The following is a 57,671-nucleotide window of genomic DNA, read 5'->3' as shown; positions in this document are numbered from 1 at the left end:
TCTCAAGCAGACCGAACTGAGCATGGCCATCAAAGAGGTCTGCCGGCAGGGCTGTTTCTCCGGGGCCACCTTCTATAAGTGGCGCAGTAAATACAGCGGCATGAATGTCGCCGAGCTTCAGCGCGCCCGAGATCTGGAGGCCGAGAACGCCCGTCTCAAGAAGTTAGAAGTTGCTGGCCGAGGCCCATCTCGACATCGAAGCCCTCAAGGTCGCCTTCGGGGTAAAGCGTTAGCCCCGCAGGCCAAGCGGCAGGCCATTAGCGTGATGTTGAGCAGTGGATTAGCGCTCTCAGAGCGCCGCGCCTGCCGGCTTGTGGGGCTCTCCCGAGATGCCTGGCGGCATCCGCCACAGGCGGATGCGCTGACGTGTCAGCTGACGGCTCGCATCGTCGAGATCGCGCAGACACGCCGCCGTTTTGGCTACCGGAGGGTGCATGATCTGCTGCGTCACGAATTCCCAGCCATCAATCACAAACGGGTTTACCGCTTGTACCGCGAGCAGGGCCTGGCCGTCAGGCGACGCAACCGCCGGCGCAAGCTCACTGGCGTGCGTACGCCGCTGCAGGCGGCCACGTAGTTGAACGAGGTGTGGAGCATGGATTTTGTCAGCGACCCGTTAGCCTGTGGCCGACGCTTGAAATGCCTGATGGTAGCCGATGACTTCAGCCACGAGGCGGTGCAGGTTGCGGTAGATTTCTCGATGTCTGGCCAATACGTCACGCGCATGCTGGATCAGGTGACGCAATTTCGCGGCACGGATAATGGGCCAGAGTCCACCTGTCGTGTGTTTATGGGGTGGGCACGAACGCATGGTATCCGGCACATTCTAATTCAGCCGGGTCGACCAATGCAGAATGGTTACGTTGAAAGTTTCAATGCCAGATTCCGCGCTGAGTGCCTGAATGAACATGTCTTCGATTCGTTGGCAGAAGCGCGGCAGATCATTGTGGCTTGGAGGGACGACTACAACCAGGTGCGCCCTCACGGTTCGATTGGCCGCAACCACCAGCAGTGTTTGCGGCACGCTATCGCCAGCAGCGGACCACCGAACTATCAAGCAGTACCACTACACCTAGGACTTCTCTCCTTATCGCTGGTATGGCTGGAGGGGGCAGATCAGGATTACAACGGCGATGTTCATCATCACAAGAGTGGAACTTGTTAAGTTTATTTGTATAAGTAGTCATTGATATTTACTTCATCAATTTGCGAGGGATCCATATAACTGTGAGCGTATTCGCTATAGATGCCGGTGCGTAGGAACAAGTCAAAGAGATCCGGATCAATGTGTTGATTTTTTTTCATTAAAGACATAATGTGAATGGCTTCTGACAAAGTCTTACCTTGTTTGTAAGGGCGATCTCCCGCGGTGAGAGCCTCAAAAATATCAGCGATAGCCATCATTCTTGCCGTCCAGCTCATTTCCTCTCTTTTTAGGCGACGAGGATAGCCGCTCCCATCCATTTTTTCATGATGACCACCGGCAATCTCAACAATATTGCGTAAATGCCGAGGTAAGGGTAGACCGCTTAGCATGATGATAGTCTGCATGATGTGTTCATTGATTTTGTATCGTTCTTCCTCCGAAAGAGTTCCGCTCTTTATTGATAAATTATAAATCTCGCCTCTGTTGTATAGATTTTCAGGAGCCTCAATACGGAATTGCCAACGACAGTCACTTGGCAATCTGTCATGCGTTCCTCTTGTTATGATATGATCAGCCTTATCTGCCAAAACATTTTCCAAGATCGGCAAGACTTCAAGCCCTTGCATATCCTTACGCTTCCGCTCCGCTTGACTGACTCCTAAGCGGTCACTCAGCGTCCTGACCCAAGTTCTTTCCGCAATTTTCTTTAGCCTAGAGACCCGATCCAGGTCCATGAACTCGCAGCCTTCATTACAGCTGGCCACAAAAAAATAATCGTCATCCAGCCGAGCCAACTCCTCAAGAAGCTGCGCCGATAATTGTTCTTGATTTGCGCCTTGTACAATTGCTTTCCAGTAGCTAATTTCTGCGTCTCGTTTCATCACTTCGAAACGCATGCGTACTTCATGTATACGGTCGTAAATAGTTTCTAATTTAGTTGCTTTATCCACTACGTACTCTGGCGTGGTCACTTTGCCACAATCATGTAGCCAAGCTGCTATATGCAGCTCTTCCCATTCTTCCGCGCTAAGATGAAAAGAAGCGAATACCCCCTGACTTTCTTTGCAGGCCGCCTCTGCCAGCTTCTTGGTTAAGTCGGGAACCCGCTGGCAATGCCCTCCTGTGTAAGGGCTTTTAGCATCAATCGCGCCCGCGATCAGTTTAATAAAAGACTCAAGAAGATTTTTTTGCTCACGAAGGAATTGCTGCGTTTGCAGAGCGATTGCGGCCGTTCCAGACAAGGCTTGGACAAAGGAAAGCCTGTCATCGTCCAAGCGAGTCTCGCTTTCATTAACAAGCAAAGAAACAACGCCTAATAATTCGTTGTTACGATCTTGCAGTGGAATGACCAGCAATGTCAGCGGCTGATCAATGACTCCTAACATCCCGAAGTGAGTTTGAGCCGTTTCTCTATCGAGAGCCAATAAGTGATTAGGGCTTTTTAATGCGTTAAAAAGCGGGTGATCGGGGTGGCTATCGGGGCTGATGACTAATAAAAGCTCTTCTTGCAAAGAAGTGCCATGCCATAAGTGTTTCACGTTCACAAAACTGCCGTTAGAGTTATCCATGAGTAGGAGTACACCGCCTTCGGCGTTAGACGCTTGCTGCAACTCCGTCAGCACGCGTTTTAGTAGTGTGGGGAAATGGGTTTCTGAAGCAAGTGCTGTGGAGAGCTCGAGAAACTGTCTAATAGTTGATTTCATACTATCAAAAGACTGCGAAAGCTCCACAACTTCCTTAATGGTCGAATTCACTTCGACTCTATTTGAAAAATCAAATCGACGAATTTTTTCCGCCTCTTCTGTGAGTTTTTTCAGCGGTCGTGACGCCAGTTTGGCAAGCCAAAAAGCGATTGCCACTCCAAAAAAAATGAGAATTGCCGTGACCAACAAAATGTGGTTACGTATCGCTAATGCATCTGCAAGCAACTCACGATGTGGCGCTGCGATGAGTAACTTCAAAAACTTTCCCCCGGGAACCGGTACTGATAAAATAGTGCCTTGCCAGTTCTCATTGTTTACACTGAACATTAAGCTTTTATTTTCTTGCTTAAGTTGTAGCAGTTGATTCAAAACGAGGTTGTTGATTTCAATGAGTTTTGGCAGGCTTAATTTGCCATTTTTTTCAACCTTAGCCTCTCCGCTGCCTAAGTCTGAGCTAATCACCGCCCCTTGATCACTCGTCAATGCCAGCGTACTGTGTGGTGTCATGCGTAGCTTTTGCAGAATGCGCCCAATATCATCTAATTGAATATCTGCCCCCGCTACCGCTCGGTTATTAATGCCACGCAGTGATAAAGTCACTCCGCTTTTTTTGGTTGTGTAAAAAAGATAAGGCTCAGATGTCACCAATACCGGAAAATCTACAGCCGTCTTGTACCAATTGCGAGAGCGGGGATCAAACCGATAATCGCTTCTCGCTTCTCGTGCTAGGATTTTTCCATCATCATTTAAATAAACAAACTCACCTAGAATGTCTGTGCTGGTATGTGTAATGCTTTGCACTATCCAGCCCGTACCGGCTGGCGCATGAAAAAGCTTGTTCGAAGAAAAATCAGAACGCCAGCGGCGCAACATGAAAAAATCTCCATTTTCATAGCCAATATAGCTTGACGTAAGCCACGGCAAGCGCTTCATTCCTATCATTAAGAATGAAAGGCTGTCTAGCCGTTTATTTAGCGTATTTGCCTGCATCAGATGCTGATAAGAAAGCAGCTCCACAAAAGCTGCGCTGGATTGGTATATTTGATCAATTTGCTGGCTTGTCTGATTGCCTGCTTGCTCCATGGCATTGCCGGCGGCATCTAAAAGTAATCGGGTTTCTTGCCGATAGTGATAGATGGAACTGATAAAGGCAAAGCTGAGCAGTAATCCAATAAACAAATAAGCAATATGGAGCTGCAAAGAAATCGTGCGTTTTATGGCATGCATGACCGTATGCTTTCACTAAAGTACTTTTTAGTAAAAATAATTGAATTTGTTTTTCATGGCTTTAAATTTAGAATACCCGTGTTTTTGTGTCAAGAAAGCTATTAATAGAGGCTAAACTTGTTGGTTTCGCGGCTGAGGCAAGGGGAGCCGGCGCAGGCAGTACTTGAGCACGGCAAGTGGGCGCAAGGTAATATCAGGGATTTTGTTAGCTGCTCTTGGCGGATCTTAAGTCAACAGTCAAAAATAATGCTGATATATTTTAAGGGTAGCCTGATTCGCATTTGAGGAATAATGCACTATTTTTGCGATAAAAACCGCCTCGCGAGCTAGGGGCTGGACAAGGCGAAAACATCTGAATAAGAGCGGATAACAAAATCCCTGATATTACCTTGCGCCCACTTGCCGTGCTCAGGTGCTGCCTACCCGCGTTTCGCGACGCGTAGCAGATCGTAAACAGGTTCTAAGAAACTGTTCGCGTTGTGGGGCCTGGCACGGTGAGGGCCGCTTCGAAAGGCTCGTGTTGCGCGTGAGTATTCTGCTTTCTCAGCCGTTTTCGCTTGGCCTCGTCTTGGTTGGCGTGATCCTGAACAGGTGCTTAAATCTCAAGCGAATGCTATTTTTAAGTGTTCTCTGATTTATTGTGACGCCTCATTTCCATATTATTTATTTGCCTTACCTATCGTTTTTCATTTTCTTGAGATTAAAGAGATGCTTAAAAAATTAGTTTTCCCGGCTCTTGCCACTATCTTGATGACCTTCGGCGTTGCGGCGTCGGCCGTGGCGGCTACGCCAGCAGATCCAGCGTCGGAAACCGGGTCAGCGCAAATCAGTTTGCTTATTGAAAAAAGCAATGTTACTTCGGTGCCTGGCTTAGATTTTAGTTTGAAAACTGGGAGCAATTTATCCCATTATCAAGCTAGCATTAATGGTGTGATTGGCAATACTCACACTTTGCCGGATTTTACTTTTGTAGCAACTCCAACTACTGGAATTGATCACGCAGCTTATAAAACACTTAATATAGCCGCAAAACTTGACAATAATTCCGAGAAATTGAACCTGTCTGGTGGTGGCGTAACTGACTATCTACAGATGACTCATAAAATCCAAAGGACGGATAATCCAACTGACTTTGCTGATCTTACTTCTGGTTCAGAAACGAATATTTTTTCCAAAACGGGATCAACTGCTCTGGCTATAGCAGGTCAAAATTTTACCAGAGTCATTAAAACTACTCTTAAACCGGCTCCTGGGAAAGCAAACTTCAGCGAGATGCCTTTTGGTCAATACGAGGGGGTTGTAAAGCTTATCCTTTCCGCGAATTGGTCAGATGGCGTATAACATCCCCATAATTTTATCAGCAAAACTCCGCACTAACTCAGCTAAGTTCTTTAAGCTACAAAGAGTGTTGCTGTTCGGTAAATTGCTGTAATTTTAATGGAGCCCACTTTGATAGAAGTGGGCTTTTTAAATGAACGAGTTTGAATGACTAGGTTGATGATGATTAAGGCTTTCGGCTTTTCCTTGGCTTGCTGCATGGTGTCTAGCACGGTTTGGGCGCTTGGGTTTGATGAGCTGGCTATTTTCTTGGCTTCGGATCAGCAGCAAGTTAGCCAACGGATTAGAAACCCCGCGGCTTCGGCTAAACTGGTGACAGTTAAGGTGGAGCCTATGGATAGCCCAGAAACCATGAATGTGATAGCTATCACGTCACAGCAGCGTGATGAATTATTATTTACCCCTTCTCGCCTTATATTGCCCGCGGGGGGGGATTTTCATGTACGGTTTATCTATCAAGGGCCCAAGGATGATAAGGAGCGCTATTATAAAATTACCTGGGATGGCGTGGATGTGAAGAAAAAAAATGAGGACAGCTCATCTCCGCAGGTGCAAAGCATGATAGAGACCAGAATATCAATCTCTACCACCCTGGTGGTGCTGCCTCGGCATGCCCGATATGATTATCATTTTGACAATCAAAAGATAAGTAATTCAGGAAATGCCACCCTGGAGCTCTCCGCATCCGGTCCCTGTCTGGATAAGGCCAAAAAACATTGCAATGAAGTTTTCCCGCTATTGCCTGGAAAGACTAAAGCATTTAAAGAGGTTGATTTGGCCAGTAAGGAGGCAGTGGTGATGATGTGGAAAAATAAAAAAGGAGAGTTGTTAAAGCATCAATAAAAACGGCTTTGCTTACTGACTAACACTTTTTTATTATAACACCTGGCGTGGTGTTGAATTCTTTGTCACGACTGTATTGATATTTTCTGATTGTTGATGTTATTGCGACTGTTTTCGCTAAATGTGCATTATCAAATCTTGGTTAAATGACGCTGATACAGATTCGTGGTGCCCGCATTGTGTTAATCCTTTAAATTATGTAGATATTGTTGCTTGCTTATGATCCGCTACTTTCCAATCGTTCATTTGTCTTTCGTACTGATGATTATCTGTTATGTTCCGCATAGTAAAGCACAAGTGTCGGCCGTGGAGAGTTCGGCTTGTGAGCAAGACGGCCGCTCCAGCGGCTGCCTTGCGCCCGGCTCCAACCGGTCAGCCGAGGCTACCGGCGGTGTATCTCATGGGTCGCCAACGGGTGCGGGTGTTCAACAATATGATGGGCAACCGGATGTATCTGCCATCCGCGCTAATGTATGCGAACGGGTAGATAAGTCCGCAGCGGAAGAGCCTGGCTTGGATAAAGGCATGGGGCCGGAAACGGCTACTGATTCTGCCCTGCCCGAGGGCGCCCCTGTTGACGCTCCGGCGGCTAAACAACGGCTATCGGCGGAGCCCGGCTCGCCGCGCAGGGTTTCGCCTTGGGGGGAAGAGCCTCCGGAATTGAAAAGTCTTGGGCTGTCTGACGATATTGTACAGCTATTAAAGTCCGGCATGGAATTGCCCTTGCTATTGCGCAATGTCGATGCTGAGGCTCATGATAAAGACTTGGTCATTGCGGATATCAAGCTGCTATTACTGGATGATGCATTGTATCTACAGCAGCTGATATGGCGTGAAAGACCCGATGGTCCCCAATTAAGCTCGGAGTTTAAAGAACAAATTCTTGCTGGAGTTGGTAAAGAGTTAGATGAAAGAGGGCGCTTAGTTCTTTCGGATTATGAGCAATTGCATTTCAATATGTTGACTTTCAAGGCTGAGTTGTGGGCGGCGCCTGGCAGCTTCAGTGCTCGGCCTATCAGTCATCGGTATTTTTTAGCGGCGCCTAAGTCTCGGCAATTAGGCAATATCTTTCAATACAGCGCAAATGGGTATTTTTCCCAAAATCAAGGAAAAAGCACTTCTTCTCATTTTTTGCAATTCAATAACTTAACCGGCTGGGGTGTGAATAGCATCAATTTGTCCGGGTCGCTTAATCAGGCATCCGGCGATAACCGTAAAAGCCTTAATATTGATCGCGCGCTTTATAGCCGCGACTTTGGCGGCCGCAGCCTTTCGCTTGGCATGCTGGAAAGCTGGTCGATGCAAAGCTTGGGCAATGTATCGACATTGGATAGCAATAGTTTGTATGGTTTTTCCTATGGCAATGTGAGCCGATCGGTGATGCTTGATCGTTCGCAATCATTGATTCCCGTGACTGTGTATCTTGCCAGCGCCGGCGATGTGCGCATTCTTCGCGATGGCCGTTTGTTGAATGTGCAACGAATGGAAATGGGCAACCACAATTTAGATACTTCGATGTTGCCTAATGGCCTATATGATGTAGAGCTGGAAGTGGTGCAGGGGGGGAAAATCGTGGCGCGTAAAATGGCGAGAATCAATAAACCTAGCGATGAAAGAAGCTTTAGGCAAGATTTGAGCTGGCAGTTTTGGGGCGGGCATAGCCGTCAACGCGAGCATGATAGTAAGGAAACGGCTAAGTTGTTGCTAGGGCTGTCGCTATCCGGCGCTTGGCAAAACTTGGATTGGGATAATTCTTTGTATCGCAACGGTCATCTTTGGACACAAGAGGGGCGAGTCAAGTGGCCTCTCTGGGATAACGCGCGCATTGAGTTGCAGAATTTGTTTGGCAGCAATGGCAATCGCCGCTGGATGGGGATGCTGGATATCAGTTTGCCCGACGGCATGGGGTCGCTTTGGTATACGCGCGAGCGCAGCGAGCCGGGCCGTGATATTCGTCAATTGAGCGCGCGTGATAGCGATAGCGCTCACTTGTCCCTCGCATTGTCTAAATGGTGGAAAGCGGCCGGCACGCTTGGACTCAGTTATGAACGAGAGCGGAATACCCAGCAGCGCACCACGCGTTTGGATTATCGACAGACGGTTTACCAAGGCAGTCTGGGTTCCATGGATTTGCAGATGGGCTCGAATTGGAGCCGCGGCGGTAATGTCAATCAAGGCAATCGCCAACTGTATGCCACGTTGTCAATGACTTTGGCTTTGGGCAGCGATTTTAGCCTGGGCGTGTCTCGTCAGGGCGATCAAAGTTCGCTGGATTTAAGCGCGAGTCATCGGTTTAGCGACGGTTTGCTTAAGCAGGTTGGCCTTAGCGCGAGCAAGGATTTTGGCGAAAACGCTCGCGACGATGTGCGTGCGCGGGTGTATGCCGACTATGCCGGACGGTATGGCTCCGGTTCCGGCTCCTGGAGCGGGGCTGGGACGAGCCAAAGCCTCAACCTGTCGCACCGCGGCAGCCTAGCGTGGTCTCCTGATGGGCTGGCGGCGGGCGGGAGCGATCGGGAGGATGTCGCCGCCGTCGTGATCCAGTTGCCTGAAGTGAGCCGAGGCGAGCTGGAGGCGGAGATTGACGGCCGTAGCCATCCCTTGGAGAGCGGCGCTAATGTCCTGAGTTTGCCGGCTTTCAAGGAGTATCGTGTCGCGGTGCGAAACACCAAGTCCGCGGCCAGTTCTTACCAGGTGTCCGGCGGCGAGCACACTTTCATGCTCTATCCGGGCAACGTGGTCAACCTCAAGCCGGCGATTAAAACAATGGTAACGGTATTTGGCCGGCTGGCCATGGCGGACGGCTCGCCTTTACGCCATGCGCGCGTGCAAAACCATATTGGCATGGCGCAGAGCGATGACAATGGTTATTTTTCCATTGACGTGGATCGGGCTTTCCCTGAGTTACGCGTAGAGACCGCCCAAGCGGGCGAGGTTTTTGATGTGAGGATGGAGCTTAAAACAGCGGGTACCGCTGTTTGGCTGGGGGACGTTGTTTGGCGTGGCGGAGACACCAAGCCCTTGCTCGTGAAGCCCTTGGAGGCGGGATGAGGGCGGCGGCGGGCCTGCCTCATTGATCCGCAAGGACATTGTTGTACGGCGCTTGGATACGCTGATAACCCTTGATGCGGCGCAACGCGGCATCAGGGGTTTGTTAGCCGCTTTTAGCCGCCCTCAGCGGCGCTTAGCCTTTTCTTGACGAGTATGAGTTTTTATTTCCTGTTTAGGTGTCTATATGTTTTCTCGGTCTATTGTCTTTGGCGCGTTGATGGCGGGCTTATTGCTGTCCATGAGCGGACATGCCCAGCCTTCCGCGCCGTCGGAAACCCTCACCGGCCGTTATGAGTTGTTGCTTATCGAGGACCGCGCCGCGGATGTCCAATATGTCAGCACGCTCGGGGTCAGCGATGCTCGCATGGGCGCTATTTACGGCGCCGCCAGGGTGGGCGCGGGAGCGAAGACGCTCTTGGGCTGGCGCCCGCCGGCGGAGTTCAAGGCGGATGAGGTGCAAAGCCGTTTGGGGGTGATGCCTGGGGTGTTTGCGCCACGCGGCGGCAAGAATTTCTTCCCTTTCACCGAGCAGGCTTTTAATCGGTTTCGCCAATTGGATCTGGGCGCCAGCCTAGCGCTGGACGTGCAAGACAAACAACAAGCCAAACAAGCCATTTACCGAGGCAAGGCGGTGCGCGCGGCGGTGCTAAAGAGCGCGGTGTTGCGCCTGGACCCGCCGGCGGGCGGAGGGTCGGCCTGCCGCGACGAGCGTGTCAATCATATCGATGGCAAGCTCTGCGAGCTGCGCCGCTATGCCGGGCGCGGCGCAGACGGCATGGCTTTCAATGCGGCTGGCAAGCTGAAGTTCACGGTGCGTTCTACGCTGGGTGAGGACGCCCGGAATGCCTATTATCGGGTGGGGAGCGGCGCTTGGCTGAGCTTGGGTCAGTCAACGGGGCTGAATGCCTTTAACGGCCAGGGCGGCATCGAGGTTTTTTTGCCGCTGCCCAAAAAGTTTCCGTCGGCGGAGCAGCGGGAGCGCATGGTAGAGCGCCTGCCCAAGACGCCAGAGCGCTTGTCGCAGTTATTGGAAGCGGTGTTTGATTCGTCGGCGCGCGTCGATGACGGTTTTAAACTGTCTTTACGCGACAATGTCATGCGCGAGCTGCAGGGGAGCCCGGGCTTGCGCCAACACAGTCCATTGCGTTTATCGCGTTTGGGCGTGGTGCTGATTGAGGACGCGCAAAGCGGCAGTTACGTGGCCACCGCGCATGGTCATGACGGCCAAGCCCTTTTTGGCGAGCCGCGGGCCTTGCGCTGGCGGCTGGGGGAACATGGCGCGAATGGCTTCAAGCTCCAGTCTCTCAAGCTGCCTCAGGGGGTGGAGGGTGGAGCTGATCCTGAGGGCGGCGGGGTGATTTTGAAGGCCTCGTCCTTGGATGGCATGCGCGCGCGCGGGCTAGGGGCGCAAGTTCTGTTGGGGCTGGAAGGGGCGGTGGACGGCCAGCGCCAGATATGGCGCAGCAATATCGTCAAAAGCGGGCAGTTGAAGCTGAGCTCGCCAAAAGGCGAGGCTTGTCGTCAAGACAGCGTAGGGGGCCAGGCCGGCCTGGTTTGCGTGTTGCGCCAAATCGACAGCGCCGAGGGCGGCACGGATGTGGATGGGGATACGCGTTTCATGGTAGGCGGCCGGCTGGGTTCATTGAAGGCGTTGAATGCGCGTTATCGAGTGGGCGGAGACTGGCTGCCGCTGGGAGAGAGCGTAGCGCTTTCTCGGTTTAAGAGCGGCGGTAAAATCGAACTGTTCATTGCTAAGCCAGAGCAAGCGCAAATTGAGCATTGGAAGAGTTTGGCAAAAGGCCGGCTCAAGGAAAAAAACCTGTCGGAGGCTTTGCAGCAGCTGCGAGACCGCTATATAAGCCAGGCGCTGGAGATGAGCTTCTTTGCGGCGAAGCGGCCTGCGGATAGATTCAAGTTAGACTTGTTGTGGACGCTGCCAGAAAAGTTTCTGAGCTTGGATCTGGCGCAGGCGAAGATTATTACAGGCCCTCTTCATGTTTCGGATATTCATGTTAATAAGTTGAATGGTGAGAGTGGTAGCTTTATACGTAATCACTCTCAAGCTAAGATTACAGTGGTTTTTAATCGGCCATATCTACTTTCAGATTTTGTGCGAGGAGATGAATTGATTTTAACTTTAAATTATTCGGCTAGCGATCCGAAAGTGAAGGTCGTTAACAACAATACTTGGATAGTGCAGCAGCTGTCCGAATCGAATGAGCTTTTAAAGGTTGAGGTTCAGACTGCCACGGGAGGCCAAGAGTCAAAGTTAATATTGAGTCCTTTGACTAATGCTAAGAAGTTAGTCATATTACATGATGTTGGCTTCTATCCTGGGGAAAAAACTTTCGCTGCTCTGTTCAAGAAAAGTAATGTACGACCAGAGGCAAAGTTTAATGTTGTAGATAGTAGTATTAATGGAATCGCTCGTATTAGTGGTGGGGATTTGTCTAAGGGGATCGACCACCCTCAGTTTTTTTACGACAAAGGTATAGACAAAGGTAAATTGGCTTTTCAAGTTATCGTTCGCATGGCGGATCGCTCTGCTCATGCATCGCTTCAGCTTAGAGTTAATGTGGTAAAAATAAGAGATGTTACTGATGTTGTTGAATTTAGTTGTAATTCTAATGATGATTTTACAGCCACTAAGCATGGGAGCGGGAGTATAGTAAATTTCAAACGTCATCAAGCTAGTTACGCTATAAGCTGCAAGTCAAATGTAGAAATAAAAGATATTGTAACTATAAAAGCAGCATTAGAGGTGAAGGCTAGCTCTGTGGCACCGACTTACGATGCTCAAGAAATCAAGTTAGTTATATCTCCGAGCCAGCCAGATGGTTTAACTTTACATAGCAATCCTGAAGATCAAAATAAGATGGCAGTGAGTGGTTTGTCAGATATATATTTTGACTTTACTGTTAGCGGGAATGACCAGCGCAATCGTGTCCTTGTATCACTGGAGAGTTTGGCAGTCAACATTATCCCCCACGATAAGCAGGTTGATATTCAAGATTTGGGTAATGGCATTTACGAATTGACTTTGCCGCAACATTCAGATTCTTCTAAAAAAGTTAAATATTCATTCACTATCAAAGATGTGCCGTTTCTAGAGCTGGGTATAGGCGGAGGCAGATCTGACGTTGGCATAGGTCTTTCGGTGTCGGTAGGCGCATATAATCAACCCTATAGAAATTCGCTCACTCTTTTAGCTCCTCGTGATTTTAAAGTAAAGCCTATTAAAAGAACGCCTTCTGAGTTGCTGCTGGACGTTTTTTGGGTGAGGCCAAACTATGTATTTATTTCAGGAGGTAAGTTTAAGTTTAGAGTGGAGAGTGGCTCTGAACTATTGGATTTAAGCGAGGCACAATGGTCTTGTGGTGGTGTTAACCCGGGGATTGAAGTGATTGACGGTGCTAGTATTTATGTCAATGCTGATTGTTCAAGGAATTTAGGAAGGTTGACTGTCCCTTTTAAAAAATCCAAAAAGGGAGAGACTGTTCCGGTGACTGCTTTTCTTCAGGTTGGGAAGAAGGAAATGAAAATAAATTTTGATTCAGTATCTTGGCATGACGCTCGCGTTTCGGTTGGCGGATTTGATTTTATTTTACCTGAAAAACAGTGGAATATTGTGCTTGATTCGGCGAGCGCTTGGGGTCAAGAGCCTCCTTATCATCTCCTGGTCAAGCCTACAGGCAGTGCGCCAGACAGTGGCAATGTCGCGCTTAATGTATCCGTTCAGGGTGACACGCGTTTGCAAGGGCGGTTTCATAGATCGTGCTTTTTGAAGCCTGTATTTGAGTTCGAAAAGGTTGATCGCAAGCGTGAGCCGGTTTTCAGTTATACAGGCTCATTGCCCTATAGCGGAGCTACCAAGCTGACTAGTCAATTTGGTATTCCCATTTATTTAAAAGAGTTGAATGGCGAGTGCGGGGGGCGAACGACGGACTTGCGCTCGATACCTATTGATGTTTATCAGGGCAGCGTTTCTCTTAAAGTGGAGACCGTTTGGCGCTGATAAATCAGAGCGGGAGGGTATTGCGGCTATGGCTAAGAGCCGTTAACCCTGATGCCGCGTTGCGCCGGCTTGCCGTGCTCAGCCTGCGTCGGCGCGCCTTGGCTCAGGCGTGAAACTGAGTTTTGCCAGCGATGTTTAGCGGTTTTTAATCATTGAATATTTCTTTGTTTTGCCCTGTTGCGTGGGATATTGAAACTGAAATGGAGTTTAGCAATATGAAGCAGATTAGCGACATCATTGTATTCCAGCGTCACGAGGCGGCGGAGCAATCCTTTGCCGCGCCGGAGGCGGTCCGCATCGTTGGCGAATGCAGGCAAAGTGTGGTCAATCATTATTCCGACCCCAGCGGCAGGTTTCACTGCGGTATGTGGAGCGGCGGTCTGGGGCACTGGAAAGTGCGCTACAAGGAAGATGAATTCTGTTCCCTGCTGAAAGGCCGGGTGAGGATTTACGATGAGGCTGGACAGAGTGTGGAGTTGATGCCGGGCGAGCATTTTGTGATTCCCGCCGGCTTTGTTGGCACCTGGCAGGTGTTGGAGCCCGCTTGCAAAACTTATGCGGTGTTTGAGCCGCCGCAGTGGCGGGAATGAAGCTGCCCAGCGCGCGTCGGACCGGATAGCTGGTTTCTAGGTTTTAAATTATTAAGAACCTGTTTGCAATCTCGCGAGCAAGGGCGAGATCAGGCGAAAGCGGTTGAAAAAGCGCAGTGTACACACGGTATATGAGCATTTTGAAGTTGCACTCACCAGCCAGGTTTCACGACGCGCAGCAGATCGTAAACAGGTTCTAGGCGCATCGCTTTGGCAGGTGTTTGGGGTGTCGCGCATGCCGGATGGCAGCGCGCCGCTTGCAGCGTGTCCGACTTGATCCTCAAGCCATCGCGCCTACCGGCGGCCCTGGCATGGCCATCTCGTCGGCCGCGCCCGATATCATCGTTCTTAGGAGGTGGTCATGACAGGCTGGTTTAATAAATCCGCGCAATCGGAAGATTTGGAACAAACCATCCATCAATTTCAGTGCGTGCTGGATAATAGCGACAATCTAATCATGTTGTGCGACACCGGTCCGGACAATGTGATTTTCTATATGAACAAGACGGCGCGCGATGTGCTCAAGAAGCACCATGTTTCGCTGAACCAGCGCTTTGACGCTGGCGTGGACGTGAATCAGGCGATGAATCACAGCATCCATCAGTTCCATCGAGACCCCTCGCACAATAGAAGAATTCTGGCGGACTTGGCCGCCCGCAAGATGCCGTTTCACAGCGCGCAGATTCCAGTGGGCGATGTAATTTTTGAAACCAAGGTTTTCCCGATCTGGAGTCGGCAAGATAGCAGCAAGCTGCTTTGTTTCATGGCCAGCTTTAAAGATGTGTCGGCTGAGGAAAGAGCGCGTCAATTGCAGGAAGAAAACGACAAGCGCCGGCAATTCCTGGAGGCGCGCATCAATGAGCTTTCCGAAAATATGCAGGCGATGAGCGCCAGCATCCAGAATGTGGCGGTGCAAACTTCTTCCGCTTCCGAATCCGCAGAGCTGATGTTGGAGGAGAGCCGCAAGGGCTCCACCATTGTTGGCAAAACCAGCAATGGCATGAAGAGCGTTGGCGCCATGGTGCGCCACACCGCGGACAGCCTGGTTTCGCTGGGCGCGCGCTCGGACACCATCGGTCAGATCATCAGCGTGATCAAGGATATTGCCGATCAGACCAATTTGTTGGCCTTGAACGCCGCCATCGAGGCGGCGCGCGCCGGCGAAATGGGCCGCGGCTTCGCCGTGGTGGCGGATGAAGTGCGCAAGCTGGCGGAGCGCACCGCCACGGCGACGCAGGAGATTGGCGAAATGATACGCATGATCCAGACCGAAGTGCTTCAAAACGTGAAAGCTATCGAAGAAGGCCGCAACACGGTGACCGCCACGGAGAGCGATTTCCTGTGTGCGGAACAGGCTTTGGAAGCCATTGTCCGTGAAATCAACCATATGCGTGATTTCGTGGTGCAAATCGCCAATGCGGCGGAGGAGCAGGCGGCCACGTCGCAAGACATCGCCGAAAAGCTGCTAGAAATCTCTCAGAAAAGCTGACGATATCGGAGCCGGGACTCTGTATCCGAACTGCATGGATGATTTGCTGGGAGGTGGTTCAAGGCCCGCCGCGCTTTAGATGTCGTCGATGGCTAGTCTCAATCAGAACATCATCAAGCACAAGATCGGCTTATTAAACTTGGCCAGCCGAGCTGGGTAATGTGTCCAATGCCTGCAAAATGATGGGCATGTCCCGCGGCACTGTTTATTGTTACCAGAATGCGGTCGCAGAAGGTGGCGTCCAGACGTTATTCAATGCTAGCCAGCGCAAGCCCAACTACAAGAACCGCATAGACGAGATCATAGAAGCCGCCGTCGTCGCCTATGCGACCGAGCAGCCGGCGCATGGACAGGTTCGCGTCAGCAACGAACTGCGCTAGCGCGGCGTGTTTGTCCCCCCTTCTGGTGTCCGTTCTATTTGGCTGCGGCACGATCTAGCGTCGTTCAAGCAACGGCTGCAGGCCTTGGAGCGGGTGATCGCCTAGCTGAGCATGAGATGGGCGTACTGCGCATCCTTACCGATCGCGGCACGGAGTATTGCGGCAAGCCAGGAGGCAATAATTATCAGCTGTACTTGGCGGTGAACGACATTGAACACACCAAGACCAAGGCGCGGCATTCATAGACGAATGGTATCTGCGAGCACTTCCACAAAACGATTCTGCAGGCGTTTTACCAGGTGGTGTTCCGCAAGAAGCTTTACCTGACGCTCGACGAGTTACAGGCCGATCTGGATGCCTGGCTGATTCACTACACCCAAGAGCGAATCCACCAGGGAAAGTTGCGCTGCGGCCGTACGCCGTTGTAGACCTTTATCGAAGGCCAATCGGAATGGAGGGAAAAGGTCGACAAGCTTAGTTGATCTGACAATCGGGCACCGTCAAAACGGGTGACAGTCAGATCAAGTCTGAACTTTTACAGATCATAACATGGAGCCCATATGGGATATGAATTGTCGCCCCCTTTCCCACTGGTCAGCCTAGCTGGCCAGTGGGAAGGTACTACTTCGGCTGTTCCGTATCGCTTGCCAGTTCTAGCTGCACTTGTTTTACACGCTTATCGGCTTGCAGACGTTGTTGCAGCGACAATAACTCTACCTGTGGCGACGTATCAAATACCACAACGTTTTGCGTACGAACTTTCGGTCTCAGGTCATAGGCGCGCGCGACGGCAGCTTCGTCGGCCGGAGTGATTAGCCGAACGAAAATCATGCCGCTGACCGTTGCCAGCTCGCGTTGGCTAGCTGGTTGCAATAATTCGCCGCGGTGCAGGGTAACAGGGGTTGAACTGCGGGGCATGATGCCGCCCGACTTTGCAACAGTCGGAGCTGGCTTGTAGTAGAGTTTGCCGTTAATCGTAATAGCCTGCCCGCTTGGCTTGGGTAGCAAAGCCAGACCGTCAGTTGCCAGCGCCATGGAGGACAGGATGAGCAGACTACTGAATATCAAATGGGTTTTGTTCATGCATCGCTCCCGTTGTGGCCGATGAAACGAATGGACCAAGATTGCAGCAGACCAGATTCTTGGGGTTTAGGTAAAGATCTGACGGTTGTGCTCCGGGTGGAGCCATCGTGATAAATATACTTGTATTCCCCACTATTTGTATCAACCACGCGGAGGGTCCACCGCCCCTTGGCCCGCTCCCCATAGAACTGATTGGACAGCAAGCGTTGCTGATTGAGCCCGTAGGTTTCATTTACCAATGCGGTTCGCGGGGTGAGCAGGACGGAGCGGGTGCCGGATGGAGAGATCAATTCTACCGCCAGGTCGTTGGCACGGCCATGCTTGGCATCTACCAATACCTGTACGGCTTCCACCGTCAAGTCGTTCTGGTTTACATAGTGGCTTTCTACTCCGTTTTGCTCAGCATCCGGAATAGGTTTCGCCACTGGAACTGTTTGCCACTGGGTCTTTTGCAGAGATGGCAGCGGCTTGTCGTAGATCCGCGCCATTGCTACGGCGCGGTCCACATCGACCAGGCCAAAACCGTAGAACGGATGGAAGGACAATCCCGCAGCGTTTTTCTGCCAGCCTGGGATGGCCCTGAAAGATTGCATCGCCCCGCTCTTGCCTGCAAAGCTAAGCGTAACGCCTTTATTGTCGGCGTCCACTTGACGTGCGGTTTTGATCAGGATATTGCGGATATCCCGCGCACTCAGCTCTGGCTTGGCTGACATCACCAACGCAATTGCTCCAGATACGGCCGGGGCGGCGGCAGAGGTGCCGTTCATGATGCCGCTGTAATTGCAGTTGGGGTCTATGGCGCTTCCGCCATGCAGTTTGTTTTCCACCGCGAGCTTACTGGTGTTGTTTCCACGGGCACAACCCATCAAGTCGGTAGTCACCATGGCTGGTGAGTCCAAGCCATATTCCCCTCCTGGCGCGGTCAATAGCACGTTGGCGCCAACACTGGAATAAGACGAGCGCACCCCGTCAGCATTCAGGGCCGACACCACGATGTTCCAGTAATTGCTGTTATCGAATGTCAGGTTTGCATCCTGCATCGGCAAGCCGCTGTTGCCCTCATGGCCGACGATGTAACTACCATTATTGTCAATCGTGATATCCTCGAATTCATTACCCGCCGATTTCACAAACACCACGCCTTTGCCATTATGGCTACTGGTGCTCATTTCTTCGTAGGTATCCTCACGGATGAAGCTATTGGTATCCGAGATTGGATTACCTGGCTGGCTCTTGAGCGGAGAAGATCCATAGCTCTGGTTAAACACCCGGGCGGCTGAGGGTTGGTTATTGAGTAGTTTGCCGTGGGCGTGCAACCAGTTGACGGTGTTCTGAACTCCCGGTTGCAAGAAGTTGAAGCCTTGCAGCCGGGCTGCGGGCGCCACGCCGCGTACGCTGATGGGACCGGCCTCGGCCGCCGCGGCGATGCCGGCGACAGCAGTGCCATGAGCGTACCTTCCGGACTTTGGGGTGGGATCGTCGGTTGAATTCAGGAAATTCCTTGAGCCAGCAGCGATGTTGGGCGATAGGTCCGGGTGGCGGATTTCCAGCCCATCGTCGATGATGGCTATGGTCACGCCCTCTCCACGTATCCCTGCGGTGTGGGTCGCCGCTAGGTTGAGATCAATCCCCGGTAGGCCTCCACGCTTGGAAAAGGCGTTCTGGCCGGTATTTTGTAAATACCACTGTTGTGACACCAGTGGGTTGCTTGCTTGTAAAGGCGTTGCGGCCTGACTGGCAAGCGCGGTCAACGCGAGCGCTGTTGCCTGGATAGTGGCCTTGATCTGCATGCTTTCTCCTAATGTATCGCTTGTCGAACAACGGCTTACTCGTTACTGGCCAAGGCTGAATCCGCCTGATCACCCTACCTATTCATCTGGCAGCGATTTCCATGCAAAAACGGCTTTTAGATCAATAGACTAGGCAAAGTATCGGTACGAAATTGGAGGGCGCGCGGCCAGAGCCCCAGTTTTCGTGCGATTTCAGCGGACTTTTCGTCTTCTGCCTGGCTTTTTTCGATGTAAAAAGGTTTTTTGACGGTCAAGCACCCCCTTCTTTCTTCCTTGAAACAGCGTTTCCAATAATGCGGGCCAGAGAACTCACCTTGGCTCGGCAGGGATCATGTATTGCGTTTACATTGAGACGCTCCTGGCGGAGCCGTACAAGGTCAGCGCAGTTGCTGCCACAAAAAGGCGTATTCCATCGCGGCGATGGCGGCCTCCTCTTCGTGGTTGGCGGCGGAGCCGTGGCCGCCTTCGGTACGTTCGTAGTAGCGCACATTGGCGCCCAGCTGCTTCATCGCCGCGTACATCTTGCGGGCGTGGCCAGGATGGACGCGATCGTCCAGGGTGGAGGTGATGAACAGCGTGGCCGGATACGCGGTGCCAGCTCGGATATTCTGGTATGGCGAATAGCGTTTGATAAACGCCCAGTCTGCTGGCTGGTCTGGATTGCCGTACTCATCCACCCAGCTGGCGCCGGCCAAGAGTGTGTGGAAGCGCCGCATGTCCAGCAACGGCACCTGGCAGACGACGGCCTGGAACAGCTGCGGATATTTGGTCAGCATCACCCCCATCAGCAGGCCGCCATTGCTGCCGCCCATGATGCCCAAGTGGCGCGCGTTGGCGATGCCGCGTTGCGCCAGGTCCTTGGCGATGGACGAGAAATCGTCGTAGGCCTTCTGGCGGTTTTGCTTCAATGCCGCCTCGTGCCAAGCCGGTCCGTATTCGCCGCCGCCGCGGATATTGCCTAGCACGTAGACGCCGCCTCGTTCCAGCCAGGCCCTACCCAGGGCGCCGTTGTAATAGGGCCTCAGCGACACTTCAAAACCGCCGTAACCGTATAACAGCGTCGGGTTCTTGCCATTTAGCTTCAAATCCTTGCGCGCCACCACGAAGTAGGGCACCCGGGTGCCGTCGTTCGACCTGGCGAAGAACTGTTGGATGCGGTAGGGGCTGGCGTCGAAGAAGGCCGGTTGTTGCTTGAGCGGCTCGCGCGCGTCAATGCCGGCATGGGCCAGCGATAGCGAGGTCGGCGTCAGGAAGTCGGTGAAAATAAAGAAATAAGCGTCGGAATCGTTGCTGTCTACCGCGCTGATGCTGATGCTGCCGTGGGCGGGTGCCGCCACCGGGCGCGACTCCCATTTGCCGTCCACTACCTGCCATTCCACCAGCCGGCTTTTGACATCGTCCAGCACTGTCAGAATAAGGGCGTTGCGAATGTCGGTGATTTCGGCCAGGGAGGTGGAGGCGCTGGGTTGGAACAAAGGGCTGAAGTCGCGCTTGCCTTGCAGGTAACGGTCCAGTTTGATGGCCAGCAAGCTGCCGGCTTTCCAGTCATGCCCGCCCACGTTCCAGCCCTGGTGGGGCTTCAACAGCAGCCACGGCCCATGGAAACTGGCGTCGACATGGCCGGGCTTGTCCAGTTTTTGCCACATGCCGTCGCGCTGCAAATAAAGGATATTGTTAAAGTAGCTGCTGTCTTGACGGATCAGGTGATACTGGTAACCCGCGCTGTCGACGCGGTTGGGGCTGACCATGATGTCGCTGGTCTTGCCTTCGAACAGTATGGCGGCCTGCTCCAGGCGCTGGCCGCGCTTCCATTGCTTGACAATGCGCGGATAGCCGGAGGCGGTCAGCGCGCCATTGCCGAAATCGGTGGCGACATACAGCGCGTCGCCGTCTTTCCAGCTCACCGCGCTTTTGGCTTCCGGCAAGACAAAACCATCTGCGACGAAGCGCTTGCCCGGCAGGTCGAATTCGCGCACTACGGCGGCGTCGCCGCCGCCGCGGCTCAGATGGATCAGGCAGCGGTCTTGTTGCGGCTTAACGCAGTCCGCGCCCTGCCACACCCAGTTTTCTTTTTCCTCGCGCGCCAGCTGGTCCAAATCCAACACGGTTTCCCAGGAGGGATCTGCCTTACGGTACTCGTCTAGGGAGACGCTGCGCCACAGGCCGCGCGGATGCGCAGCATCGCGCCAGAAGTTGTAGTAACGCTCGCCTATTTTTTCGATGACCGGCAGGCGGGCGTCAGAATCCAATACGGACAGAATATCGCGCTTCAGCGCTGGGAATATTTCGTGGCTCTTCAGAGCCTTCCTGGTCTGCTGGTTCTGTTGTTTTACCCATTGCAGCGCATCCTGGCCCTGTATGGCCTCCAACCATAGATAAGCATCATCCACCGCATGACTCTGTGCGGTGAGTAGCAAGGTGGCGAAAATGAACAGTCTGGCTTTCATAAGGTGTATATGAACGTTTCCCGTTTTAGGCAGGAATACCATGCCTTGACAATCAGCTTTGCTTCCAGCTTGCTATTCAGGCTTGTCGGTACGCGCACCGGTGAAGCCCGCTGGCTTATTTCCAAAAGCGTGTTTACGATTTCGCGAGGCGAAAACGGCTGAGAAAGCGGAATGTACAAATGGTACATGAGCATTTCGAAGCGGTACTCACCGTGTCGCGTCTCACAGCGCGCAGCAGATCGTATACAGGTTCTTGGCCAGCCACGGCTCTATCTGTTTTGTCATTACACGAAATTCCTTACATAAACTTTCAACGTCATTCCTATTGGTTAATTAATTTTTTACCCGTCAATCATGTCGGCTTGGCATGAACACTTGCGGCTTTATCAGCCTGTTCCCAGAGCCAAAAATTCTTTTTTATGCTGGTCAACAAAACTCAGTTTTAAAGCGCGGTGATACAGACTACGATGTTGCAGTTCAGCAAAAAGGGAGCTTACTCTTTATTGAGGACAACTAGTCAATGCAAAACAATATCAGCGATTTGTCAGTTGTTTTTAATAACACAAAGGATTTATGAATTTACCTATCATCAAACTACAGCAATGTCATGCAAAAAATCAGTTAACACTTAAAAATGGGGGGTGCTGATCTCGCCCTACCCAAGGGTATCAACGATTCAATGTGCTATGATGAAGATCTAAAAAGCAGTCTATGATCTTTTCGTTCAGAGATAATTGCCGCTATTGGAAAACCTGTGCTAGAAAACCAAGCCAAGAATAAAGAACTTGTTCAAGTGAGTGTGTGCGGTGACTTGCTCTCCCCACGTCCCCCCCCCACCCCCCCAGTATTGAGTAGCACGTGACTTTAGAGTCCAATCAACCTCACACGGAGATTGGACATGAAAAACGATTCACGGAAGAACAAATTATCGGGTTTATGAAGCCGGCGTAGCAGTGAAGGAGCTGTGTCGGCAGCATGGCTTTAGCGATGCCTCGTTCTACAACTGGTGAGCTCAGCTCGGTGGCATGGAGGTTTCAGATGCCAAAAGGCTGAAGGAGCTTGAAACCGAGAATGCCCGGTTGAAGTGCTTGCTGGCCGAGGCTATCGTGGACGCCGAGGCACTTAAAGTTGCACTCGGGTAAAGCATTGACCCCGCAGTAGAAGCGTGAGGTGGTGAATCGCGAAGGTGTGCGGGCGAACCACAAGCGGGTCTACCGGCTGTATCGTGAAGCGGGCTTGATGGTTAGGCGACGGAAGCAGCGTCATGGCGTGGCCGTGGAACGAGAGCCCTTGGAAAGACCAGATCGGTCCAATGCGGTGTGGTCGATGGACTTTGTATCGGATGCGCTGGCCAATGGTCGACGCATCAAGGTGATCAATATCGTGGATGATTTCAGCAAGGAATGCGTTGCCGTGGTCGTCGATTACGGGATCTCGGGGCACTACGTGGTCCGGACTGAAGCAGGCAGGCCCGATTCCGGGGATGCCCGGCCACGATCAGAACGGATCAGGGCCCCAAATTTACCGGCAATGGGCTGGACCAGTGGGACAGCAGCAAGGGCATTCAGCTGAAACTGACGCAGCCAGGCAAGCCCACACAAAATGCCTACATCGAGAGCGTCAACGGGCGCTTACGCGATGAATTGCCTGAACGAGCACTGGTTCATGAGTCTCTCGCATGTTCGGGCCGAGCTTGCGGTGTGGCGCAAGGATTACAAGGAAACAAGACCACACTGCTCGCTGGACTATCAAACACCTGCAGCATTTGCAGCGGGCTTCGGCATGGGGGAACCAGCGGAGGAGGAGCAGGAGTTTTTAACCGACTTTACTAAGAGCGGCTAACAAAAATCAGTGTTACGGCTGAGGCAAGGCGCGCCGACGCAGTCAGTACTTGAGTACGGCAAGTCTGCGCAACGCAGCATCAGGAATTTTGTTAGCCGCACTAAGTAGGCCTTAGTCCTAGTCCTGACGGAAGGTCAGGAGTCCTTAGATACTCACAGTAAAGTTGGTATTTAAGATAGCGGATTTTTGGATTTTACTAAATTTAAGTGTCCACTGATTTTTTTGTTCGCGGTTTTGTTTAATTATAAGGATAATGCTTTTGAAATTTAAAAGCAGATTATCCGTTTTAGGGCGTCAGATGGCGTGACAGTAGAAGTACTTCAAGGAGAGTCTATAACTCTCCTTTTTTTTATTTAAAAGCTTGGTGCGTATTTTTTTACAATAAAAATAATATTAAATTTTCAAATATATGCACAGTTAAATGGCACCAAAGTAGCGGTCTTAAGCGATATTATCTGCACGTAAAATTCTCTCAGCTTGCAGTTGACTAGTTGTCCTAATGATTAGTCAGCTGCTGCAAAGTAGTTGAATTCTTTAACCTGGAGATCTAGGCGTTACAAAACCTAATGCTCGGTTTGTTTCTAAGCCGGTATTATCTCTAGGTATAGTGTGTGAATTATTTGGGCGGCTCATTTTAAAGTTGACCTGCTTGAAGTTAGGTGATGTTTTCAGTATTGTAAGATTGATGAAATGAGACTTGTTGCAGGTCAAGAAAAATTTATTGGAATTTAACAGTTACAACTACAGTCAGGTTGCCCCCCAAAGACTTAACTGTGGTCATCGTTAAATTAGATCTAATGTCTATGTGGGCAAGAGGTGCTCTTAGAACGTGCTTACGATCTTGCGAGGTAAGGGTGAAAAATGGCGAAAACCGTTGAGAAAGCTGAATGTACAAGCGGTATATGACCATTTCGAAGCGGTTGTCAATGTCGTCTCGCCGCAGTGCAGCAGCTCATAAACAGGTTCTTAGATGCACCTCTGGGAATCACGCCGGCACGATAACAGTGTTACCGAGGTGAGTTGAACATCAGCTGGTATTCAGATGATTTTGAAGTAATTTGCGATAATGACGATAAGCTTTGTATAACGTTTATCTCAGGCTGCTATGAACATGAGACTCCCTATGATGGTCGGCTCTGCTGGTAATCGGAGCGATAATATATAGAATTTCATGTTCGAATCTGAAAAAAAGCCGCTATCTGGGTAATCAATCATCAGCAGTGGCACAGCAAAAACAACGCTTCAGCCGATACAGCAGAGACCGCCCAATAATATAAACCGATGCTTGGCCTTGAGTCGTTGAGAACACCTGTAGTGCAGCTGAAAAAATATAGAACTATTCTAGGTATGCAGAATGCCATGATCTAGGTTATGAAGTTTTTTCAGAATAAATGGTAGTAAATTATGTAAAAAAAGTTAATTATATGGAAAATGTTATGCTAAATGTCCGTAAGATAGTTATGGTATGGTCGGTGTGCGCAACAGTTGGCTTTCCTCTAATTTCTTCAGCCAGTGATGCTACTCGGTTGTTGGATTTGGATGTTTCTTGCCGGCAAAAAAATTGTATGCTGCTAGAGAACGGGAAGGACTACAAGATAAGAGTGAAAGAGGTCGTGCAGTATGTGGAAGTAAGGGGAAAAGATACTCTGTCCCAGAGGCAATATCTTAACGTTTTATCGACTGAGGGTCACTGGTATGCTTTAAGTTTTTGGGCGCTGCCGATAGTCTTGAGTTCAATGGATAGTTCCGAGGAGATATCGTTTCAATGTGTAGAGACTTCACCCCAGTACTGGGATATATTAGCGAGACGGTTTTGCATGGTGTCAAAACGGGCAGTGGGAGTTAAGCGAGTTGGTGGGGCTATGTGACCTTCCCCTCGGCAGGTATCCCAAGAATTCGTTAGTATGAAAGCTCAAAGAAGCCAGCATGCGTAAGTCCAGTTTCACCGAAGAACAAATCATCTCCATCCTGAAAGAAACCGAAGCTGGCTTATCTATGGCCGACTTGTGCCGCAAGCATGGCATCGCAGATACCACGTTTTGTAAGGCCCGCTAACAAAACCTGTCGATAAATCACACACAGATCAATGAGAAAGCCAGCTTGAGCAAAGCGTAATGCGTATCCAGCCGCCGCTCGAAGCGGATGCGCAATTTCCCGAAGCCTGCTAGCCATGAATGGGTAGTCTATGACCCAAGGGCAGCGACCCAGTCTTTCGCTGCTTTCCACTTCGCGATGGGCAATTCGCACCAAGATTCCGCGTCGGTTCAGGTGTTCACGGCAATGACGGTAGTCATAGCCTTTGTCTGCATGCAGCTTGTAAGGCTTTTGCCTGGGCCGCCCTGGCAAACCAGGAACGGCAGGAATCGCATCGACCAAAGTTTCGAAGACTATGGAATCGTGCCGATTGGCGCCGGTAATACACAGCGCCAGTGGTAAACCTCGGCGATCTACGATGATGTGCCGCTTGCTGCCGCATTTACCTCGATCGGTGGGGTTGGGACTGGTCTCTTGGCCCCCCGGGGGCTGGCAACGCTAGCCCCGTCAATGCTTGCCCGGCTCCAATCAATTTGATCGTGTTGGCGCAGTTGTATCAGCAGGACTAGGTGTAGGCGGTCCCAAATGCCTAGCGCTTGCCAATCCCGCTGTCTTCGCCAGCAGGTCATCCCGTTGCCAAAACCGAGCTCCTGTGGGAGGTCCTCCCAAGGAATACCGGTAGTGAGAACAAACAAGATGCCGTTGAGCGAAGCAAAATCATCCAACCGTGGCCGCCCACCCCGGTGGGAGCGCGGCGGTGGGGAGAGTAGCGGCTGCAATGACTTCCAAAGCTTCTGGCTGACGACTTTTCGTTTCATCTTCGCCAAATGCGGGTATACGTATCCGGCATCAAGAGGTTTTGTTAGCCGCTCTAAGTAGGTCTTGGCCCTAGTCCTGAGGGCAGATCAGATTAAAAAATTAATTACCGTGATTGCTCTGTTTTTTAGCTTGGCATTTACCAAATGCTAAGCTAGATTTTGGGAAGATAAGGCCTAAGCAAGCCCCCAAACCTTCTCGTAAAGTAGCAGTTTTGCTACCTGAAAGCGTGCAACCGAGGACTCTAATTATGCTGTAAGGTAGGACTCAGAAAGGAGATGCGGGAAACCGGCTACGTGATGCGTAGCACCCTACCCATCCACCCCTTGAAGGGTGATCCCGCGCAAACTGATGAGGTTGCAATTTTTTTACATGCTGCCATTTACAATCATGCTGTTCACAAAGGCACATGCAGCAGAGGTGAGTATCGGCATGGTTGATTTTTGTCCATATATGTGCGTTGGCACAGCTAATAAAGGTTTCATTGTGGAAATCGTGGAGCAAGCGTTCAAAAAAAACGGTATTGCGGCAAAATTTACTGTTAAGCCCTGGGCGCGCGCTGTCGCAGATACACGAGTTGGCAAACTTGATGGACTTTTAGCACCAGGAAAAAATGAGGCACCAGGCCTGATGTTCCCCGAAACGCCGGTTGCAGTCCAGCAAAATTGCTTTTATGCCAAGTCCACAAGTCAATGGAATTATCGTAGCTTTAATGATGTAAAAAACGGTACATTTATCAGTTATATCGGATTTGGAAACCGGTTGGACTTGGAGAAATCAATTGGAGTTGGGGCGTATAAAAAAAATTTCTTGGAATTTAATTACGACAACAATTATATGTCTCGCGCAGCTAGCATGGTTAACGCCAACCGTGCTATTGCTATGTGGGCAGACCCTATCAGTTTTGAAAAAACCAAGCAAGATGGCAACAAACTACTAAATGGCCTGAAAAACAAAGGTTGCATATCATCATATTACCTATATCTAGCCTTTCCACCCACATCTGTGCGACGCATTCCAGAATTGGTGAATTTATTTGAAGATGGCATAAGTAAATTGAAAAGATCTGGTGAACTTAAGGCTATCTACAAAAAATACCATGTTTCTAATTTAGCATATCAAAAAGAGCAAGTCTTTCACTGAGGGACTGCGCCTTTTCGCTTGACTTCCTCCAGGACTAGGTGTCCAGTCCCGGACGATTGCTGACCCGCTTCCTGAAACCGTTCACTGTCGGATAGGCAAGCAGGCCGCTCGGTTGGTTGGAAGGAAGTCAAATTAACTCCGGACTCTAAAAGTCTTGTTACTCATATACTGGGGTGTCGGTGTTGCCTTGCCCTCTAGAAGAGAGGGCGTCAAACGCTCACGCTGAGTCCTGCTGTATTGCCAATAGCGGCACCTGACATTGACGACACTTGAGTGTAGGCCATGGCTGCTTTATCCGATAATCCTTGACTATATTGCATGGAAGGGAGTTGTTTTTGCAGCAAACTCACGGTGTTCGTACTGGGAAAGCTAAAAGCATGAAAATTAGCACTGCTTGTCTCCGCGGCCGAGGTAATGGCATTTGTTAACAAGGAGTTTAGTTGCTGATTAAAATTCAATCCATATCCTTTGTTTAGTGCGTTTAGGATGAGGAGGACCGTTAATGGATCTAGCTGCTTCTTCTCAGTTTTTTGGGGAGAGTAATGAGAGGGGCTGCTTGTGGGCATTCCCATGTGTTATTTTTGGTAAAATTAAAGTTGGAAGAGGTTGGTATGTTATTAACAATCATAAATTGAGTTCAATGTAAACTAGAGCTGCTTGGTCTTCGCATGCTGGGTCATGCTCGTTTAGTTAAATGTTCGTGCAAACTGCTGTTTGCGGCCTATTTTTAAGTATTTTAATTAAAGTGGAGCGATATAAATTACAATGGCACACTTCTTGTCTTTTTAGAGTGTGCTTAAATGAATTTTTCGATATCAACATCTAGGTTAATATAATATGCTAACTACTCTGTGATAATCAGGTTTCCCTTAAATTTGAAGGGGCGCACTGGCAGCAGCGGCCGCTTGAGGCGATATGCGCCATCGTCTACTTCGATGCGCTACGCCCGCTTTCGCGCTGTTTTGATGAAGATTCACGCCTCTATAAAAACGGACAGCTCCACCTCCCGGCAAGGTCTGACTGTCAAATCGGAACTTCCACAAATAAAAAAAAGGAGAGCGAAGCTCTCCTTAAAAACGCTGCTACCAATGCAAAAATTGACACTTTGGATTACATAGCCTACTTATTAAAACTCAACAAGCTTTTTATTTAATTATCTAAATAGCAACGCGACAATAAAATCAGAGAACACTTAATTCTTACGGCACCACTCAAGACCATGCCATGAAAATATTTGACAGGGCGGGCAACTCCAACACTTCCACTCAACTTAACCTCCTGGCCTTTCCCTGCTTGCAGTCCCTATCGTAATTCAGCGATCTGGACCGATTGAAATGGTATTTCCCGGAACTCGACAAGTAAGGCGCGCTCATGGGGACGCCCAAAGCCTTGGCCTCGGCCGAGCGCGACACGATGCTGCCGTCGTTGTTGAACAACACGACAATGGGCAAGCCGGCCAGACCAGGGTTGAACACCCGCTCGCGGGAAGCGTAAAAGGAATTGCAGTCGACTTGGGTGTAACTAGATGGCATCGCTGGGTGGAATGGCGCGAATCCGGCGTGGTGGGAACACTTAGAGCGGCTAACAAAAATCAGTGTTACGGCTGAGGCAAGGCGCGCCGACGCAGGCAGTACAAGTGGTACGACAAGGAGACGCAACGCAGGATCAGGGGTTTTGTTAGCGCGTTTAAATGGCTGGCCAAATTCGGCGGTATGGATGTGTCTGAGGGGGGCAAATCACGGCGGCTAAAGCGGCTGGAATATGAGAACAATCGGTTGAAAGTGCTCGTGGCCGAACAGGCGTTAGATATCCAGATGCTCAAAGAGGTCGTCACAAAAAATGATGCGGCCCGGCCCGCGCCGTGATGCCGCTGGCAACTCATCGTCAGGCACGATATCTCTGAACGTCGGGGATGTCGCTTGTTGCTGGTGACGCGAAAGACCTTTCGTCGCAAGCCTGCAGAAGATCGTAATGCGGCATTGCGGGTAAGGTTGCGTGAACTGGCTGATCGACGCCGGCGCTTTGGCTCACCACGGCTGCATTCCTTGTTGCGCCGCGAGGGCTGGCCAAACCACAAGCGAGTCGTGCAGATCTATAAGGAAGAGGGCTTGTTACTGCGGTTGCGGCGACGCAAGAAGCGACCAAGCCATCTCTGGGTGGTACAGCCAATGCCGGAAGGACAAGACCGCAGCCCTCGGCGATGGATTTCGTTTCGGACACCCTGTGGAATGGTCGTCGCATCAGGGCCCTGATAGTGGTGGATACCTGGAAGTGTGAATCGGTGTGGATCGAGGTGACTACTCGTTACCTGGGCGGCGTGTCGCGCGGGTTTTAGACCAGTTACGTCGCACTGTGTGGTATTCGAATCTGATCTAGGTTAACAATAGCCCAAAGTTTACCTGTTGGGCATTGGATGAATAGGGGTATCGTCACGGTGTAACGCGGCAATTCACTATAGTGATCACTTTCACCCATTTGAGGCTGTGACTGGAAACCCCAAATCGGGGGAGGATTCGGCAACAGAGTAACCGCAATTAGTTACTTGTTTGACGGCTTCTTCTTTGATTTCAGGGGTGAAACGCTGTGTGCTCGTGGACATCCCCATGCTCAAATTATTAATATGAGAACGCTTTCAGCGGCTAACTCAGTCCACTATTGTGTTGAAAAAACCAGGTGTCTTCTTAAAATTTAAGTGATTACCGATGGTCTCGGTGGTGGCTTTGGGTTAAATTTTTAAATGTTTTTCGAAGCCGTAATTAATAATAATAAAATCATCTTGCCTAAGGGTCGTTAGCCTATTTTAAATCGAAATCAGTGGAAAATTTTTCCCCATTGTTAGAGTTTATCGTAAATTCGTTTTGTATGTTTATCTGTCACAAGTAAAATTTTCCTATACAAATTGGTTAACTACGTTGAAAAACTATCTAAAAAGAATTGATTTACTGTAAAAATGAGCTTTCTTTTGATTTTTATTCTTAATAGCAAGGGGTTCTTAGTAAAAAATTCGGGTAATTTTTAATTATAAAACACTAGTCTACTCATTTTATATCAAATACCATAATGAAAATATTTGGCAAAAGTGGCTGTTGATTCATGATTGAAATTGACTTAATCATGTATTTTTTATGTAAAATAAATCTGTGTTGATAGTTTATACAAGGATGTAGTCTGTAACTCATATGATATTACTAGAGGCGTCATAGGATAGATTGTTATCGATATCCATATAATCCAACATACACTAGAGTTTTTAATAAATTTTGGCTAAGCCATCCAAGGGCAAGTCAAATTAATTTATAAATCATCTTCCTGTCTATAAAAATTTACCTTTTTTAGGCTAAAAATAAATGATATTTAAGTCTCAATAATTTTATTGCATTTGATTGGAATCTAAAAAATTTTGGAGCTAGCATAAAATGAAAAATATAGAAACTTTATATATTCCCCAGAAATTACAAATAACACGGGGAGCTTACGTATCATATTGTCGCCAGCTTTTAGGTAAGCTTGGCTTAACCGAACAGCAATGGAGAGTGCTGGAAATTTTGGGGGTACATGGGACAGTTGATACCGGAGTTATCGCAAAGCATTGTAATTTTTTTTCACCAAGCCTCACCGGGATTTTAAAGCGCATGGAAAGCTCGGGGTTAGTTTACCGTCATAGGGACGATTTTGACCAACGACGAGTTAAAGTTTCTATAACAGAAAGTGGCCGAGAAATATTAGCTAAAGTCTCTCCTGCATTAGATGTTTACCATGAAAAAATTGAATTTTTTTTTACAAAACATAAAGCTCAGCAGCTAATAACTTTACTAGATCAGTTAGAAAAATTGACCGAACAAATTAGTCGAGATATTAGCTGTAAAATTTTATAGTAAATTTTAAGTAAAAACTAAAATGCAAATATTTTGCATCAATCAAACGTCATGGCTGTAGTTTGAGATGTCTCTTAGTTATAGGTGGGGTATCTTTCAAAGACATATTTCTTGAGTAAATACTGATGAGTAAAAAAAATCCCCAGCACATATGCCTTGATAAAATTCAAAACCCCTCGATTAGAGAAATGGCATTAGAAGGTGAGGTTAATTTTTTAAGGTTAGAAATAAACTTATTAAAAATTGAGTTATATTACTTGGTTTTAAGTAAACAGGCTGGCCAAAAAAATAAGTCTCTTCTTGGTTAAATTTTTTGCCAAATTTTATGTTTTTTTAAAGACCATTCCGGATGGTTAGGGGTGGCTTTAAATAAATCAGCTTCACGGTTAAGGCAAGGTGTCCCTGCGCAGACGGTACTTGATCACGGCAAGTTGGCGCAGCACTGCATCAATAATTTTGTTAATTACTCTAATTGATGTCCTGATTAAGTGTGACTATAAGTAAATGCTTCTTTGAACACAAGTCTAAAAAATATCGATTCACATTAAACTTTGTAAGCAAGAGAATTTGCAAAAATCGCATCTTGGCTAATCTCAAATTATTAAATTATATCGACAATTATTACAATTGAGATCACCACTATAGCTATCTGGGAGAAGCTGTCAGTCACGAGGTCTTTGGACGCGTTTCGGTGTGAGATAGAGCGACGTCCCCCCCCCCGCCTTCAGTAGCAGGGGGCTTTAGAGTTGACCTCCTCCCGACTAACCGGCGGTCTAAGCTGGAGATTTCCGGCTTAAAGATGAGCAAGTCGGAACTCGCTCGGGGTTATGCCCATTGATCCAGCGCCATCGATATAAACTCGCTGCCATAGTACCTGCAGAATAGTGGTCAACCATCGTCAAGATCCACATCCTTTCCGAGCGACTTGAACCGATGGGCGCTGACCGCCGTTGCCGCCAAAATGGGGAGGGTGGCTTATGGACTACTGAAGACCCGCACCATGTATCAAGGCTATTTCGAACACGCTTTACCCGGTGGATCGACCTCTCTCGCGCTGGCCATTGAGGCAACTATGACCTCGTAGATAATGCTTGGGCCTTCCACCGGGACTTCTATGCTGTTTTAGGTTAGGTCAGGGCCAGCCGCTGGCTGGATCCTATGTTTATTATGGTCAGCGGGATTCCCGTCAAAGGGTGGAAGCACAGACGATTGCTCGTCTGAGGATCAGTGTGGCCTGACGATGGAATAACCACTTGCAGTTAGTTCGTTGTCGACCTGAATCCGTTGTGGTGTCCCGCGCAAGACTTGAACATGCCGCATCGTAGCAACCACGTCCGCGGCTTTCAGCGCGAAATCCACCGTGATCGCCAGGCTCTCCCGGCTAAAATTATCCACTACAGTTAAGGCCCGGATTTTCTGGACATTGAACAGCTGATTGGCGACGAAATCCATGCTCCAACAGGCATTCAAACTGGAGACGGCCGGCCGGGCTTGCCGGTGCGCGGCCGCCACTCGCCGCTTGAGCCGTTTGCGCCGCAGGTTCAGACCTTCCTCGCAGTAAATCCGGTAGGTCTTCTTGTGATTGATCTGCCAGCCCTCACGTCGTAGCGGACGTGGATGCGGCGCGCGCCATAACGAATACGCGTGGCGGCGATCTCGCGGATCCGCTGTCGCTCCGTGCGATCGTCTCGAGGATGAGGGCGATAAAAATAGCTAGCTTGCCGCAGTTGAATGACTGCGGTGGCGCGACCGATGCTGACGCGGTACGCGTCAATCAGGAAGTTGGCCAACTCGCGTTTGCGGGCCGGCCTCACAGCTTTTTTTGGATGACTTCCTGCAGCATCTGCTTGTCCAGGCTCAGGTCAGCGACCATGCGCTTGGGGCGTTCTCTTCTTCCAGTTGTTTCAGGCGGCGCAGCTCGCTGACACCCAGGCCGCCGTATTTCTTCTTCAGATGTAGAAGGTGGCTTCAGAGACACCCATCTTGCGGCAGACCTCGGCGACGGTGGTGCCGGATTCCGCCTGGCGCAATGCGAAGGCGATCTGTTCTTCGGTGAACTTCGATTTTTTCATGACAAACCTCCTGCCCGGATGGGCTTAAATTTGCCAGAAATCTTTACTTTTCGCCGCTACGTTTTTGCGGGAGGAGGTCAAGGGAAATGCGTTACCGCGCCTGCCATCGGTTCATGACGTTTACGATCCCTCGCTAACTCACTAGCAGTCAATGGTGACAGGCCAAGTGCATTCGCAATGCTTGCGGATAAGCTGCCACTCAACCTTGCCCTGGATGCCAACGGCCGCTGCAGCTCGGGATTGGTCACCTGTTATCAAACCCGTGGATACCGCCCACCACCATCAGCCAACCTCCTTAAACCCCTTCGCCTCAAATAGGGGGCGCAGATCTTTCAGCGCGTTATTCGGAACTGCCACCCATAGGAGATTTCGGGCGCGAGTGGATGCGACGTACCCGATGCGCCCGACTTCCGTGCCCACGCCCGCGAGCAGTTCCTCGGCGTGGTCCTTGAGGGTCATGAAGAGGACGGCGTCCAGACTTTCTCCCTTGGCTTGATGCACGGTGTCTACTCGCAGTGATGCCGCCTCGTCATCGACTAAATCCTTGCCGCTAGACAGAGCAGCATTTGGCAGGCCGGTCTTCTTCAACTTAAGGCCGATGTTAGCGGCGGGCGTTAGTCCGAACTTGGTCTGGAGCTTGTCGAGCAAGCTCTTGATGTTGGCCACGAACTGCGGATGCCATTGCGTGTCAGCGGTCAGGGAGGCCGATGGCAACCCGACTTTCGGATCGCGCGTGAAGGCCCAAATCTCGCGCCGCAACGCGCGTGCCTCTGGGAGCTTGGCCGGTGGGGCTCCTGGCTGAGTGACGTAGTTAACGAAACCATGCGGCGGCCTGTCCAGTAATGCAGCGACGCCAATGGCCACGCGCTGAAAAGCGCTCAGGAAGTCCTTCTTGTGATCTCGCAACACGGCGGCCGCCGCAAAAACCTTCAGCGTGCCTTGTCCCACTGGCGCCGCGTCGCCACGTACCCCTTCAGCCAAGCCGCGACCACGGCAGAGCACGGCTGAACGCTTGGCTTCGGCCCCCGCGACCGCTAGCACCCCCTGAAAAGCAGTGATCAGCTGGGCATGCTGGCCACGCTTGTACCCCGTGAAGAAGGCACCATGCAGTGTGGTGGGGGCGGCTCGCTCGGCCGCGTCATCGCGCCCGCTCAGCACATTGGCGAGGCTGACAATCTGGGGCACCGACCGAAAATTGCGTGTCAAGGAATACGGCAGCACACCTGGGCGCTGGTGGTACTCACTCAGGAACTTGCCGTCTGCGCCTGCGAAGTCGTAGATGCCCTGGTTGGGGTCGCCGATGAGGGTCACGCACGCACCGGCATCAATCAGCAACTGCAGGATGGCCTGGTGAACCGTACCGATGTCCTGAGCCTCGTCGATCAAAATGTGCGGGTATCGGCGAACTACTACCTTCAGAAGCTCCCGGCGTTCTTTCAGTGCCCGGTACGCCCAGTAGCGTCCGAGATCGTGGGTGTACGCGCCGGTCTTGCCAAGGCGGCCGATGAGGTCGCGGGCCACCCTATTGGCCACCAACTCGAGGTCGTCGTTGCGCCTGTAGTAGAAGCACTCCTTACCCTCGATGAGAGCGACGTTCAGCTCCGTGATAGGCATAGGATACGTTGGAGTCTTGAACGTGAAGCCGCCAAGGAACGTCTCGCCGCCGGTCACGAGGTAGGCCGCCTGGGATGACCCCATCGTGCGATGTCCGTGAGGGCGAAGAATGGTACTGGTAATGAAACCGTCCAGCGTGTCAATCTCCACCCTGTCCCGGCCAACGCCTGCTGGAAGGTCGCGAGCCAGCACGTCGTAGGCCTTGCGGAATGTGTCGACGGCCACATTGGAGAACGACAGCAGTGCGACGCGCCCGCGCGCGTTACCGAGTTTACGGCGCATCTGGACGAGGCGCTGCACTGCCGTCTTGGTCTTGCCGCTACCCGCGCACGCAATGACGCACAGGGGCACCATAGGGGCGTCGACGACTGCTTGTTGCTCTGGTGTTAGCGCGCTCATGGCTTGCTGGCAACCTGGCAGGCATGCTTAATCGCGCCCTGTATGTAGGCCGGAATGGTGAATGGCAGTTTGGGATCTGCAATGACCTGCGCAAGCGCCTGGGCGAAGCTGCCCTTTTGCACGTTGTTTCTTGGCCGTTCGAACATGCCACAAAACAGCGCCTTCGCCTTGCCCGCGTCGTCAGCTGCAGCGTTAACGGTCGCAGCCAAGGCGGCAGCGATCTTTGGATGCAGTTCCTTCAGCGCAGCCAGCATCGGCTCCCTATTGGCTGGCTCAAGGGCCAGGTCGTATTCGAAGGTTTTGAGGCCGTAGAACACCTTCACATATACGTCCTCGCAGGCTTTCATCTTGGCAGTGTTTGCAGATACGGTGATCACGTCACCTGTCGCCGGGTACACGGGCTCTGCATCGTCGTCCTCGTCCTCGGGTTGATCTCTGGGGCCGACAGTCACGGCCCCCACCGGTCCGGCAGCTTTCGCTGGCTTGGGTACGACGGGATCGGCGTCGGTCAAGACCGCAACCGGAATTTTCAATGCATTGTTACCGAACAGTGGTAGGAACGAATCGAAGTTCAAACCTTCCACACTGATCAAGCTCACACCATGTTGGCGCAGGTCGCATCCGATGCGCTTGGCCAGCGCGTCGACCATCATCAACTCAGCTGCACCTTCAACAAAGATGACTCGACGCGCGAAAAACAGCTCAGCGCGTGTGACGTCTAGATAGCGTTCGAGCTTCTCGCGCTTGCCCTTCTTAAACTCAATGTTGCGTGGGAAAACGCCTCCCGCCAAAATCCCTGATCATCACAAGTGACTAGAATCCAAAACTGATATCGATATTTTGCTAAAAAATTTTTGTTTTAAATCATGCTGTTATGATTTTTCATGGTCAAAAGGATCTCCCCAATGGGGAAAATCGCAACTTATGCGTAAATTGCAGGAGAAAATCGCAGCTTTTGCCGGCAATTAGTTGCAGCTTATGCTGGTTAGGGTTTTTGTAAGGCTTTGATTTTTATGAGTTTTAAGTCGAAGCTTATGCTGTCGCCCACAAATGGCCCCGGCGTTTGCCGGGGCCATTGTCGTTTGGAGCAAGCGTCAATACAGCCCGTGTTGAACCGCCTTGCTCCGGCACAGCACATAGGGCAGGCCGTTGGGTTTTCCCGGGAAGGGATAGCTTTCGCCCACCTTGCTCAACATCGCCGCGCTGCTGCTTTTGCGCTGGGTTTTCTTGATCGCGCTCTTGATGGCGGCGGCGTCGCCGTCCACGAACAGGGCCAGGAAACCGCCGTCCGCCTCGGACAACTGCGCCGAGCGAATCGGCAAATCGCCGTAGTCATAGCCGCTGGGCAAGGCCAGCTCATGTTCCCATACCTGGTTGGGCGTTGAGCCGGTGGCGGCGGCCAGCAGTTTGGCGACGCCGTTGTCGCTCAGATTGAGATTGTGGCAGCTCAGCTGCGCCGCCAGGGCCTTGTTCTTGCCGGCGCCGGCTTGGGCGCCAGCGGCGGTTTTGGCCTGGCGATAAACGCCGTCGAAGGGCACATCGCCAAAGGTGCTGGCGCAGCGGTCCATCTGCACTTGCACTGCGGCTGTTTGGGGCTGCACGCTCATCGTGCAGATGCCCTCGCTATAGCGCCACTGCCCGCCATTGGCCTGCAATTGCCCCCTGCCGGAACCGGAGCGCAGTTGGCCGGGTTTGCCTTTTTGCATGACTTCCAGTTCGAACTTGCCGTTGGGGCGTATGGTCAGCGTGCGTTCGAACTGTTTGTCGGAGCCGTCGTAGACGCCGGGGGTAAGCGGGGCGGCGGCGCCGTCCGCGGCGGGGTCTTTTTGCAGCGCCTTCTTGATGCCGTCCTTGAGGATGGCGCCCAGGTCGAAGGTTTCGGCGTGGACCGCCAGCGGCAGCGCGGCAGCCAGCGCCAGCGCGGCGGCGAAGCGGTTACGGTTTGAATGGGTCATGAAAGAGGCCGTTTAAGTGGCGTTGAGATGAAATGAGGTGCTGGCGTATGCCTTGATTATTTAAATTTATCAGGACACTAGCATGCTGAATCGCTAAGAACAACTTGGCGGCAGCGTGATAAAAACCACGAAGCGGACAAACTGGCCTAAGTGCGTGTTCAAAGTCTCGCGCACATACGGTGCGCGCCCGGCAAGTCCTCATCCAGAGGATGGGCTTGGCGGGCGCGGTTTGCGGCGGCGCGTGGTAGCGCGCCGGAAGGGGGGCGCTTAGGCCAGGTCGGAAATCACCAACATGGCGATGTTGAAGTAAATCACCAGACCGGTGCCGTCGATGAAGGTGGCGATGAAAGGCGCCGACACCACGGCCGGGTCGATGCGCATTTTCTTCAGTAACATCGGAATAATGGAGGAGACGATGGCGCTCCAGATGGTGATGGCGATTAGCGTCAGACACACCACCAAGGCCACTTCGTTGCCCACCCCCAGCATCCAGGCCCGTATCCAGGCCACTATGCCGATGGCCAGCGCGATCATGAAGGACGTGGTCACCTCTTTGCGCAATACCGTGCCGATGTTGCGCAGGCTGACTTCGCCCATCGCCATCGCGCGCACCAGGGTGGAGGTGATCTGGGTACCGCTGTTGCCGCCGGTGCCGATCAGTAGCGGGATGAAGAAGGCCAGTGCGATGGCGGCTTCCAGCTGTTCTTCAAACACTTGCAGGATGGTGCTGGTGTAGGCTTCCGCGAAGAACAGCAGCAACAGCCAGGGCAGGCGCTTTTTCCACAAGCTCCATGGGGAGCTTTCCAGGTAGGAGGTTTCCAGCGGCAGGCTGGCGCCCTGGCGTTGAGCGTCGTCGGTGCCTTCGTCGCGGATCAGCGCGGCGATTTCCTTTTCGTAGAGGGCGCCCAGCAGTTTGCCGCCGCTGACCACCGGCGCGAGATCCACGCCCTTGTCTATCAGTTCCGGCACGATGTCGCGGCGCTGTTGGTTAGGCTCGACGACAAAGGAGGTGGGGCCCATCAGCGCGGAAACCGACAGATTCAGGTCCGTTTCGGTCAGCAGGCGCTTGACCGAGAGCTGACCATGCAGGAAGCGGCTGCCGTCTATGACGAAAATCTGGGCGGGAATGTCTTCGTCGCGCAGCTGTTTGAGCATGTGCTCGCGCGCTTCGCTGACTTTCATGTCGCGGCTGAGGGTGATCAGCGAGTCGCTCATGTAGGAGGCGACGGTTTCTTTCAGATTGACTTCGTTTGCCTGAGCGGTAGGCAGGGTGATGCTTGCAAAAGACATTTTGAGGTATTCCCCGTTAGCTGTTTTATAACCACAAACAGTTGTCACAATGGGGGCGTAAACCAGAAGAGAGAGTGCAGAAAAGCTATCTCCGCGTCTAAGTTTTGGCACTATGCAACGTATCCCGCTTGCATGCGGGAAGTCACTTTGGGCTATACCTTAATCCGATAAAGCCTGTCCTAACCTTGGGCGTCTCTCGACGTCGTCAGATCAGTGACCTGTGTTTGCATAGGAGCCTCGCCGAACGAGACACTGCATCTGAGAACCGTTGATTTTTGCCCGCAGGCCGTGTGGCGGCTTGGGCTGGATCATGTATGCGGCTCTGAATGGAAGGCCGGGCTTGCTGCCGGGCGGTTCCTGCGCCGGACTCGACACCGCTCTAGTGGCGGCGCGTCGCGTTGGGCGCGGTTTTACTGGATGATCACCTCCCTGTTTTGTAGAACCACGGTTTAGAACCTGTTCAATGCCTGCCGCGCTTCGTGAGACATGGCACGGTGAGTGCAGTACCCAAATGCTGATGTACCGCATGTACATTCCGCTTCTTCAGCCACATTGCCTTATCTCGTTCCTGCTCAAGAGACTTTGAACACGCTTTATAGGGAGCGCGGGCGGGCGGCGTGCGCCGCCTGCCTGCGCCGTCTTCGTCGCGACGGGTGTCATGGTGCAGTGCAATAGCGCCGCGACGAATAACGGTTATGAAAGAATGGTTATCAAGTAGTTCCGTAATTTTTCACAGTTTGTGTAATAAAACTGGTTTGCATGGAAATTTTCCACAAACATGCCATGCGGCCGCAGGTCTGATGCCAATTACATGTGTTTTTCAAATTGGCTGACCAGACGGCGCAGATCGCTGGCGGTGGTCTGCAGCTTCTGCGCCACCTGCAGGGTAGCGGCAATGCTGTGGCTGTTTTGTTCGGTGAGCGTGCTCATGGTTTCCATGTTCTGAGCCACTTCGGTGGAAGCGGATGACTGCTGTTGCAGCATATTGGCCACGCTGGAGGACGACTCCGCCACCTTCTCATTGGCGTTGCGGATTGCCTCCAGCCCTTGGGCGGCGGCTTGTATGGTTTCCTCGGCGGTGTGGACTTTGTTCACCGCGGCCTTCACTTCTTCCAGCGCCTCCTGCGAGCGTTCGCGCAGGAAGGACACCGATTGTTCGATCTCCAGCGTGTTGCCGGCGGTGCGTTCCGCCAGCTTGCGCACTTCGTCGGCCACCACGGCGAAACCGCGGCCTTGCTCGCCGGCGCGCGCCGCTTCTATCGCCGCGTTCAAGGCTAATAGATTGGTCTGGTTGGCGATGTCCTTGATCACGCCGGTGACGGTGTTGATCGATTCCACCGATTGCTCCAGCTTGATGATGATGTCGCGCGTGCAGGACACCTCGCTGACCACCGCCTGAGCCGCCTGACGGGTGTCGCTCATCTGAGCTTCGCCCTGGCTGGCCAGCTCGGTTGCTTGGTCTGCGAACTCGGCGCCGGTGCGGGTGGACTGCGAAATCTCGTTGACCGACACGGACAGCTGCTGCAAGGCGGCCGCCACCCGGGTGATGCCCTCCAAAGTGGTTTCACCGCGGGCGTTCAACGATTCGGCTTCGGCGTGGGTGGCTGTGGCGGCCTCGCTGACGTCCTCGGCGCCGGCGACGACATCGGCGAGAATGGCGCGCAAATGGATGCGCAAGGTTTCCATTTCATCCAGCACCGCGCGGGGTTCGCGCGGGCCGGAGGCCGGTATCTGGGTGCTGAAGTCGCCTTCGGCCAGCCGCATCAGCGCGTGCCGCGCCGCGTCTATCGGCCGTGCCAGCCAACGCCCGGCCAAGTAGGCGGCGGCCAAGGTCCATGCCGCCGCCAGCGCCAGCAGCGTCAGGCGCAAGGCGCCGTCGCTAGCCGCGCCGCTCAGGATCAGGGCCGCGGAGGGCAATTGCGCGCATAGTAAAAGCCAGGCGGTTGCCGGCGGGGCGGCGTGACGAGTTTCCGGAAACGCTTGGCGGCGCTCGCGGACACGGGCGTAAAGTTGTTCGGCGTCGATGGTCTGTTGTTTGGACGGCGCGCTGCGCACCGACATATAACCCACTGGCCGGCCGCCTTCGCAGATCGGCGTGACGTAAGCTTCCACCCAGTAGAAATGCCCTTGCTTGGTGCGATTCTTGACCAGCCCCTTCCATGGGCGGCCGGACTTGATGGTGGTCCATAAGTCGTCGAAAGCGGCTTGAGGCATGTCCGGGTGGCGCACGATATTGTGCGGCTGCCCAATGAGCTCTTCTTCGCTGAAACCGCTAATGTCGATGAAGGCGCGATTGGCGTAAGTGATTTGGCCTTTTAGATCGGTCTTGGTGACGATGGGGCGGTGGGGCAGCAAGAATACCTCGGTGCCATCCACGGGAAGGTTGCTTCTCATTGCCGGACCTCCTGCTTGACGTAGCCGGAAAACGGCGCGGGAGGCGGATCGGCGTGACGGTCCGCCAGCGGCGCCGGTAGTGATCATTCAATTCGGGTCAACCCAGGCGAAATCCGTTGTTTGCCGCGCTATTTGATTGATTGAGATGAAGTTTCGCCTTGGTGGCCCCCAATGGTGATATAGAACAAAAGCGCAGCGTCATGCGGCAAAGTTTGATGCGGTTTTGATAAAAGTGAAAATCCATGTCTGAAAATTTCATGGCAGATTCAGCATCTTCCTATTTCTTTCGCTGGAGCCGGCTGAGGAGAATAGCGCTCCAACTGGGACAGAGAACATGCCATGGAATCTATTAGCTCCAAACCCGGCCCGGCGCCGATGCGGGTCTTGATCGTGGACGATCACGACGTGCAACGCTGCGCCCTGAGCCAGGCTTTGCGCCATGTGGGAATCGAGCGCATCGATGAGGCGTGCGACGGCGCCGGCGCGCTCGAACAGCTCAAGCGGCATCGCTATGATTTGATGATCAGCGACCTCAACATGCCGGGAATGGACGGCATCCTGCTGCTGCGTCATCTGGCCGACTTGCAAGCGGTGCCGCCCATCGTGTTCAACAGCTCGCTGTCCAAGGACATGCTGATGGGCGCTTATCGCGTGGCGGCGTTTCACAATCTGCCGGTGATAGGCAGCTTGAACACCCCTTTGTCCATGGAGCAATTATGCAAGTTGTGGCAGACGGTGGCGCGGAAGCCTGCATGGGACGGTGTTACGCCGAGGTTTGACCGGCAGGAGCTGGAGCGGGCGCTGCGGCGTGGAGAAATCCTGCCCTGGTATCAGCCGCAGGCGGACCCGGGTTTGTTGAGAGTGATGGGGGTGGAGGCGTTGGCGCGCTGGCATCATCCCGAGTTGGGCTTGCTGGAACCGTCCGCGTTTTTGCCCGGTCTGGAGCATTATGGCCTGGACGAGGACTTGTTTTTCGCTATCTTCCGCTTGGCGGCGGAAGATTATCGTCGTTGGAGCGGGCAAATGGCCTTGTCCGGTTTGAGGGTCTCGATCAACCTCACCGCCAGCCAGTTCTGTAACCCTGAACTACCGTCCAGCCTGGCCGATGCGGCGGAAGAATTGGGCATGGCCCCGGCCTTGTTGACGCTGGAGCTGACTGAAACCCAGCGGCTCAAAAACATCTATCAGGCGCTGGAAAACGTGATACGGCTGCGCATGGCCGGTTTTCGCGTTTCCTTGGACGATGTGGGCTGCGGTTACAACGGTTTGGAATATCTGCGCGAGCTGCCGGTCAGCACGATCAAGATAGACCGCGCGCTGGTGGCCGGCGCTGCCGGCGACAGCGTGGCGAGAGAAATCCTTGAATCCACCATCCGGCTGGCCAAGGACCGCAATATCCAAGTTGTGGCGGAAGGCATTGGCGATGAGACGGATTTGCGATTGATGCTGCGCTTGGGGGTGGATTACGTACAGGGCTATCTGCTGGGCTGGCCGATGCCGGCAGACGAAGTGCCCGAGTATTTGCGTCGACGCGGACAAGGTTAGTTCAGAGGATCAACCCGGTTTGCCATCGGCTCGCCGCCGCCAGTAGCTGGGCATGAAAGCGCGGCCCCAGGCCGCCAGCGTCAACAGCCAGCCCATGGCCGCCGCGCCGTACAGCCAGCCGGACCAGACGCCGGGCAGCATTTCAGTGGCTACCCGGGTCAGCGCCAACCAGTGCGCGGCCAGGTAGAGCCGCCACAAGCCGGGGCCGGCTTGCAAAGGCTGGCCGGAGTGGCCCAGCGTCACTCGCGACACAAAGGCGATCACCATGGTCAGGAAGAAGCCGACGGTGACGGCGTGCAGCGCCGCCAGCGCCAGGCGCGGGGAAGCCAGCCAGCCGTTGAGCGCGTACAGGCCGAAAGCGATAGGCAGCCAGGCGAAAGCCAGATGCAACATGCCCAGCAGCCGCACCCGCAGCGCGGCCGCCAGCCGCCAACGCCAGCTGACATAGGCGAACAGTACGGCCAGCGCCGCGTCCAGCGGCCAACTGGGCAGGCCGAAACCGTCCAGCAGGCCATGGCCCAGGGAGCCGGCCAGCATGGCGGCTAGCAGCCAGCCCGGCCGCCAGGGCTGATACTGCGGCAACGCGTTGGCGGAGAAGAAGGGCAGCATGCGGTGGCAGACGGTGAGGAACACGGGCAACAGAAAACCCCACAAGGCCAGATTGCGCATCCACAGCCAGGCCTGACCATCCTGAAAGATCAGCCAGTAAGCGCCGGCCAGCAACGCCAGGGTGCCGCAGAGCAGGGCGGCCAGCACCGCGCAGGCGTGGCGGCGGTCCTGCTGCGGGCTGGCCAGCAGCAGGCAAGCGAAAGTCAGCGCCAGGCCGCTGAAGCCCAGTGTGTACAAGGCGTGCCCGGTCAGCGTCCAGGCCATGCCCCGCCACAGTCCGGCCAACCACAACAGCAGCCCGCCGACCATCAGCGCCGGCACGCCGACGAAGACGATGCGGCCGGGCGGTTCCACGCCCAGCCAGCGCGGGCCGGCGGTGAATAGAAAACCCGTCATGAACAGCGGGAAGAAACCGAACAGCATCAGGAAGCCGTGGGCAAGCGAAGAGGGCACCGCCAGCGCGGCGTGGACGCCGAGCAGGCGGCTGACCAGTTCGGCGCTCCAGGCGGCCAACAGCAGGATGGCGAACAGCATGCCGGGCAGGAAGGCGGCGCGATGCGGCGCCTGAACCAGCATCGCCGCGGGGCGGGGGTGTTTCATCGCGAACTCGGGAAAGGTGTGGGCGCCTCAGTATCGCCGCGCCGGGGCCGGCGCGGACATGATTTGGATCAAGGCTTTCCCGGCTCAAGCCCGCTGCTGCAGCAGCTCCGATACATCGCGCACCACTTGCACCACTTCCTTGGCGCCGGCTCGGATCTCGGCGATGGAATCGCGCGCCTGTTCGGACAACTGCAGGCTGGTGTCGGCCAGGCCGCGCACCTGTTGCATGGAGGAAATGGCGGACTTGGAGTCCTCCTGGATGCTGCGCACGATGCCGGATATCTCGCCGGTGGATTGGCTGGTGCGCTCGGCCAGCTTGCGCACCTCATCGGCCACCACGGCGAAGCCGCGGCCCATCTCGCCGGCGCGCGCCGCCTCGATCGCCGCGTTCAAGGCCAAGAGATTGGTTTGGTCGGCGATCTCGCTGATGGTGCTGATGATGGTGCCGATCTGACCGGAGCTGTCGCCCAGCTTGGTGATGATGATGGAGGAGCTTTCCACGCTGGACGCCACTTTGGTGATTTCGGTGGCGGCCTGCTCCAGCACCGCGCTGCCCTTGACCGATAGTTGTTCAGTGTTGACCGAGACTTCCACCGCCGATTGAGCGTTTTCCGCCTGGGCCTGCAACTGCTGTACCCGACGGGTGATGTCCTGGGCGAACTTGACCACCCGCACCGGCTTGCCGTTAAGGTCGTATACCGGGTTGTAAGTCGCCTCCAGCCAGATGGTTTGCCCGTTTTTGCTCAGGCGCTTGAACTGGCCCTGGAAAAACTTGCCCTGGCGCAGCTGGCGCCAGAACTCCGCGTAGTCGGGGCTGGCGGCGTAGTCGGCGTCGCAGAGCATGCGGTGGTGCCTGCCGCGGATTTCAGCCAGCGTATAACCGAAGGTGTTGAGGAAATTCTCGTTGGCGTCCTGGATGTTGCCGTCCAGATCAAACTCGATCTGAGCCATGGAGCGGCTGATGGCCAGGCGGATGGCCTGATCGTTCTGCTCTCTGTGCACTTGTTCGGAGATATCGGACGCCACCTTGACCACGCCGCAGACCTGGCCGTCGCTGGATAGTATCGGTGTGTAGCTGGCTTCCAGCCAGATTTCCTCGCCGTTCTTCGCAAAGCGGCTGAAGCGGCCGTTGACCGGTTCGCCGCGCTTCAGTTTTTGCCAGAACTCGGCGTAAGCGGGACTGGATACGTAGTTCTTGTCGCAGAATATCCGATGGTGCTTGCCGATGACTTCCTCGCGCTGGTAAGCCATGGTGCGCAGGAAGTTCTCGTTGACGTTGGTGACGATGCCGTCGGGAGTGAACTGTATCATCGCCATCGAACGGTCGATGGCGGACAGCATGCCGCGCAGGTCGTCCAGCTGGCCGGTCAGCTCGTTGAGCTGCTCCTTGAGTTTTCCAGAAAAAAAGGGCATGGCTGCCTCCATAGTAATTGCCATCCAGGAGTGCCAGTGGAGCACGCCAAGCTCATTTCAAACTAATACATTCCATATCATTTGGAAGAGAAATTTATTTTTGCATGAATGTTTTATCGCTGGGCGGCGTTAGCCATGGACACGGATGAACGGTGTATCCAGCCGTGGCGTCAACAAGGTCTCGCCATTGATTAATGGCTGATTTAAGACAAATGCAAAAACCGGGCTTATCATGGGCGCGCAAGCCACCCGCCAACTCACGGAGCGCGTATGAGTGATTTATCCGCCTTTCCCATTACCCGAAAATGGCCGGCGCAATATCCGGACCGTATCCAACTGTATTCGCTGCCCACGCCCAACGGAGTCAAGGCGTCCATCATGCTGGAAGAAACCGGCCTGCCTTACGAGGCGCATCTGGTCAGCTTCGACAGCAACGATCAGTTGTCGCCGGAATTCCTGTCGCTGAACCCCAATAACAAGATTCCCGCCATTCTCGATCCGGCCGGCCCGGGCGGAAAGCCGCTAGCCTTGTTCGAATCCGGCGCCATCCTGCTGTATCTGGCGGAGAAGAGCGGCCGGCTGTTGCCATCCGATCCCGCCGCGCGCTACGAGACCATACAGTGGCTGATGTTCCAGATGGGCGGGATTGGTCCGATGTTTGGACAGGTGGGCTTCTTCCATAAGTTCGCCGGCAAGGATTACGAAGACAAACGTGCGCGCGACCGTTACGTGAACGAGGCGCGCCGCCTGCTGGCGGTGCTGGATCAACGCTTGAGCGGCCGCCAGTGGGTGATGGGCGAGGAGTACGGCATCGCCGACATCGCCATCTTCCCCTGGGTGCGCAATCTGATTGGTTTTTACGAGGCCGGCGAACTGGTGTCGATTGCGGACTTCCCGCAGGTAACGCGCGTATTGGACGCCTTCCTGGCGCGGCCGGCGGTGCAGCGCGGGCTGACGATTCCTGCAAGATCGTAAGCCGTTTCCAGGGGCGTTCGCCCTCCCAAGAAAAAGCCCCTGTTTGGGGCTTTTCGCGTGTTTAGTCCACCGGGTTGACCTCGCCCGGCTGGCTGGCGCGGGCGCGGATCACCTTGCCGGTGGCGCTGTTGCGCACGCGGATGATTTCGCCCTGGCGGCCGTTGCCCAGCGCCTCGCCGGCGGCGACTACCTCGATGCCGCTATGGCGCGCCACGATGCGCACTTCCTCGCCGCGCTTGACCAGCAGGCTGGCTTCCAGCGCCTTGAGCCGCAGCGGCTGGCCCTGGCGCAGCGCGGTGCGGTTGCTCAAGCCTTCCAGCTTGGTCTTGGCGCCCACCATGTCGGCGGGGTCCAGCACCGGGCGCTCCTGCCATTCTATGTCGCCGGCGTCCAGCAGGCTGCGCGCCGGGATGTCGCGCGCCGCCACCGCCACGCGGGCGCTGATCTCGGCGCGGACGATGAATTCCGCGTCCCAGCCGGCGGCGTCGCAGCGCGCCTGCAGCCGCATGCGGCTGGGCGCGCGTTCATCCAGCGCGGCGACGCGCACCGGTTCGGGGCAGGGCGGGGCGTTGAAGCCGCGCGGCGGCAGCGCTTTGACGTTGACGCGAGCCGCTTCCAGGCCGGCTTTTTCCAGTTTTTTCAGCAGCAGCGCGCGCGCGGTCTGCTCCACCGCGGCGGCGGCCGGATAGGGGGTCGCCAGCGCCGGAACGCTGGTCAGAATGAGCAGCGCAGCCAATAGCGGCGCGGCTTGATGCCGAGAGGGTGTGAAAATTCCCATTAAAGATGACTTGGTAATTATCCCGTATACGCGAGAGGGTGCGGTTATTAGTATCGCTTTTCAATCGAGCGGCCATTTAATGTGAATTAGATAGCCGATGTTTAAACATGGTAGAGAACCGCATGGGTCTAGGCAATGGGTTTGCACCTTGATAAGGCATTGAGCGTCCACCCTGCTGCCTTGCAGTTGAGGGCGGAGCGCACCCGCATTCTGGCGTCCAACATCGCCAACGAGAACACGCCCGGCTATCAGGCGCGAGACATCGACTTCAAAACAGCCTTGGCCGCTTCGGCGGACGACGCGGCGTTTCCGCTGGATTCGCCGTCCGGTGAATTGCAATACCGGCTGCCCAACCATCCCGCGCGTGACGGCAATACCGTGGAATTGGGCGTGGAGCAGGCCGAGTTCGCGCAGAACGTTTCCGAATTCCAGACCAGCCTCGCCTTCCTGAACATGAAGTTCCGCGGGCTGGCCAAAGTGATAGCAGGTCAGTAAGCCATGTCCTTTCGCGATATTTCCCGCATCGCCGGCTCCGCCATGACGGCGCAGACGGTGCGTCTCAACACGGTGGCCAGCAACCTGGCCAACGCAGACACCGCCGCCGGCAGCGAGCAGGCCGCCTATCGTTCCCGCAAGCCGGTGTTCGCCACTCAGTACCGCGGCGGCGACAGCTTCGACGGCTGGCGAGGCGCCAGCGTGGGGGTGTTGGACGTGGTGCAGAACCAGGAGCCGGTGCGCAAGGCGCACGAGCCGGGCAATCCGCTGGCCGACGCCGACGGCAATGTTTTCTATTCCAATGTGAACGCGGTGGAAGAGATGACCGACATGCTGTCGGCCTCGCGCGCGTTCCAGACCAATGTGGAAGTGCTGGCCCGAGTCAAGGGCATGCAGCAGGACCTGCTGAAACTGGGAGACAACGCATGAGCGTGAACGCCGCGCAAAACGGACAGCAGAACCAGTCCGCCGCCTCCAACGGCGCCAATCCTCCGGGCGTGGCGCCGGCCGCCGGACAAAATCCCGGCATGGACGATATGTTCATGAAGCTGCTGCTGGCTCAGATCCAGAACCAGAACCCGCTGGACCCCACCGACGCTTCGCAGTTCGTCAGCCAACTGGCGCAGATGAGCCAGATGAAGAGCTCCGCCGACATGCTCAAGCAATTGCAGGGCAACGCGCTGATGTTGCGCGAGCTGCAGGGCGTGTCGCTGGGCTCGCAAGTGGGACGCCAGGTGCTGGTGCAGGCCGATCAGGCGCACCTGAGCGGCAAGGACGCCTTGTCCGGCCGCGTGACCCTGTCCGGCGAAGAGCAGCAGGTGTCGCTGGTGCTGACCGATGCGGGGGGCAAGGAGACCGTGATCGAGCTGGGCAAGCGTCCGGCAGGCGAGTTCGATTTCAGCGTGGACCCAAGCAAGCACGGCCTGGTGGAAGGCGATTACAAACTGGAAGTGCGCACTGCGTCCAAGTCCAAGGCCGGGCTTGAAATGCAGGCTACCGTGTCCGGCGTGCGCCTGCCCATCAACGGCGGCGAGCCTACGCTGACACTGGCCGGCCTGGGCGAATTCCCCGCTTCCGCCATTACTCGTTTGCTGGGCAAGACCCAGGCCTGAAGCGCCGATTCAAGACACCTAAAACTTTGGAGCGACCATGAGTTTCGACATTGCTTTGTCCGGCATCAACGCCGTCAACAACCAACTGGGCAATATCAGTAACAACATCGCCAACACCGGCACCTACGGCTTCAAGTCCAGCCGCACCAGTTTTTCCGCGGCCTACGCCGGCGCGCAGCCAATGGGGGTGGAAGTGGTCGGCCACAGTCAGAACATGGCACGCAACGGCAACACCGTGCGCACCGGCCGTCCGTTGGACGCCGCCATCGACGGCCGCGGCTTCTTCGTCAGCCGCGATCTGAACGGCGGCATGGCTTATTCGCGTGTCGGCATCTTCACCGCGGACAAGGATGGCTACCTGGTGGACGGATTCAACCGTCGCGTACAGGGCTACGGCAAGGCCGACGGCAATGCGCTGGGCGCCTTTGGGGACATCAAGATCCCCAACGGCAACATCCCGGCCAAGGCCAGCGACAAGCTGCAATACGTCGGCAATATGTCGGCCGGTTGGAGTGTGCAGACCGTGCCGTTCGACAAGTCGCAGAACACCTTCAACAGCTCGGCGGTGTCCACGGTTTACGATTCCCTGGGCAACAAGCTCAACCTGACCCAGTACTTCTGCAAGACCGGACCGAACACCATCACCGTACACTACACGCTGGACGGCAAGGATCAGCCCACCACCGCAACGCTCACATTCGACACCGACGGCAAGCTGACCAGCCCCACCGCGCCGGTGGCGCTGGACCTGGGGACGCCTCCCGGCGCCTCCCCGCTGGCGGTGAACCTGGATTACACCGGCACCACCCAGTTTGCCGGCGAAAGCAGCCAGACCCTGAACGCCAGCAACGGCTACGCGTCCGGCTCGATGACTGGCACCAGCCTGAACGACAACGGCGACGTGGTGGCGGCTTACAGCAACGGCCAGAAGCAGGTGGTGGGCACCTTGGCCATCGCCAACTTCCCTAACGAATCCGCGCTGCAAGCCACCTCGCAGACCAGCTGGGTGGAAACCGCCGGCTCCGGCACCGCGGTCTACTCGCGCCCGGGCGCAGGCCTGTCCGGCAATTTGCTGGCTTTCACCCTGGAGCAGTCCAATGTGGACATGACCTCCGAACTGGTGGATCTGATGACCGCGCAGCGCAACTATCAGGCCAACACCAAGGTGATTTCCACCGAAAACCAGACCATCCAGGCGCTGATGCAGGCGGTGTAAGGCGGAGCAAGAGTAAATGGACGCACTGATCTACACCGCGATGAGCGGCGCCGACCGCATGCTCAAGGCGCAGCAGATTCACGCCAACAATATCGCCAACGCCGAAACCGGCGGTTTCCGCGCCGACATCGGCGTCAGCACCAGTCAGACCGTGCCCGGCTACGGCTACGATGCCCGTCACCTGAGCCAGAACGGCGCCAACGCGGTGGATGTGCGCAGCGGCGCGGTGGTGGAGACGGGGCGCGATCTGGACGTGGCGGTGAAGGGCGACGGTTTCTTCGCCGTGCAGGGGCCGGACGGCAACGAGGCCTACACCCGCGCCGGCGCCATGGTGGCGGATGTGGACGGCAAGTTGAGCGTCAACGGCCATCCGGTGCTGGGCGACGGCGGGCAGATTACCTTGCCGCCGGACTACGTCAAGCTGCACATAGGCAGCGATGGCGTGATCTCGGTACTGGCCGCCGGCGAAAGCGAAATGCAGCCCATAGACAAGCTCAAGCTGGTCAAGCCGCTGCCGCAGGACATCGCCAAGGACGCCAGCGGCCTGGTGGTCAGCCGCCAGGGCGGCGTGCTGGCCGCCGACGACACCGTCAAGGTGCAGGGCGAGCATCTGGAGCGCAGCAATGTGTCCGCGGTGGAGGAGATGGTGGCCACCATGACGCTGAACCGCAATTTTGAAATGCAGATGCGCTTGTTCAACTCCGCCAGCGACATGGTGGAGGCGGGCAACCGCTTGGTGCGCGCCTGATCCGGCATTCCAATAACAGCGCCGCGGCCAAGGCCGACGGGGCAAACCATCGGGGAATCGAAACATGAATCCAGCAATGTGGGTGAGCAAGACCGGCATTCAGGCGCAGGACGCGCGTCTGACCGCCATCGCCAACAACCTCGCCAACGTCAACACCGTCGGCTTCAAGCGCGACCGCATGGTGTTCGAAGACCTGTTCTACCAAGTGGACCGTCAGCCGGGCGGCAAGACCGACCAAGACAACACCGCGCCGCTGGGCGTGCAGCTGGGTAACGGCACCCGCTTGGTGGGCACTCAAAAAGTGTTTACCCCGGGCTCGCTGACCACAACCAATCAGTCCTTGGATCTGGCCATCGTCGGTCAGGGCTTTTTGCAAGTGAAAATGAGCAACGGCGAAACCGGCTACACCCGCGCCGGCCAGCTGCAGCGCAACGACCAGGGCGCCATCGTCACCCCGCAGGGCCTGCCGCTGGAGCCGTCCATCACCATCCCGGCCGACGCCTCCTCGGTGACCATCAGCGAAACCGGCACCGTCAGCTACACCCGCGGTAGCGGCAGCACGCTGGAAACCGCCGGTCAGATCGAGCTGGCCAGCTTCGTCAATCCGGCCGGCCTGTTGGCGCTGGGAGATAACCTGTTCCAGAAAACCGCGGCCAGCGGCGAAGCCACCACCGACGCGCCGGGCTCCGGCTCCTTGGGCAAGCTCAAGCAGGGTTCGCTGGAGGGCTCCAACGTCCAAGTGGTGGAGGAAATGGTGGACATGATCGCCGCGCAGCGCACTTACGAGATGAACACCAAGGTGCTGAGCGCCGCCGACAATATGATGCAGTACCTGGCGCAGTCGGCCCGATGAAGCTGCTGGCCCTGAGCTTGTTCGCGCTGCTGTTGGCCGGCTGCGCGCAGCCGATCCCGCCGCGGACCACGCAGGAATTCGCCTTGCCGGAATTGCTGCAGCAGCCGCAGCGCGGCAAGGGCGGTGGCGTATTTACCGTGGCGGGCGCGCAATCGCTGACTTCGGACAGCCGGGCTTTCCGTCCCGGCGACGTGCTGACCGTGGTGCTGGAAGAAACCACTCAGGCCAGCAAGAAGGCCGGCACCAGCTTCGGCAAGAAATCCGGCGCCAACATCGCGCCGTCGCTGCTGGGCAATACCACCTTCCGCGCGCAAGTAGGCGTGGACGCTGGCCGCGACTTCAACGGCTCCTCCACGTCTACTCAGCAGAACATGTTGTCCGGCGCGCTGACCGTAGTCGTGCACAAGGTGCTGGGCAACGGTCTGCTGGAAGTGAAGGGCGAAAAGCAGCTGGTGCTGAACCAGGGCGAGGAATTCCTGCGTCTGGCCGGCTATGTGCGGGTGGAAGACATAGACACCGACAACCGCGTGTCCTCGCTGCGCATCGCCAACGCCCGCATCGGCTATTCCGGGCGCGGAGCCTTGTCGGACGCCAACGAGCCCGGCTGGTTGATGAAGTTCTTCGCCAGCCCGCTGATGCCGTTCTGAGCGGCGGGGCGGCGAGGAGTCCGGGCGGGACAACAGGCGGGCGCTGACAGGCGTCCGCCGTTCGCGTATGCGGCCCTTGGGGCGAGCATGCGCAATCACAGAATCATTCAGGGCGGATCATGCACGGTTTTATCAAGCAAATAATGGGATGGACGCTGCTGCTGACGGCGACGCTGGCGACGGCGCAGCCCTTGCGCAATCTGGTGACGGTGGAGGGCATCCGCGAAAACCAGTTGATCGGCTACGGCATCGTGGTGGGTCTGGACGGCACCGGCGACAACTCCCAGGTCAAATTCTCCGGCCAATCCGTGGCCAATATGCTCAAGCAGTTCGGCCTGAAAATGCCGGAACGCACCGATACCAAGGTCAAGAACGTGGCGGCGGTGATGGTTAGCGCCAGCCTGCCGCCGGGCTATGGGCGCGGCCAGACCATAGACGTCACCGTATCCTCGCTAGGCGACGCCAAGAGCCTGCGCGGCGGCACCTTGCTGCTGACCCAACTGAAGGCGGCCAACGGTGAAATCTACGCCTTGGCCCAGGGCAATGTGGTGGTGGGCGGCGTGTCCGCTCAGGGCAAGAGCGGTTCCAGTGTCACCGTCAACACGCCCACCTCCGGCCGCGTCCCCAACGGCGCGTCGATCGAACGCGAAATTCCCAGCGATTTCGAAGAAGGCGACAGCGTGCGTCTCAGCCTGCGCCGGCCTAATTTCGAAACCGCCACCAATATCGTCAAGGCCATCAACGCCAGCTTCGGTCGGGTGGCCAGCACGCGCAACGCCACCACCATCCAGGTGCGCGCGCCGCTGGATCCCACCGAGCGCGTCGCCTTCGTCGCGCGGCTGGAACGAGTGAACGTCGGCGTGGGCAGCGAAGTGCCGCGAGTGGTGTTCAACTCGCGTACCGGCACCGTGGTGATCAGCCAGGGCGTCACCGTGCGTCCGGCGGCGGTGTCCCACGGCAGCCTGCGCGTGGTGATCTCGGAAAGCCCCAGCGTCAGCCAGCCCGGACCGTTCAGCAACGGCCAGACCACGACCGTGCCCAACTCCACCGTCAACGTGGATCAAGGCTCCGGCCGCATGTTCCAGTGGCCGGCCGGCGCCAGCCTGCGTGCCATCATCGACACCGTGAACAGCACCGGCGCCACGCCGGACGACATCATGGCGATACTGCAAGCGCTGGATCAGGCCGGCGCAATCGACGGCGAACTGGTGGTGATCTGATGGAAAGCAACAATATACAAGTCGCGCTGGCGATGCCGGCCGACGCCAAGGACGAGCCGGCGGTGCAGCCGGCCTCGCCGGAATATCGTCGCAAGGCCGGCGCCGCGGCGGAGCAATTCGAGGCCCAGTTTGTCCGCGAGATGTTCAAGCAGATCCGCAAAACCACGCGCGAGATCGCCGGCGAAGACAGCATCTTCGCCAACTCCATCAACGGCGACATGATGGATTTCGCCGACGGCGCGGTGGCGGACCAGTTGGCCAAACAGCGAGTGTTCGGCGTGGCCAACGCCATCCTGCGGCAACTGCTGCCGGAGCAGGGTGGCAATATTCACCTTAAGAACGGCGGCGCGCCGGTCGCAAGCGATAAACAGATCCCCGGCCCGCTGCCGGACGCGCAGGGCCTGGCCGCTTTCGCTCCGCCCCTGCTGCCGCTGAATAAAAGGTAAGAACCGCCATGCGCATGATAGACAACGCGCTGACCGGCGCCGTCGCCTCCCAGGCCGCGCTGAACGCCGTCAGCCAGAACATCGCCAACCAGATGACCCCGGGCTACTCGCGTCAGGGCGTGGTCTTGACCGCGCTGATGCCCGGCAGCGGCGACCCATACAGCGCCGGCTCCGGCGTGGTGGTCAACGCGGTGCGCCGCTTCAACGACGATTTCAAGAACCTGCAACTTTGGCAGGCGGCTTCCAATCAGGGCGAGCTGGTGGCGCAGAATCCTTACTTCGGCCAGTTGGAGCAGGTGATGGGCCGCGACGGCAGCAGCCTGTCCGCCGGCTTTGATCAGTTTTTTCAGGCGCTCAGCGCCGCCAGCCTGTCAGGCGACGCGATGCGCGACCCGGTGATCCGAAGCGCCGAAGCCTTGGCTCAGCGTTTCAACAATCTGGATAAAGTGTTCGGCTCGCAACTGGCCGCCATCGCCGAGCAACGCTCCGCCACGGTCACGCAGATCAACAGTTCAACGTCCAATATCGCCGATCTCAACGCCAAGATCGCGGCCGGCAAGGCTGTCGGCACCAATACCTCCGGCTTGGAGGATGAGCGCGACCGTCAGATCGATGCGTTGTCCACCCTGGTGGAAGTGCGGGTGGTGTCGCAGCCGGACGGCAGCAAAAACGTCAGCCTGAAGAGCGGCCTGCCGCTGGTGGCGGACACCCAGGCGGCCACGTTGAGCAATACTAGCCAGCCGGACGGCAGCCAAGTGCTGACGCTGAACTTCGCCAAGGACAAATACACCCTGGCCGGCGACGGCCTCGGCGGCCAGCTGGGCGGGCTGAATCAATACGAGCTGCAGACGGTGCGCCCGATGCGCGCCCAGGTGAAAACCCTGGCCAGCGAAGTGGCTCAGCGCATCAACGACCAGTTGGCGCTGGGCTACGACAGCAACGGCCAACCGGGTAAGCCGCTGTTCGTCTACGACGCTTCCGGCGTCAACGGCATTTTGAAAACCAGCGGCATCACCTCCGTTGAATTGGGCTTCTCCGGCGATCCGGCCAAGCCCGGCGACAATAGCAACCTGCTGGCGGTGATCGGACTGCAACAGCAAAAGATCACCATGCCCGGCGTCGGCGCCGTCACCATTGGCGACGCTTACTCGCAAATGGTGGGCAAGTTGGCGGTTAGCAGCAAACAGAACAAATCCGGTCTGGAAAGCGCCAAGGTGATCCGCGCCGAAGCGGAAAAGAGTTGGCACAATACCAGCGGCGTCAATCGCGATGAAGAGGCGATGAACCTGCTGGAGTTCCAGAAAATGTACCAGGCCAATATGAAGGTGATCAGCGTGGCGAACCAGCTGTTCGAAAGCACCTTGTCCATCTTGTAAGGAAGACAGCATGCGCGTTTCCAGCAATCAATACCTGTCCACCATGCAATTGGCGATGCAGACCAGCAACTCCGCGCTGGCCGAGTTGCTGCAGCGCATGTCCAGCGGCGATCGGCTGCTGGCCCCGTCGGACGACCCCATCGCCAGCGTGCGCCTGTTGCGCTTGCAGCGTGAAGAAGCCGCGCTGGACCAGTATCAGCAAAACATCGGCGCGCTCAGCTCCGCGCTGTCCAAGAACGAATCCATCCTGGATAGCATCAGCCTGGACATCCGCGACGCCAAGGACCTGCTGACCGCGGCCGCCAACAACCCGCCGGAGGACGATCTCAAGGCGATGGCGACGCCGCTGCGCAGCCTGCGCGAAAGTCTGTTCTACTCGGCCAATACCAAGGATGCCGAAGGCCGCTACATGTTCTCCGGCTCCAAGCCGGCTGTGGCGGCCCTCGCTTACGACGAGACTAAGCCGGCGGGCAGCCGCTACAGCTTTACCGGCAACACGGATAAGCAGCAAGTGGTGGTGGGCGACGGCATTACCCAAGCCTCTAACGTCACCCTGGAAAACATGGCGGACATCCTCAATCAGCTGGACAAAACCATAAGCCGGCTGGAAGACCCCGCGCTGGACAATAAGGATCCAACCGTCGCCGCTGACATCCGCAGCGCGATGAACGCCAGCGACAAGGCGCTGGAAGGCATCTCCAGCAAGATCGCCCAACTGGGCGGCACGCAGAACATCATGAAAACGCTGGCGCTCAATCACGATAACGTCAGCCTGTCCAATAAACAGACCATGACCAAGTTGGGCAGCCTGGATTACGCCGACGCTTTCATTCAAATGAACGGCTACACCATGGCGCTGCAAGCCAGCCAAAAAGCCTATGGCCGCGTCAGCCAGTTGTCTTTGTTTGACGTGATTTGATCGAGAGCGGCATGAACACCCCGATTTCCTCCGTCAACGTCAAACAAAGCGGCAAACGCTGGGGCAAGGACGCCGGCGCGGTTGCCGCCGCCAGCGTGATTGAACGCGCGCCCGCGTCGCAGGCGCAACCGGCCGCGCAAGTGCGCGGCGCGCCGGCCTCGGGTTGGCGCTATAGCGCTCAGCTCAACGAGCAACTGACCTCGGCGCAGCAGGCATTGTCCTTTGTCGATGGTCTGATCGATCAGCTGGAAGGCGTTAAGTCCGGGCTCAGCCGCGAACTGACTCAGCGCCAGCTGAATCAAGGCGATTTGCAGCGCCAGTTGGAGCAACTCAACGAACAGTGGCGCAAGCGCCAGACCGTTAGCGGCGGCAGCCTGGACGGACAGTTGCGCTTCCATCTGGCCGCCGACGCGCGCCAGAGCTTCACCGTCAAAGGCTTGGAACTGGCGGCCTTGTCCGGCGGGCAAGCGGAAACCCTGGTGTTCTCCACCGGAGAGTCCGGTGTAGCCCCGGCGTCGGTGCAAGTGGGCGGAGCGTCCGGCGAAGAAGATATTCTGCGTCGCCTCAATCGCGGTTTCGCCGCCAGCGGCGTGCGCGCTGAGCTGAATGAAGATGGGCAACTGGCGTTCAGTGTGCCGGAATCGCAATGGGAGGCGCTCAGCGAGCGCATGACCGTGCGCGGCGGGGGCATTCGTTTCCCCGGCGGCATTCCGCAGCGGCTTAAACTACAGCCCGAGGCCGAGGCTTTTCAGCCGGAGCGCTGGAAGGTAAACGATCACGCCCAAGTGCGTCAGGCTTTGCAAAGCGTGGTGCGCTCCATCGGCCAACTACAGCAAACCCGCGCGGCCATCAATGGCGCGATCGCAGAGGCGCAACACTCCATCGAGCAGTTGTCGCATATGAATGAACAGAGCTGGGCTAGCCAGTTCGTTTCCGACTTCAACGCCCGTCTGAATCAGCCGGATGGATATCGCAACTTCTATGAGTTGGTGCCGGCCCTGATCGGCGTCAGCCGCTACCGGGTGGTGTCCCTGTTGTCGCTGAGCTAGGGGAGCGTTTCATGTCCGCCGCGCTTGGCAATATATAGAAGCGATGCCCGGCGGACAGCGCGCGTTCCAAGGGCGCCGACGATTGCCGGGGGCATTGACTCCGGTTCGCGATCTTCACACAATCAGCCATTCCCACCTCAAGAACGGGTTGGCCATTCATGACTTCCCGCGGTAACAAGCCGGCTCGGCGCGTAGAGGTAGGGGGGCGCAGCGTCTATCTTCACAGCGTGCCCCGCCACTCCCTGCAAGACCTCTACCATTTCTGCATGACCATCAGCTGGCCGCGCTTCTATCTTTTCATCGCCGCTGCTTTCATCGCGCTGAATCTATTGTTCGCCGGCCTCTACCAGGCGAAGGCGGGCGGCATCGCTAATCAATATCCGCCGGGTTTTCTTGGCGCCTTCTTCTTTAGCGTCGAAACGCTGGCCACTGTGGGCTATGGCGATATGCATCCGCAAAGCCTGTATGCCCACTGGGTTTCGATGCTGGAAATCTTCATTGGCATGATGAGCATCGCGCTGATCACCGGCGTCACCTTCGCCCGCTTTTCGCGGCCCAGGGCGCGTATCGTTTTTACCCATAGTCCAGTTGTGCGCTTGTTGGACGGCAAACCCGCGCTGATGCTGCGCGCGGCCAATGCCAGAAATAATGTGATCATCGACGCCAGCGCCCGCTTGCGCTTGTTGCAGCATGAAGTCAGCGCAGAAGGCGTGAGCTTCCGCAAGCTTCATGACTTGGAGCTGGTGCGAGACGAGCATCCTATGTTCGTGCTCGGCTGGACGTTGGTGCACAAGCTGGAGGAGGGGAGCCCCTTATATGGGTGCGACGCCGAATCGTTGGCGGCTGTTCGCGCGCAGCTGATTCTGTCCATAAACGGGATTGACGAAACTACCGTGCAACCGATGGTGGCGCGCCATACCTTTTCGCATCAGGACATCCGCTGGAACCATGCTTTCGCCGATCTGATCTATACCGACGCGGAAGAAAACGATCATGTTGACTACCAGAAGCTGCAGGAAGTGAGGCCGCTGCCGCCGGGTTCCGACCGGTTTGGCTCAGGCTGAGTGCTTGCAGTTATTGGCGGTGTTATTGAGATTCAATGACTTAGTCGAAATTGGTGGTTTTTTGTGTCG

Annotated in this window: 37 protein-coding genes, 7 pseudogenes and 1 riboswitch (1 of these 45 running past the window's edge); of the genes and pseudogenes, 28 read left to right on the top strand and 16 right to left on the bottom strand. The window is 55.0% G+C overall.

Translation table 11 applies throughout. The annotated features are described in order from the left end of the window. Positions 1-1,068, top strand: a pseudogene (locus ACUXV1_RS20330) (IS3 family transposase) (its annotated part extends 41 nt beyond the left edge of the window); the annotation flags it as partial. A gap of 99 nt (positions 1,069-1,167) precedes the next feature. Here ACUXV1_RS20330 and ACUXV1_RS20325 read toward each other — a convergent pair. Beyond that, positions 1,168-4,077 carry an HD domain-containing phosphohydrolase gene (locus ACUXV1_RS20325; protein WP_446016341.1) on the bottom strand — a complete coding sequence of 970 codons (2,910 nt, stop codon included), beginning with the start codon at positions 4,075-4,077 and terminating at the stop codon, positions 1,168-1,170. A 591-nt stretch (positions 4,078-4,668) separates the two neighbouring features. Here ACUXV1_RS20325 and ACUXV1_RS20320 point away from each other — a divergent pair. The 7 genes and pseudogenes from ACUXV1_RS20320 to ACUXV1_RS20290 all read left to right on the top strand — a co-directional run bounded on the left by ACUXV1_RS20320 (position 4,669) and on the right by ACUXV1_RS20290 (position 16,211). Further along, complete coding sequence (locus ACUXV1_RS20320) at positions 4,669-5,418, top strand: hypothetical protein (RefSeq protein ID WP_446016340.1); 750 nt, start codon at positions 4,669-4,671, stop codon at positions 5,416-5,418. Between the two features lie 144 nt (positions 5,419-5,562). After that, the gene (locus ACUXV1_RS20315; protein ID WP_446016339.1) at positions 5,563-6,258 is read left to right on the top strand and encodes an EcpB family pilus assembly chaperone; all 696 of its coding nucleotides are present in this window, start codon (positions 5,563-5,565) and stop codon (positions 6,256-6,258) included. Between the two features lie 219 nt (positions 6,259-6,477). Next, positions 6,478-9,309 (top strand): TcfC E-set like domain-containing protein, encoded by a 2,832-nt coding sequence (locus tag ACUXV1_RS20310; protein ID WP_446016338.1) that lies wholly within the window; start codon positions 6,478-6,480, stop codon positions 9,307-9,309. Between the two features lie 184 nt (positions 9,310-9,493). Then, complete coding sequence (locus ACUXV1_RS20305) at positions 9,494-13,324, top strand: hypothetical protein (protein ID WP_446016841.1); 3,831 nt, start codon at positions 9,494-9,496, stop codon at positions 13,322-13,324. Between the two features lie 215 nt (positions 13,325-13,539). Continuing rightward, positions 13,540-13,914 (top strand): cupin domain-containing protein, encoded by a 375-nt coding sequence (locus ACUXV1_RS20300; protein ID WP_446016335.1) that lies wholly within the window; start codon positions 13,540-13,542, stop codon positions 13,912-13,914. Between the two features lie 361 nt (positions 13,915-14,275). Next, positions 14,276-15,403 carry a methyl-accepting chemotaxis protein gene (locus ACUXV1_RS20295; protein ID WP_446016334.1) on the top strand — a complete coding sequence of 376 codons (1,128 nt, stop codon included), beginning with the start codon at positions 14,276-14,278 and terminating at the stop codon, positions 15,401-15,403. Between the two features lie 88 nt (positions 15,404-15,491). Continuing rightward, a pseudogene (locus ACUXV1_RS20290) lies at positions 15,492-16,211 on the top strand (helix-turn-helix domain-containing protein). A 193-nt stretch (positions 16,212-16,404) separates the two neighbouring features. On the opposite strand, the gene ACUXV1_RS20285 reads toward ACUXV1_RS20290, so the two are convergent. The 3 genes from ACUXV1_RS20285 to ACUXV1_RS20275 all read right to left on the bottom strand — a co-directional run bounded on the left by ACUXV1_RS20285 (position 16,405) and on the right by ACUXV1_RS20275 (position 21,103). Next, positions 16,405-16,866, bottom strand: coding sequence for a hypothetical protein (locus tag ACUXV1_RS20285; protein ID WP_446016332.1), 462 nt, complete (start codon positions 16,864-16,866; stop codon positions 16,405-16,407). Continuing rightward, entirely contained in the window at positions 16,863-18,656 is a 1,794-nt protein-coding gene (locus ACUXV1_RS20280; protein ID WP_446016331.1) for a S8 family serine peptidase, read from the bottom strand. The genes ACUXV1_RS20285 and ACUXV1_RS20280 overlap by 4 nt, the downstream gene beginning before the upstream one ends. A gap of 377 nt (positions 18,657-19,033) precedes the next feature. Continuing rightward, complete coding sequence (locus tag ACUXV1_RS20275; protein WP_446016329.1) at positions 19,034-21,103, bottom strand: prolyl oligopeptidase family serine peptidase; 2,070 nt, start codon at positions 21,101-21,103, stop codon at positions 19,034-19,036. An 891-nt stretch (positions 21,104-21,994) separates the two neighbouring features. Here ACUXV1_RS20275 and ACUXV1_RS20270 point away from each other — a divergent pair. Beyond that, positions 21,995-22,945: pseudogene (locus ACUXV1_RS20270) on the top strand (IS3 family transposase). Between the two features lie 1,926 nt (positions 22,946-24,871). Further along, positions 24,872-24,985 (top strand): annotated as a pseudogene (locus ACUXV1_RS20265) (transposase); the annotation flags it as partial. A 32-nt stretch (positions 24,986-25,017) separates the two neighbouring features. On the opposite strand, the pseudogene ACUXV1_RS20260 reads toward ACUXV1_RS20265, so the two are convergent. Next, positions 25,018-25,797, bottom strand: a pseudogene (locus tag ACUXV1_RS20260) (IS5 family transposase). Between the two features lie 349 nt (positions 25,798-26,146). On the opposite strand from ACUXV1_RS20260, the gene ACUXV1_RS20255 reads away from it, so the two are divergent. Beyond that, a complete protein-coding gene (locus ACUXV1_RS20255) occupies positions 26,147-26,938 on the top strand; it encodes a substrate-binding periplasmic protein (protein ID WP_446016328.1) in 792 nt (263 codons plus the stop codon). A 1,265-nt stretch (positions 26,939-28,203) separates the two neighbouring features. On the opposite strand, the gene ACUXV1_RS20250 is transcribed toward ACUXV1_RS20255, so the two are convergent. Then, positions 28,204-28,470 carry a Y-family DNA polymerase gene (locus tag ACUXV1_RS20250; protein WP_446016327.1) on the bottom strand — a complete coding sequence of 89 codons (267 nt, stop codon included), beginning with the start codon at positions 28,468-28,470 and terminating at the stop codon, positions 28,204-28,206. 396 nt (positions 28,471-28,866) lie between these two features. On the opposite strand from ACUXV1_RS20250, the gene ACUXV1_RS20245 reads away from it, so the two are divergent. After that, on the top strand, positions 28,867-29,190 hold the full coding sequence (locus ACUXV1_RS20245; protein ID WP_446016362.1) for an IS3 family transposase: 324 nt from the start codon (positions 28,867-28,869) through the stop codon (positions 29,188-29,190). A 207-nt stretch (positions 29,191-29,397) separates the two neighbouring features. Here ACUXV1_RS20245 and ACUXV1_RS20240 read toward each other — a convergent pair. Next, positions 29,398-29,537 (bottom strand): annotated as a pseudogene (locus ACUXV1_RS20240) (transposase); the annotation flags it as partial. Positions 29,538-30,354: 817 nt separating this feature from the next. Between ACUXV1_RS20240 and ACUXV1_RS20235 the strand changes: the two are divergent. Then, positions 30,355-30,813 carry a MarR family transcriptional regulator gene (locus ACUXV1_RS20235; protein WP_446016326.1) on the top strand — a complete coding sequence of 153 codons (459 nt, stop codon included), beginning with the start codon at positions 30,355-30,357 and terminating at the stop codon, positions 30,811-30,813. Positions 30,814-32,079: 1,266 nt separating this feature from the next. Here ACUXV1_RS20235 and ACUXV1_RS20230 read toward each other — a convergent pair. The 6 genes and pseudogenes from ACUXV1_RS20230 to ACUXV1_RS20205 all read right to left on the bottom strand — a co-directional run. Beyond that, positions 32,080-32,885 (bottom strand): annotated as a pseudogene (locus ACUXV1_RS20230) (transposase); the annotation flags it as partial. A gap of 282 nt (positions 32,886-33,167) precedes the next feature. Further along, positions 33,168-34,898: a UvrD-helicase domain-containing protein gene (locus ACUXV1_RS20225; protein WP_446016325.1), complete on the bottom strand. Its 1,731-nt coding sequence runs from the start codon at positions 34,896-34,898 to the stop codon at positions 33,168-33,170. Then, positions 34,895-35,689, bottom strand: a complete 795-nt coding sequence (locus ACUXV1_RS20220; protein ID WP_446016324.1) for an ATP-dependent nuclease — start codon at positions 35,687-35,689, stop codon at positions 34,895-34,897. Before ACUXV1_RS20220 ends, ACUXV1_RS20225 begins: the two co-directional genes overlap by 4 nt. Before the next feature lie 303 nt (positions 35,690-35,992). Continuing rightward, the gene (locus ACUXV1_RS20215; protein ID WP_081556786.1) at positions 35,993-36,853 is read right to left on the bottom strand and encodes a hypothetical protein; all 861 of its coding nucleotides are present in this window, start codon (positions 36,851-36,853) and stop codon (positions 35,993-35,995) included. A 267-nt stretch (positions 36,854-37,120) separates the two neighbouring features. Continuing rightward, positions 37,121-38,143, bottom strand: a complete 1,023-nt coding sequence (locus ACUXV1_RS20210; protein ID WP_081556785.1) for a magnesium transporter — start codon at positions 38,141-38,143, stop codon at positions 37,121-37,123. A gap of 82 nt (positions 38,144-38,225) precedes the next feature. After that, a riboswitch (M-box (ykoK) riboswitch) is annotated at positions 38,226-38,399 on the bottom strand. Between the two features lie 551 nt (positions 38,400-38,950). After that, complete coding sequence (locus ACUXV1_RS20205) at positions 38,951-40,537, bottom strand: methyl-accepting chemotaxis protein (RefSeq protein ID WP_043638917.1); 1,587 nt, start codon at positions 40,535-40,537, stop codon at positions 38,951-38,953. A gap of 339 nt (positions 40,538-40,876) precedes the next feature. Between ACUXV1_RS20205 and ACUXV1_RS20200 the strand changes: the two genes are divergently transcribed. After that, on the top strand, positions 40,877-42,082 hold the full coding sequence (locus ACUXV1_RS20200) for an EAL domain-containing response regulator (RefSeq protein ID WP_446016323.1): 1,206 nt from the start codon (positions 40,877-40,879) through the stop codon (positions 42,080-42,082). A gap of 9 nt (positions 42,083-42,091) precedes the next feature. Here the strand turns inward: ACUXV1_RS20200 and ACUXV1_RS20195 are convergent, their stop codons facing one another. Both ACUXV1_RS20195 and ACUXV1_RS20190 read right to left on the bottom strand, forming a co-directional pair. Beyond that, entirely contained in the window at positions 42,092-43,291 is a 1,200-nt protein-coding gene (locus ACUXV1_RS20195; protein WP_446016322.1) for an NnrS family protein, read from the bottom strand. Positions 43,292-43,375: 84 nt separating this feature from the next. Continuing rightward, the gene (locus ACUXV1_RS20190) at positions 43,376-44,704 is read right to left on the bottom strand and encodes a methyl-accepting chemotaxis protein (protein ID WP_043639012.1); all 1,329 of its coding nucleotides are present in this window, start codon (positions 44,702-44,704) and stop codon (positions 43,376-43,378) included. A gap of 270 nt (positions 44,705-44,974) precedes the next feature. Here ACUXV1_RS20190 and ACUXV1_RS20185 point away from each other — a divergent pair, with 270 nt between their 5' ends. Then, positions 44,975-45,679: a glutathione S-transferase N-terminal domain-containing protein gene (locus ACUXV1_RS20185; protein ID WP_446016321.1), complete on the top strand. Its 705-nt coding sequence runs from the start codon at positions 44,975-44,977 to the stop codon at positions 45,677-45,679. Between the two features lie 61 nt (positions 45,680-45,740). Here the strand turns inward: ACUXV1_RS20185 and flgA are convergent, their stop codons facing one another. Then, on the bottom strand, positions 45,741-46,457 hold the full coding sequence (gene flgA, locus ACUXV1_RS20180) for a flagellar basal body P-ring formation chaperone FlgA (protein WP_194426118.1): 717 nt from the start codon (positions 46,455-46,457) through the stop codon (positions 45,741-45,743). A 135-nt stretch (positions 46,458-46,592) separates the two neighbouring features. On the opposite strand from flgA, the gene flgB reads away from it, so the two are divergent. From flgB to ACUXV1_RS20115, 13 genes are all read left to right on the top strand, one after another. Further along, a complete protein-coding gene (gene flgB / locus ACUXV1_RS20175; protein ID WP_039755772.1) occupies positions 46,593-46,952 on the top strand; it encodes a flagellar basal body rod protein FlgB in 360 nt (119 codons plus the stop codon). A gap of 3 nt (positions 46,953-46,955) precedes the next feature. Next, positions 46,956-47,381, top strand: a complete 426-nt coding sequence (gene flgC, locus ACUXV1_RS20170) for a flagellar basal body rod protein FlgC (protein ID WP_081556780.1) — start codon at positions 46,956-46,958, stop codon at positions 47,379-47,381. Further along, positions 47,378-48,064 carry a flagellar hook capping FlgD N-terminal domain-containing protein gene (locus tag ACUXV1_RS20165; protein WP_114154373.1) on the top strand — a complete coding sequence of 229 codons (687 nt, stop codon included), beginning with the start codon at positions 47,378-47,380 and terminating at the stop codon, positions 48,062-48,064. The genes flgC and ACUXV1_RS20165 overlap by 4 nt, the downstream gene beginning before the upstream one ends. 37 nt (positions 48,065-48,101) lie before the next feature. Beyond that, complete coding sequence (locus ACUXV1_RS20160; protein ID WP_043638901.1) at positions 48,102-49,280, top strand: flagellar hook protein FlgE; 1,179 nt, start codon at positions 48,102-48,104, stop codon at positions 49,278-49,280. Between the two features lie 16 nt (positions 49,281-49,296). Then, positions 49,297-50,028: a flagellar basal body rod protein FlgF gene (locus ACUXV1_RS20155; protein ID WP_203390130.1), complete on the top strand. Its 732-nt coding sequence runs from the start codon at positions 49,297-49,299 to the stop codon at positions 50,026-50,028. 64 nt (positions 50,029-50,092) lie between these two features. Continuing rightward, positions 50,093-50,881, top strand: a complete 789-nt coding sequence (gene flgG, locus ACUXV1_RS20150; RefSeq protein WP_114154377.1) for a flagellar basal-body rod protein FlgG — start codon at positions 50,093-50,095, stop codon at positions 50,879-50,881. Continuing rightward, positions 50,878-51,528, top strand: coding sequence for a flagellar basal body L-ring protein FlgH (flgH, locus tag ACUXV1_RS20145; protein ID WP_043638891.1), 651 nt, complete (start codon positions 50,878-50,880; stop codon positions 51,526-51,528). The genes flgG and flgH overlap by 4 nt, the downstream gene beginning before the upstream one ends. Before the next feature lie 119 nt (positions 51,529-51,647). Beyond that, on the top strand, positions 51,648-52,748 hold the full coding sequence (locus ACUXV1_RS20140; RefSeq protein ID WP_208854882.1) for a flagellar basal body P-ring protein FlgI: 1,101 nt from the start codon (positions 51,648-51,650) through the stop codon (positions 52,746-52,748). Beyond that, a complete protein-coding gene (locus ACUXV1_RS20135) occupies positions 52,748-53,194 on the top strand; it encodes a flagellar biosynthesis protein FlgJ (protein WP_446016320.1) in 447 nt (148 codons plus the stop codon). The genes ACUXV1_RS20140 and ACUXV1_RS20135 overlap by 1 nt, the downstream gene beginning before the upstream one ends. An 8-nt stretch (positions 53,195-53,202) precedes the next feature. Continuing rightward, positions 53,203-54,570, top strand: a complete 1,368-nt coding sequence (gene flgK, locus ACUXV1_RS20130) for a flagellar hook-associated protein FlgK (RefSeq protein WP_043638888.1) — start codon at positions 53,203-53,205, stop codon at positions 54,568-54,570. Between the two features lie 10 nt (positions 54,571-54,580). Beyond that, positions 54,581-55,489, top strand: a complete 909-nt coding sequence (gene flgL, locus ACUXV1_RS20125; protein WP_043594410.1) for a flagellar hook-associated protein FlgL — start codon at positions 54,581-54,583, stop codon at positions 55,487-55,489. A gap of 11 nt (positions 55,490-55,500) precedes the next feature. Beyond that, a complete protein-coding gene (locus ACUXV1_RS20120; RefSeq protein WP_446016319.1) occupies positions 55,501-56,538 on the top strand; it encodes a hypothetical protein in 1,038 nt (345 codons plus the stop codon). A gap of 158 nt (positions 56,539-56,696) precedes the next feature. After that, positions 56,697-57,602 carry an ion channel gene (locus tag ACUXV1_RS20115; protein WP_446016318.1) on the top strand — a complete coding sequence of 302 codons (906 nt, stop codon included), beginning with the start codon at positions 56,697-56,699 and terminating at the stop codon, positions 57,600-57,602. Positions 57,603-57,671: the final 69 nt, after the last annotated feature.

It is taken from the genome of Chromobacterium sp. W521 (genome assembly GCF_052805975.1).
The sequence above is the reverse complement of the archived record's forward strand: the minus strand, read 5'-3'. Positions and strand labels throughout refer to the sequence as shown.

Coding starts and splice junctions, on each gene's coding strand:
- ACUXV1_RS20325 (WP_446016341.1), bottom strand. CDS start 4,077: ATGCATGCCATAAAACGCACGATTTCTTTGCAGCTCCATATTGCTTAT.
- ACUXV1_RS20140 (WP_208854882.1), top strand. CDS start 51,648: ATGCACGGTTTTATCAAGCAAATAATGGGATGGACGCTGCTGCTGACG.
- ACUXV1_RS20195 (WP_446016322.1), bottom strand. CDS start 43,291: ATGAAACACCCCCGCCCCGCGGCGATGCTGGTTCAGGCGCCGCATCGC.
- ACUXV1_RS20295 (WP_446016334.1), top strand. CDS start 14,276: ATGACAGGCTGGTTTAATAAATCCGCGCAATCGGAAGATTTGGAACAA.
- ACUXV1_RS20250 (WP_446016327.1), bottom strand. CDS start 28,470: ATGCCATCTAGTTACACCCAAGTCGACTGCAATTCCTTTTACGCTTCC.
- ACUXV1_RS20190 (WP_043639012.1), bottom strand. CDS start 44,704: ATGCCCTTTTTTTCTGGAAAACTCAAGGAGCAGCTCAACGAGCTGACC.
- ACUXV1_RS20115 (WP_446016318.1), top strand. CDS start 56,697: ATGACTTCCCGCGGTAACAAGCCGGCTCGGCGCGTAGAGGTAGGGGGG.
- ACUXV1_RS20205 (WP_043638917.1), bottom strand. CDS start 40,537: ATGAGAAGCAACCTTCCCGTGGATGGCACCGAGGTATTCTTGCTGCCC.
- ACUXV1_RS20210 (WP_081556785.1), bottom strand. CDS start 38,143: ATGTCTTTTGCAAGCATCACCCTGCCTACCGCTCAGGCAAACGAAGTC.
- flgL (WP_043594410.1), top strand. CDS start 54,581: ATGCGCGTTTCCAGCAATCAATACCTGTCCACCATGCAATTGGCGATG.
- ACUXV1_RS20155 (WP_203390130.1), top strand. CDS start 49,297: ATGGACGCACTGATCTACACCGCGATGAGCGGCGCCGACCGCATGCTC.
- flgC (WP_081556780.1), top strand. CDS start 46,956: ATGTCCTTTCGCGATATTTCCCGCATCGCCGGCTCCGCCATGACGGCG.
- ACUXV1_RS20285 (WP_446016332.1), bottom strand. CDS start 16,866: ATGAACAAAACCCATTTGATATTCAGTAGTCTGCTCATCCTGTCCTCC.
- ACUXV1_RS20255 (WP_446016328.1), top strand. CDS start 26,147: ATGAGGTTGCAATTTTTTTACATGCTGCCATTTACAATCATGCTGTTC.
- ACUXV1_RS20135 (WP_446016320.1), top strand. CDS start 52,748: ATGGAAAGCAACAATATACAAGTCGCGCTGGCGATGCCGGCCGACGCC.
- ACUXV1_RS20225 (WP_446016325.1), bottom strand. CDS start 34,898: ATGAGCGCGCTAACACCAGAGCAACAAGCAGTCGTCGACGCCCCTATG.
- flgA (WP_194426118.1), bottom strand. CDS start 46,457: ATGGGAATTTTCACACCCTCTCGGCATCAAGCCGCGCCGCTATTGGCT.
- ACUXV1_RS20200 (WP_446016323.1), top strand. CDS start 40,877: ATGGAATCTATTAGCTCCAAACCCGGCCCGGCGCCGATGCGGGTCTTG.
- ACUXV1_RS20305 (WP_446016841.1), top strand. CDS start 9,494: ATGTTTTCTCGGTCTATTGTCTTTGGCGCGTTGATGGCGGGCTTATTG.
- ACUXV1_RS20280 (WP_446016331.1), bottom strand. CDS start 18,656: ATGCAGATCAAGGCCACTATCCAGGCAACAGCGCTCGCGTTGACCGCG.
- ACUXV1_RS20165 (WP_114154373.1), top strand. CDS start 47,378: ATGAGCGTGAACGCCGCGCAAAACGGACAGCAGAACCAGTCCGCCGCC.
- ACUXV1_RS20215 (WP_081556786.1), bottom strand. CDS start 36,853: ATGACCCATTCAAACCGTAACCGCTTCGCCGCCGCGCTGGCGCTGGCT.
- flgB (WP_039755772.1), top strand. CDS start 46,593: ATGGGTTTGCACCTTGATAAGGCATTGAGCGTCCACCCTGCTGCCTTG.
- flgK (WP_043638888.1), top strand. CDS start 53,203: ATGCGCATGATAGACAACGCGCTGACCGGCGCCGTCGCCTCCCAGGCC.
- ACUXV1_RS20315 (WP_446016339.1), top strand. CDS start 5,563: ATGACTAGGTTGATGATGATTAAGGCTTTCGGCTTTTCCTTGGCTTGC.
- ACUXV1_RS20235 (WP_446016326.1), top strand. CDS start 30,355: ATGAAAAATATAGAAACTTTATATATTCCCCAGAAATTACAAATAACA.
- ACUXV1_RS20120 (WP_446016319.1), top strand. CDS start 55,501: ATGAACACCCCGATTTCCTCCGTCAACGTCAAACAAAGCGGCAAACGC.
- ACUXV1_RS20310 (WP_446016338.1), top strand. CDS start 6,478: ATGATCCGCTACTTTCCAATCGTTCATTTGTCTTTCGTACTGATGATT.
- ACUXV1_RS20275 (WP_446016329.1), bottom strand. CDS start 21,103: ATGAAAGCCAGACTGTTCATTTTCGCCACCTTGCTACTCACCGCACAG.
- flgH (WP_043638891.1), top strand. CDS start 50,878: ATGAAGCTGCTGGCCCTGAGCTTGTTCGCGCTGCTGTTGGCCGGCTGC.
- ACUXV1_RS20300 (WP_446016335.1), top strand. CDS start 13,540: ATGAAGCAGATTAGCGACATCATTGTATTCCAGCGTCACGAGGCGGCG.
- ACUXV1_RS20160 (WP_043638901.1), top strand. CDS start 48,102: ATGAGTTTCGACATTGCTTTGTCCGGCATCAACGCCGTCAACAACCAA.
- flgG (WP_114154377.1), top strand. CDS start 50,093: ATGAATCCAGCAATGTGGGTGAGCAAGACCGGCATTCAGGCGCAGGAC.
- ACUXV1_RS20185 (WP_446016321.1), top strand. CDS start 44,975: ATGAGTGATTTATCCGCCTTTCCCATTACCCGAAAATGGCCGGCGCAA.